This is a genomic window from Streptomyces sp. NPDC002057 (assembly GCF_040296665.1).
Taxonomy (GTDB): domain Bacteria; phylum Actinomycetota; class Actinomycetes; order Streptomycetales; family Streptomycetaceae; genus Streptomyces.
Map to the genome: position 1 here is coordinate 226,274 of NZ_JBEOXR010000003.1, position 57,671 is coordinate 283,944.

Genomic DNA, 57,671 nt, shown 5'->3' on the forward strand with positions numbered 1-57,671 from the left:
CGCTGTCGCCGTGCCGGCTGATGCTGATGTCGGCGGCGGACGCGAGCGGCACCTGGTCGACGAGGGCGGTGAGGCTGGTCCGGCGGGCGCGGAACGGCTCCCCGGTGGCGTAGACGCGCTCGATCCGTTCGAAGAGCTCGCTCTCGCCGGCCGTCGTGGGGTACGCCTCCAGGAGCAGGGCCCCGTCCACGGCGCTCCGTGGCCGGCCCGCGGGGTCCTGGAAGTGCGCGTTGGCGTGGCGTATGCGGAAGTCGCGCAGGTGGCCGTCGATGTCCAGGTGCGGGGTCAGGACCAGAACGGGGTCGTAGAGCCCGTCGGCGAGCTCCACGAGCTCCGAGAGCGCGTCGGACGGGGCGGGGCGGACCGGCACGGGATGCGCGGAGGGTGTCTCCAGCGTGTGGGCGCAGAGTTCGGCCAGGGCCTCGATCTGGCGCTGCACGGCCTGGGGCTGGGGATCCAGCGGCCGGGGCCAGCAGATCTCCAGGACGCCGTGGATCCGGCCCCCGGTCCCGGCGGGTACGACCACCCGGCCGCCGTCGGGGTGGCGTGCGTGGCCGATCGAGGGGATGCCGGTGGAGCCGAGCGAGGGGAGCCAGACCGTTCGACGGCCGGCGAGCGCCTGCCGGGCCGCCGTGGCCACGCCCGGCGGTACGTAGCGCCAGCGGGCCGGCTCGTCCTCACCGAAGCCCGCGTGACCGCGGAGGGTGAGGGAGGAGTCGGTGCCGGTGGTCCAGATGGCGACGGCGCAGGCTCCCAGGGGCGCGAGGGCGTGCGCGAGGAGGGACTCGGCGACGGCCTGGCTGTCCCCCGCGTTGAGCGCGGCGCTCTCGGCCGTGCGCAGGCGCACGGCGACCGACGCGTCGGCGCCCGCCGCCGGCCCGCCCGCCTCGGCCGCGGTCCGTCTGACGAAGTCGTCGGCGACCTCGGAGACCCGGTCGCGGGAGGCCTGGTTGATGATGTCCGCGGCCAGCTCCAGCTGCGAGAGCCCGGCCTGCTCGGCCAGCACGGCGAGTTGCCGCGCCGCCTGCGCGGGGCCGCACCCGAGCCGCTCGACGATGACGCCCTTGGCGAGTTCGATCAGGGCACGCCCCTCGGCCGCGGCGTGCGCGGCGCGCACCTCTCCGCGGAGTCGTTCCACCGTGGCGGCCAGCCGGCCGACGGAGGAGCGGTCCTCCGCGGCGCGACGTTCCGTGTCCGGCGGGGCGGTCGCCGTGACGGCCCCGGCCGGATCGGCCGGCGGCGGAGCGCCGTCCCCCCGGGGACCGACGGCGGGGTCGCCGCCGTGGCGGTGGGGAACACTCAAGACGGGGACTCCTCGTAGTCGGCGGCTCCGGGCCGCGGGACGGTGGGGGACACGGTACGGAGCCGCGCGGACGGGACCCGCCGGGTGGCGCTGTCACGGGATCCGCCGGGTGGCTCCGTACGGGCCGGCGGGACGGGGAGCGGGGTCATCCGTCGTGCAGCCACCGGCGGATGCAGTCGATGAGGTCGTCGGCGTCGACGGGCTTGGTGACGTAGTCGCTGGCGCCCGAGGCCAGGCTCTTCTCGCGGTCGCCCGGCATGGCCTTGGCGGTGACCGCGATGACGGGCAGTCCGGCGTGGGCCGGCATCTGCCTGATCCTGGAGGTGGCGGTGTAGCCGTCCATCTCGGGCATCATGACGTCCATCAGGACCAGGTCGATGTCGGGGTGCGCGGTGAGTGCCTCGATGCCCTTGCGCCCGTTCTCCGCGTGCAGGACGTTGACGCCGTGCAGCTCCAGGATGCCGCTGAGGGCGTAGAGGTTGCGGGCGTCGTCGTCGACCACGAGCACCGTGCGGCCGTGCAGGGTGGAGTCGATGGTCTGGGGCACCGGCGGCCGGTGCTCGCCGCGCACCAGGGGCACGACCTCGCCCGGCTGGTCGGCCGACAGGTGCAGGGCGATCCGCTCACGCAGTTCGTCGAGGCTGGAGATCAGCTCCAGCGGCCGTCGGCCGGCGAGCGCCTGGAGCGCCCGCTCGTGTTCGTCGGTGAGCCTGCGGTTGTTGTGGGCGAGGACGGGGACGGTACGCAGGGCCGCGTCGCCGTCCATGGCGTCCAGGAAGCGCAGCGCCTCGCCGTCGGCCATGTCGACCTCGATCACGACGCAGTGGAACGGCTGGGTGGCGAGGGCGGACGCGGCCTCCTGCGGCCCCACGGCCGCGATCAGCTCCAGGTCCTCGCGGCCCGCGCGGTCGCGGCCGGCGGACAGCTCCGCGACGGCGTTCTCGGCGACGAGCGAGAGCAGCCCGCGCGGGCGCTCCTCGATCACGAGCAGTCGCCGGGTCTGCCGTGCCGGCCGGCCCGGGGTGGGGGCCGTGAGCGCGGGCCGGGCGGGGCGGGCCCCGTCGTCGGAGGCCTCGGACCCCGTGCCGGTGCCGGTGTCGGGGCCGGTCACCTGGACGTGGGCGGGCTGCTCCTTGAAGTCGGCCCGGGCGACGGGCAGATAGAGGGTGAAGGTACTGCCCTGACCCGGCTCGCTGGCGGCGGTGAGGCCGCCGCCGAGTAGGTAGGCGATCTCCCGGCTGATGGACAGGCCGAGGCCGGTACCGCCGTACTTCCGGTTGGTCGTCCCGTCCGCCTGCTGGAAGGCGCCGAAGATGGCCTCCAGGTGCTGGGAGTCGATGCCGATGCCGGTGTCCGTGACGCGGAAGGCGACCACGGCGCCCCCACGGTGGACCGTCGCGGGCAGTTCGTCGTCCGAGGCGGGCTCGATGCGCAGTTCGACGCTGCCGCGCTCGGTGAACTTGACGGCGTTGGAGAGCAGGTTGCGCAGCACCTGCCGCAGCCGGGAGTCGTCGGTGACCAGGTCGACGGGGACGCCGGCGGCGGTGGAGACGGTGAAGGCGAGGCTCTTCTGCGTGATGAGCGGGCGGAACGTCGCCTCGACGTAGTCGAGCAGCCGGCGCAGCTGGACCCGTTCCGGGTTGAGGTCCATCTTGCCGGCCTCTACCTTGGACAGGTCGAGGATGTCGTTGATCAGCTGGAGCAGGTCGGAGCCGGCCGAGTGGATGATGCCGGCGTACTCGACCTGCTTGGCCGTGAGGTTGCGGGTCGGGTTCTGGGCGAGCAGCTGGGCGAGGATCAGGAGGCTGTTGAGCGGGGTGCGCAGTTCGTGGCTCATGTTGGCCAGGAACTCGGACTTGTACTTGGAGGCCAGGGAGAGCTGCTGGGCCCGGTCCTCGAGTTCCTGCCGGGCCTGCTCGATCTCCAGGTTCTTGGCCTCGATGTCGCGGTTCTGTGAGGCGAGCAGGGCCGCCTTCTCCTCCAGTTCCGCGTTGGAGCGCTGCAACTCGTCCTGCTGCACCTGCAACTGCTCGGAACGCGCCCGCAGTTCGTCGGCCAGCCGCTGGGACTCGTCCAGCAGCTCGTCGGTGCGGGCGTTGGCGACGATGGTGCTGACGTTGACGCCCACCGTCTCCATGAGCTGTTCCAGGAAGTCCCGGTGCACGGAGGTGAAGGGGGAGAAGGAGGCCAGCTCGATGACGCCGAGCACCTGGTCCTCGACGACGATCGGCAGCACGATCAGGCTGGCCCGTGCCGTGCTGCCGAGTCCCGAGGAGATGTAGACGTAGTCGCCGGGCACGTTCTCGGCGGCGATGGTGCGGCGGCTGCCGGCGGCCTGCCCGACGAGGGACTCGCCCAGCCGGAACCGGCCTCGGCGGGTGCCGTCCGCGGGGAGGCCGTAGGAACCGACGAGGCCCAGTTCGACGCCGTCGGAACCGTCCTCCGCCAGGTAGAAGGCGCCGTACTGGGCGGAGACGAGCGGGGTCAGTTCGTCCATGACGAGCTCGGCGACGACGGCCAGGTCGCGGTGGCCCTGCATGAGCTCCGAGATCCGGGCGAGGCTGGACTTGAGCCAGTCCTGCTCCTGGTTGGCCCGTGTCGTCTCGCGCAGCGAGCCGACCATCGCGTTGATGTTGTCCTTGAGCTCGGCGACCTCGCCCGAGGCGTCGACGGTGATCGAGCGGGTGAGGTCTCCCTCGGCGACCGCGCTCGCGACCTCGGCGATGGCGCGGACCTGGCGGGTCAGGTTCCCGGCGAGCTCGTTGACGTTCTCCGTCAGCCGCTTCCAGGTGCCGGAGACGCCCTCGACCTCGGCCTGACCGCCGAGCCGGCCCTCGCTGCCGACCTCCCTCGCCACACGGGTCACCTCGGCCGCGAAGGAGGACAGCTGGTCGACCATCGTGTTGATGGTGGTCTTCAGTTCCAGGATCTCGCCGCGGGCGTCGACGTCGATCTTCTTCGAGAGGTCGCCGTTGGCGACGGCGGTGGTGACCTGGGCGATGTTGCGGACCTGGCCGGTGAGGTTGTTGGCCATCGAGTTGACGTTGTCGGTGAGGTCCTTCCAGGTGCCGGCCACGTTCGGCACCCTCGCCTGTCCGCCGAGGCGGCCCTCGGTGCCGACCTCACGGGCGACCCGGGTCACCTCGTCCGCGAACGCCGACAGGGTGTCCACCATCGTGTTGATGGTGTCGGCGAGCGCGGCGACCTCGCCCTTCGCCTCCACGGTGATCCTGCGGGAGAGGTCACCGCGGGCCACGGCGGTCGCGACCTGGGCGATCGACCGCACCTGTCCGGTGAGGTTGGACGCCATCACGTTGACGTTGTCGGTGAGGTCCTTCCAGGTGCCCGAGGCGCCCCGTACGGTGGCCTGGCCGCCGAGGTTGCCCTCGGTGCCGACCTCGCGCGCGACCCGGGTCACCTCGTCGGCGAAGGCCGAGAGCTGGTCGACCATCGTGTTGATGGTGTTCTTCAGCTCCCGGATCTCGCCCCGGGCGTCCACGTCGACCTTCTGCGAGAGGTCGCCCTTGGCCACGGCGGTGGCGACGTGCGCGATGGAGCGCACCTGCGCGGTGAGGTTGCCGGCCATGGAGTTGACGGAGTCGGTGAGGTCGCGCCACGTGCCGGAGACGCCCTTCACGTCCGCCTGGCCGCCGAGGATGCCCTCGGTACCGACGTCACGGGCCATGCGGGTGACCTCGTCGGCGAAGGAGGAGAGCTGGTCCACCATCGTGTTGATGGTGTTCTTGAGCTCCAGGATCTCGCCGCGGGCGTCCACGTCGATCTTCTGCGAGAGGTCGCCCTTGGCGACGGCGGTGGCGACCTGGGCGATGTCACGGACCTGGGTGGTGAGGTTGCCGGCCATCGCGTTGACGGACTCGGTGAGGTCCGCCCAGGTTCCGGAGACTCCGGGGACCTTCGCCTGACCGCCGAGGGTCCCCTCCGTGCCCACTTCCCGGGCGACGCGGGTCACCTCGGAGGTGAAGAGGGAGAGCTGGTCGACCATCCCGTTGAACACACTGGAGATCTCGCCCATCAGCCCGTCGGCCGTGTCGGGCAGCCGGGTCCCGAAGTCCCCGTCCCGTACGGCGGTGAGGCCTGCCAGGAACTGACGCAGCTCCTGTTCACCCACCGCCGGCGGTCCCGACCGCGGCGCGGCCGAGGGATCCTCGATCGTCGTCTCAGACATGCCTCAACCTCGTTCACTCGCCGGACACCCACAGGGACCGCACTGGTCACGGGCGCCGGTCGGACCGCACCCCCTCCCGCACGGCTCCGGCCTCGACCGTTGCCGTACGGCAATTAAGACGACCCTACTCCCCCGTGATCGTCACGAGGAGGGCGGAGGGAAGTCAAGCGGCTGGAACGGACCGATCAAGAGACCGCATACAACCCGGGACCGGGGGTACGCGCCGCTTCGAGCCGGGCGGCAGGCGCCCTGGCGGCGAGGGGAGACGTACGGTGCTGATGGCCCATCCCGCGGTGTTGAGCAATCTGATCGAGCAGTACGAGACGCTGATGACGCTGCACGCGGAGAACGGGAACGCCGAGGTGCGGCGGAGGCTCGACGACATCGCGTACACGCTGTGCGTCTCCACCGGCACACGTGACGTGGACGCGGCGCTGATCGCCGCGCGGCACCGGCTGCCCGGCGCGCGCACCCTGGACGACTCGGTCCTGATGGCCTGATCCGGCACGACCGGACCCTCGGGGCCCGGCTCGACCCCTGGGGGGTCTGAGCCGGGCCCCGCCGCTTCCCGGCGGGCCCGACCTCGCGGCGCCGTCGCGAGGACCTCCGTCACCGCCGGAGAACGGCCCGTGACACGACCGGGCGATCACGCCTACCCCCGACACCAGCACCGCCGACCGACCCCGACATCACGCCGGGGTCGGTTTCGCGTGCCCGCAGGCCGTGCGAACCGCGCGCGCCGCACGGTGCACGAGATCCCGAAGAGGAAGACCGCCGCCATGAAGACGCCGGCCAAGAGGGTGTCCAGTCCTGGCGGCGGGCCCCCGGACGGCAGAAGGGCCGACCTCCCGAGGTCGGCCCTTCTGGCTGTACGGGGGGTGGCGGTCTTCATTCTGGCGACGGCAGTCGTACAACCTTTCAGCAGAGTGACCGGTCATAAGGGCGTGTCCATGAAGTTGGGGAGAGAAAGCACCTTGCGTACTGGTTTGTCACGACGTGTCTCGATGTCGGTGGGGGTCGTTCTGGGGGTGGCCGTCGCAGGTCCGCTCGTCGCACCGCCGGCCACGGCCGCCCCCGCGTCGGCGGCGGCGCCGGCCGCCCCCACGCGGACCGCTGGCACCAAGCCGGCTCCGGTGCCCTTCCTGGCCGACGGGGGTGAGCTCAAGGGGGCGGGAACCACAGGCTTCCTCTCCACGGGCAGTGACGGCAAGACACGCTGGACGCGGTACGCGGACGGCGTGTCGACGGTTGTCGCAACGAACCCGTACAGCACCGTCCTCGGTTCCGCTTCGGACACCGTGGTGGTCGTGAACCCGGATTCGTACAGCACGACGGTCGAATCGATGCTGGTGTACGACATGGCGACCGGCGCTCCGCCGGCCACCATCAAGAGGACCGACGCGGCGGGGATCTACGGCGACATCCAGGGCGCTGCGGGCGGCACGGTCCTCGGGGTTCCGTACGACGATTCCGGACCGAACCTGATCAGCTCGGACGGCGGCCGCACGACCACCCGTCACGTGGCCGGCATACCGTCCAACGGGGGAAGCTGGCTGTCCGGCAAGCTGACCGACGCCGCCCTCGCGAGCTACTACGACCCCGCCATCCAGGGGGAGGAGATCGCCGTCGTCGACCTGGCCACCGCGGCTGTCGTCGACTCCTACAAGCTGGACCACGGTCCGACCGGCCGTTACTTCCCCCAGAACACGTACCTCTCGTCGCGTCAGGTGGCGTGGCTGGAGGCGGACGCCGGCAAGGCCGTGCTCGCCACGGCGCTGCGGGGGCAGAAGTCGGTCCGTCGGGTGCCTCTCGGGCCCGACACGGAGTCGTGGGTCACCGGCGGCCTGGTGGGCGACAGCTGGTTCGCCTTCGCCGCCACCCCCTTCCGTGGCACGGTCTCGACCGCGTTCACCGCTCTCTCCCTGTCCGACGGATCGAGGGTCGAGCTTCTCGACCAGGCGCGGAACGTCACACAGGGCCCCGACGGCACCCTGCTCGCCATCGGCTCCACCGAGGTCCACGGCGAGGGCGTCTACGAGATCCGGTTCGACGCGCACGGGAAACCGGCCGCTCGTCTGGTCGCCTCCATGGAGAAGCCGGACGACGCCACCACCCCCGTCACGTACGTCGGCGGCGGCGCCCCGGCCCTCCTGGACCTCGACGGCCTTTCCCGGACCCGTCTGACCTGGCAGTTCTCCTCGAACCGGGCTGACTTCTCCGTTGAGCTCAGGAGCAGGACGACGGGGAAGGTCTTCCAGCAGACGCTGCAGCCCGTCGCAGGCTCCACCGGCACCGGGGTCTACCCGGACGGCCGGGTCCGCCTGGACTGGGCCGGAGAGGTGGCGGACTCGTGGGGAGCGGCGAGCGCCGCACCCAACGGCGCCTACGAGTGGAAGGTGACCGCGAAGCCGTGGAACGGTCTGCCGGACGCGACCTCCACCGGCACCTTCACCGTGGTCCGTACCCCCCAGGTGCACGACTACAGCGACAACGGCTCGCCCGATCTGCTCGTACGACAGCCGGGCGGCGGCGCGCGATGGGTCGACACGCGCTGGGACGACGTGACGGGACGGCTCGTCGAGGTGCGGGGCATCGGGTACTCCCAGAGCGGCTGGGACGTCTACGACAGCATCGAGTCCGTCGGTGACGTCGCGGGGGCGGCGGCGCCCGACACCGTCACCCGCGACAGGAGCGGCGTGCTCTGGCTGCACCAGGGCAGGGGCAGCAACTACACGACTCCCTACGAGCCCCGCGTTCGAGTCGGCGGCGGTTGGCACGTCTACGACCGGCTCGCCGGCGGCAGCGATCTGACCGGCGACCGCCGGGCCGACCTGGTCGCCACCGACAAGGCCGGTGACCTCTACCTGTACGCGGGTACGGGAAAGGCCTCCGCTCCCTTCGCGCCCCGGAAGAAGATCGGCCACGGCTGGGGGATCTACAACCAGCTCACCGCCACCGGGGACATCGGCGGGAGCCCCGCGGGTGACCTCGTCGCGCGAGACAAGGCGGGGGTGCTGTGGCTGTACCTCGGCAACGGAGACGGCACGTACGGGGCGCGTACGAGGATCGGCGGCGGCTGGGGCGTGTACGCCGACATCGTCGGCATCGGCGACGCCAACGAGGACGGCCGCCTCGACCTGTACACCCGGACGTCGACGAACGCGGCCTACCTCTACGAGGGCACGGGCGACACGAAGATCCCCTTCGAACCCCGGTCCGCCACCGGGGTCGGTGTCGCCACGGGCTCCGCCGAGTACGACCAGGTCTCCTGACACACTCGTCCCGTGAGGCTCTTCGCCGCCGTCCTGCCGCCGCCCGAGCGGCTCGACGGCTTCGGGCACGTCGTCCGAGGTGGCCGGGGCAAGGTGCCGCATCGGCTGACAGCCGTCTCGGGCCGGGCCTAGGCGTTTCCGGTATGACCGACTCGATGCATGATGTTCTCCCCGCCGCGTGACGAGGCCCGGCTGGAACTCTCCTCGCGGACCCGGACCCGGACGCTCGCCGAGCGGGCCGCCGCGCGGACTGTCCACGGACCAGATCACGGAGTTCGCGGGGAGCCGGCACCGGGGCGGGATGGTGCTGGCGTGGGTCCAGGACGGCCGGCGCGACCGGAGCGGAACACCCGGCCCGGGTCGCGGAGCTCCCTGCGGCGCTGGCCGCCGTGGAGCTGATGTCCACGAACCGCCTCTCCCCTCAGCAGCGGGCCGCCCGAGACACCATGTTCAGCGACGTCGCCCATCTGTCGTCCGGTCAGGGTGCGAACGGGGGCTGGGGCTTCGGGATGTCGGTGCGCGCATTTCGCTGCGACTGCGCCCCCGTCGGCCAGTTCCGCTGGTTCGGCGGCACCGGCACCACGGTCTACGCCGATCCGGTCGACCGGCTCACCGGAGTCCTGCTCACCCAGGTCGGCCTGTCCACCGCGGACTCGCCCCGTGCCATGAGCGACTTCTGGACCACGCTGTACCAGGCCATCGGCGCGGAGCGACTTCGACCGCGGCAGCCGGTGGGGGCGGAGGAGGCTCGCTCCCCCGGTCCCGTACCGGAGGGGCTGATCTCCCCCGCCTGAATGTCGGTTGTACGACGCCGGCCACGTCCTCGGCGGGAGATCCGCCGAGGATGCGCGGCTGCCCGGCAGAAACTCAGGAGGTGGGCCGGTCCAGCTCCTGCTCCAGCCGGACCTCGGTCACGCTCATGTGCTTGGGCGCTCCGAACGCCCGGACCATGACGCTGTTGCCGATGTCGGTGACTTCCAGTGCCAGGTGGTCGGATCCCACCCGGAGGTCGAGCCTCACGACAGGCCTGCCGGCGAAGTTCGGCATGCGATGGATGCGGGCTTCGGGGTAGCGCAGGACCGTCAGCCTGTCCCGCAGGCGCGCATACGTGCCCGTCTCCGTCCCGGAGAACGCCTTGCTGATACGCAGCTGGTGCCTCTGGGCGGCGCACTCCTCCGACGGGTGCAACGGCAGGGGGTCCACCAGGACGGGCATGGTGGTGTCGGGCGTCGGTGCCGATGCCACGCGGCCGACGGCACGGAGGACCCTGGGTTCGCAGCTCTGCGCGATGAGATCGGCGTACTCCAGGAACCGTGCCTCGGCCTCGGAGACTCTCGGCAGGACGGTGACGGCGCGGGGTGGGACGTACACCGCGGGGGTGCGAGCGGAGACGACGGGCTTGGCCGCCGGTGCGGGGACCTTGGTGGCGGCGTTGGCACCCTGGGTGCCGACGGCCACCAGGAGGACGCTGCCGACCGCGGCGGTGATCAGGGGCTTCGGGAGGAGAATCGATCGCATGTCCACACTCTGCGGGCCGGCGGACACCGGCCGCCTGAGTCGTCGTACTCATTCGGCGCAGGTATCTCCTCTCATCCGGGCTGAGGCCGCCGAGGGGCGGCCGACCGCGAGGGGGTCGCTGAACTGGTCCAGTTCAGCGGAGCGAACTCCGCGTCGGGCGGTGCACGCTGCACGTCGACCAGCCCGTGCGCGACGGTCTGTCAGCCGAGCCTGGATCACCAGGGAATCAGCCGAAGAGGAACGACGTGACCAGTCAGCCCCTGCGAGTGAACCGATCCGGATTCGCCGAGTACGAAGACATGATCGGTCTCTCCCGCAGCGTGGACATCGCCGAACTGACGGGAGTTCTTGGGGCGATCGTGGATCTGGTCCTGACGGAGGAAGCCGATGTCATTTCTGTACGGTGCGGTACTGCGCCGAGCCCCACATGGCGGAGTTCTCGGACGAACTCGTCCACCTGCTTTCACGGCTGCCCCAGTGAGACGGCGACCGGTGCCGTGCGACCCGCAGGTCGCATGGTCGGCCCAACGGGCCCGGATGGCGACCGGGTCGGTTGTTCAGGGCGCTCAGGTCTGAGGGGCCTTGTCCTCAGGTGGCCAGCTCCAGGGCTTGGGTGTCGGTTCCGGGCCCTCCATGGTGCTGCGGAACTTCTCCTTCAGGCTCTTCGGCGGCGCTTCCTTCTCTTCTCGTTCGTGCACGAGCCGGGCCGTCGACACACGTATGTGACACGCGCGGTGCCGCTGCTGCACCAGCACGATCCACGAACCGTCCTGAGCGAGCAGGGCGTGGCGAGAGGGCTCGTCCCCCCGGCGCGCATGCCTGGCGATCATGCTCGGCACGTGGTGGAGCGCCGCATCCTCGGCAGCCGCGACAGCCTCGGCCTGGTCCGGGCCGATCAGGTGCGTGCCTGTCAGACCCCATCGATGGAGCTTGAGTTCCGAACCGTCGGCACGCGCGGTGGTCCGGGTGTCCTCCTCGATGAGGACGTACCAATCAGCAGTCATGGTCGGACCCTACCGACTGGCGCGGGAGCTGCGGCTTCCTGTCCCGGGCCGGTCAGTCCCCCCTACTCCGATCCCCTCAGCTCGTGTCGACGGTGATCTCGATGGCGCTGAAGGTGACGAGTACCAGGTCGTGGTCATGTCAGAGGCAGGACTGTCGATGTGACGTCAGTCCTGGGGACGGGCAGGAGCCGCAGGCGTGCGGGCGTCACCGGTCCCGCGGTGCCACACTTAAGGCATGACGCAGGCGGATCGGCAGCTCGCCCGGCGGCTGGAGACGGCCACCAGGAACCTGCTTGAGCGGCGCGCCGAGACGGCCTCGATCTGTCCGTCCGACGTGGCACGCGAGGTCTACGACGGAGACGACGACGGTTGGCGGGATCTGATGGAGGGGGCCCGCCAGGCGGCCTGGCGCCTGGTGGCGGCCGGTGAGGTCGAGGTGACCCAGGGCGGACGACCTGTCACGGAGAACGAGGCACGGGGGCCACTTCGCATCCGCCGCGCACGCCACTCGGACTGACGCCGGTGGTGCTGGTTCACACGTCCCGCCGCCCTAGGCGCGCAGGCTCACGGTGTGCCCACGCCGACCGCAGTGCACACCGGTACAGGAGACGAACCGGACCGATGCAGCCGATCGGTTGAGCACGCCTGGGGCCAGGCGGCCCAAGCCCGGTCCCACTCTCGTGGTCCGGAGAAGCCGGGCTTGACGGCTCGTCCTGGGACTGGGATGGATCCCCACCATGAACGCGTTGAACGACACCAGTTGGGTGAGAACAGGGGCGGACCTCGTCGCCTACATCCAGCAGCTCAGCCAAGAGGCCCTGAATCCGGCCGACGGTTGGGAGAATTGCCTGATCGAGCGCCCCTCAGGCGAGGTCCGCCTCGATGGCCAGGCGGACCGCGTCCGGGCGGTCTCGGAGGCCGGCCTTGGCGAAGAGGTTGTTGATGTGGGTCTTGACCGTGGCCTCGCTGATGAACAGCTTCTCGGCGATGCCCCGGTTCGGCAGGCCGAGGCCGATCAGCGCGAGTACCTCGCGTTCCCTCGGGGTGAGGTCGTCCGGCAGGTCCCGCTTCGTCGGGGTGGGGGCGTTGGCCCGTGCCGTGGCGAGCAGGCGGTCCCGGACCTCGCGGTCCAGGACAGACTGACCGGCCGCGGCAGCTCGGATCGCCCGCGTGATGTCGCGGCGTCCGGCGTTCTTCGTCAGGTATCCGCGGGCTCCCGCGCTCAGTGCGCCGAGGATGGAGTCGTCGTCGGCGAAGGTGGTGAGCACGACCACCGCGACCTCCGGGTGCTGCTCGGCCAGCAGCCGTGTGGCCTCGATCCCGTCCATCACGGGCATCCTCAGGTCCATCAGCACCACGTCCACCGGTCCGGCCGCGACCGCCCGGAGGACCTCGCGGCCGTTCCACGCCGCTGCCACGACGTCGATGTCCTCGGCCAGGGCGAGTACCGCCGCGAGCGGCTCGCGGACGGCCGCCTGATCGTCGGCCACGACCACTCTCAACCGCTGCCGATCCGTGTCGTCACTCATGCCGGGACCACTGCCTCCACGTGCCAGCCGTTACGGTGCGGTCCCTCGGTGATCGGGCCCGCGCTGAGCGTTCCGTTCAGGAGCGCGACCCGTTCGCGCATGCCGATCAGGCCCATTCCGCTGCCCGCGCCCGCGCTCACCTCACGGGTCGCCGGCCCGTTGCGGACCCGGAGTGCCGTCACCTCCGGGGTGTACGTCAGCTCGGCCCGCACCTCGCCGCCGGGAGCGTGCCGGGCCGCATTGGTGAGGGCCTCCTGCGCGATCCGCAGGAGGCCCTGCGTCACCCGGGCCGGCACGTCGCGCACCGTACCGTTCACGGTGAGGGCGTCGTGGTGGCCCGAGGACTCCAGCATCGCGGTCAAGGTCTCCCGCAGGGGCAGGGCGTCCTCGCGCAGCGCGTGCACGGTCCACTGCGCCTGCCTCAGGCTGTCCTTGACCAGTCCGTGCGCCTTGTCATGTGCCTCACGGACCTTGTCCAGGTCGCCGGTGTCCATCAGGGCGTCCGCCAGTTCCAACTGCATGTTGATCCCCGCGAGCGAGTGCGCCAGCACGTCGTGCACGTCCCTGGCGATCCGGCTGCGTTCGCTGAGCACGGCCGTCCGGGCCTCGGCCCGGGCCGCGCGCTCGGCAGCCTCCGCCGCCTCGATGGCCGCCCGTACCGCCTGACGTTGTGTGCGGTTGAGGATGCCCATCACGACCGGCAGGCCCGTCAGGAGCCCGAACACCCACGGCAGGGCTTCGTACCCCGGTCCGAGGCGGAAGAACAGGACCGCGCCGCACAGGAGACTGCACAGTCCCGCGAGCACGAGGGCCGGCCGGGTCTCCAGCCGGTAGCCGATGTGTCCGGCGAGGAAGAACGCGAAGAGGTAGCCCGTACCGCTGCCGCTGACCCCGATCAGAGCGGCTGCCGCGACGACGCCGACGGTGAGCCAGACCAGTACCAGGCGCGGGGAGACCCTGTGCTCGGGCAGACGCCTGGCCAGCAGAGCGGCAGCGTTCACCACGAAGAGGACGGCCACGGCCAGGCCCTGGCCGGTGAACCCCATGGGCCGGATCGTCACCGCGCCCACGACGACCACCGCGAGGCTCGCCACCCACTGCACCCGGGGGTCCTGTCCGGGAACGCGACGCGCACCCGCCCCCGGGCCGAGGTCCGACCTGGGAGGCGGGGCGTTGCGGTCTGCGGGCACGAGCCGAACATACTGCACGTTCAGGCCGCTCGATCGAGCACGGCGACGGGGTGGAGCGCCTTGTGCGTCCGGCTGCGCACGTAGATGGTGGCCACGCGGGTCACCACCTCGGTGAGTGCCATCAGGACGAAGGCCGCCACCCATGCCTGCTGCCCGGTGATGTGGTGCGTGAGGCTGAAGCGGGCGACGTCGTCGGCGCCGCCGGCGTGCTCGACCCACACCTGGAAGCCCATCCTGGCCCCCATGCCGACGACCCACAGGATCGCCGACACGGCACCGGCCTTGATCAGGAGCTGTCCGTCGAGGGCCCGGATGCGGGTGTAGACACCGCCTGCGATGCCGAGGACGGCACCGATCGCCATCAGTGCGGCGATGAGGACGAGGTCGTTGCCTCCGGTGGGGATGGTGTCCAGGTAGGAGTACGCCACGAAGGCCACGATGGCCAGCGGGAGCAGGAACGTCCTACGGTCCAGGCGGCCCTCTCGCAGCTGCCGGAAGACGACCAGGATGAGTGCCGCGTCGGTGATCCACTCGGTTGCTGTCATGCCCTCCAGACTGCTGCGCCGCAGCTCGCGGCACCTGCACCCAGGGGTGGAACCCTGGGTGGAACCAGGGTGGAGAGGCACCGACAGGACGCGGGTTCATCACGGAGCGTGCACCCCTTCGCACGTACGGCAGCCATCACCCGTCAGCGGATCGGTGGTGAAGGGATCGCTCCCGCGCAGGTCGGACGTGCGCGGTGATGGCGTGCCCTGCGGCATGGCGGTCCCTTCCGGCTTTCTGGTCGACTGGCCACCCCGCCACCTCGCGGGTCCGGGGTACGGACCTGCCGCGCCCACGCGCGGCCTCGACGCTCCGACCTCGGTGGACCGTGCCGTCGCGGCGGTGATCCACCGCGCCCATGAGCGTGTCGGTGGATGTCTTCGCTGCGGCAGGGAACCGAGCAGGCCCTTGAGCATGTCGATCACGGAGACGGTCGTGCTCCTGTGCACGTGGTGGACGCGTCGCACGTCCCGGCTTGGCGTCAAGTCCAGCTCGGCGACGGCCGAGAGGCCGTGCGCAGCTGAGCACGAGGAAGGGCAGCACCATGATCTTCTTCTTACCGGTGGTACTTCTGGCCGCCCTCGCATCCGTCGTCTTTCTCCTGACCCAGTCCGTCAGGATCGCCTTCACGAAGAGCAGGCGGTGGCCCGGGTGGTGGCGCGCGCTCGCCGGCTGCGCTCTGGCAAGCGGTGCCACAGCCGTGGCGTCGTACGCGATGGGGGCTCTGGTCCTGATGTCGACCGTGGTCGTGGCGCAGGACGGCGGCGCGGACTCGGCTCCGTTCCCCTACAACCACCCGTGTCGCGCCAAGCTGCAGGGGGCGGTGGACTACGAGGTCGACTTCCGCAGCCTGCGCACGGTGTGCGTCATGGGCGACGGCGAGCGTCAGGACGTCGAGGACGTGCCGCAGAGAGTCCGGGTCACGGCCGCCGCGTCGGCTGCCAGTACCGCGTTGCTCGGGGGAATCGCGCTGGCCTCTCGCGAGCGTCTCTACGCGCGGGCCGGACGCGTGCCGGGCACGCCGGGAACCCCGGCTCCCCGGAGTTCACCCGGCGGACGTCGACGCTCCTGACGGGGCCCCGGTCGCCAGGAGGCCGCACACCGCGCCTCCGTAAGGTCACCAGCCGAAACCGCTGGACGCCGGTCCTCCCCAGCGGCACCTGTTGACGGATCACCTCGCCACGAGCGGCGGGCCCGATCCTCAGTCCCGAAGTGCGGCGACGATCGGGCGCCTCGATCACGGCCGGCCGGGTCACGGCAGTTCGAGGCTGCCCACCGTCCGGCCGTCGGCAAGCAGCAGCGACCCGGACCGCCCCCGGCGACAAGGAGCGGGAGCACCATCACGCCGACGCGTCCGCATCGTCCGCACCGACGCGCAGCGGGACGGTCGCGAGCACCGGTCGGAACGTTGTCGGCACCGCACACATCCTCCTTCTCTCCATGGCCGCCCTACCTGAGGGCCGACCACGCGGTTCGCGACAGAGGCGTCCGCTCCAGGTGACCGAGGAGCCGGCCGCCTCACCGCTGGTCACACCGGGGCAGGCGGGCCCGTGTCCTGAGGGCGGCGACGTCAGATGCGGTGCCGACCGGTCGGCACCGCGCCAGGACCCCTTCGTCTGCAGCCCACACCACCGAGAGCGCACCGACTACCTGCGGTTGCACATATGGCGCGTGTGCAATTATTGTCGAAGCACGTAAAGAGATGCCTCAAGCAATTCAGGAAGGGGGCGAGCCATGCCGCTCGCACTACTCGCTCTAGCAGTCGGAGCCTTTGGCATAGGCACGACCGAGTTCGTGATCATGGGACTGCTGCCCGAGATCGCCGCCGACTACGGTGTCTCCATCCCTGCTGCCGGCCTGCTCGTCACTGGTTACGCCCTCGGTGTCGTCGTCGGCGCACCGCTGCTCACCGTCTTCGGGGCCAAGGTCAGTCGCAAGCGCATGCTGATGCTGCTCATGGGCCTGTTCGTGCTCGGCAACCTGCTGTCCGCACTCGCCCCGAACCTAGGAGTGATGCTGACGGGCCGCGTCGTCGCATCACTCGCCCACGGGTCGTTCTTCGGCATCGGGTCGGTCGTGGCCGCTGAGCTGGTCGCGCCGGAGAAGAAGGCCGGCGCCATCGCCACCATGTTCACCGGGCTCACCGTCGCCAACATCGTCGGCGTGCCGCTCGGCACGTTCATCGGGCAGGCCCTGGGCTGGCGCACCACCTTCGCGATCGTCGCCGCGCTCGGTGTCGTCGGGCTGCTCGGTATCGCGAAGCTCGTCCCGGCCATGCCCCGCCCCGAGGGCGCTCGCCTGCGCGGCGAGCTGAAGGCGTTCCGTAACCCGCAGGTGCTCCTCGCGATGGCGATGACCGTGCTCGGCTTCGGCGGTGTCTTCGCCGCGATCACCTACATCGCGCCGATGATGACCCATGTCGCCGGCTACGCGGACGGCTCGGTGACCTGGCTGCTCGTGCTCTTCGGCATCGGCATGTTCCTCGGCAACCTGCTCGGCGGCCGCTTCGCCGACCGTGCGCTGATGCCCATGCTGTACGTGGCCCTCGGCGGCCTGGCGCTGGTGCTCGCGCTGTTCACGGTGACCGCGCACAACAAGATCCTTGCCGCGATCACCATCCTCCTCGTCGGAGCGCTCGGCTTCGCCACCGTCCCGCCGCTGCAGAAGCGCGTCCTCGACCAGGCGCACGGCGCGCCGACCCTCGCCTCCGCCGTCAACATCGGCGCCTTCAACCTCGGCAACGCGCTCGCCGCCTGGCTCGGCGGCCTCGTCATCGCCGGCGGCCTCGGCTACACCGCACCCAACTGGGTCGGCGCCGCCCTCGCCGCCGCCGCCCTCGGCCTCGCCCTCTGGTCCGCCGCGCTGGAGCGCCGGACCCTCACGGCCGATGCCACCGCCACCGCCACCGCCACCGGCGACACCCGCATCCCCGTACACCACTGACCACCCCATCCCCTATCCGCACCCCCCACCACAAGGAACGCACATCATGAGCCTCACCATCAACGACGCCGAGACACTGATCACCGCCGCCCGTCACGCCGCTGACACCACCGGGGTCACCGCCAGCGTCACCGTCCTCGACGCCGGTGGCCACCTCCTCGCCTTCCGCCGCGACGACCGCGCCGTCCTCATCTCCGGCGAGACCAGCACCCGCAAGGCCTACACCGCCCTGCAGCTCAACGCCCCCACCGCCGACCTCGTCGACCTCGTCAAGCCCGATGGACCGTTCCACTCCCTGCCCACCGCCCTCGACCGGCCGCTGCTCTTCATCGCCGGCGGCGTGCCCGTACACCGTGACGGACGTCTCGTCGGCGCCCTCGGCGTGGGCGGCGGCGCCCCGGAACAGGACCACTCCATCGCGATCGCCGCGCTCCAGGAGCTGACTCGACCCCGATGACCCTCCACGGGACGCGCTGCCGACCAGGGCACGTCCGGTCGGCCGACGTCCTCGACGTCATCGGCCTCAACTACCCCACCGGTGCGGTCCCCGTCCGCGATCAGGTCTTGTGTAGAGCCGACGGCAGGGCGGGTCCCCGTGGCCGCCGGCCACCCCTGACGCCGGACACCGCCCGGGCCCCTGCGACGGCCACCGCCCGAGGCCCGCTCCCCCACCACCACCGCACACCCCGCAAGGAGTACGTCATGACCCCCACGTCCCCCCTCCCCACCGTCACGCTCAACAACGGCGTGGAGATCCCGCAGCTCGGCTTCGGTGTCTTCCAGGTGCCCGACGACGAGACCACCGCCGCCGTCGGCCACGCGCTCCGGGCCGGCTACCGCTCGATCGACACGGCCGCCATCTACGGCAACGAGGCCGGCGTCGGACGGGCCCTCGCCGACTCCGGCATCGCCCGCGACGAGCTCTTCGTCACCACCAAGCTCTGGAACGCCGACCAGGGGTACGACTCCACCCTGCGCGCCTTCGACGACAGCCTCGCCAAGCTGGGACTCGACCACGTCGACCTGTACCTGATCCACTGGCCCACCCCGGCGCGCGACCTGTACGTCGACACCTGGCGCGCGCTGGAGAAGCTGGTCGCCGACGGGCGGGTCCGTGCCGCCGGCGTCTCCAACTTCCAGCCCGCGCACCTCCGTCGGCTGCTCGACAGCAGCGACCTCGTGCCGGCCGTCAACCAGATCGAGCTCCACCCCGCGCTCCAGCAGCGCGAGCTCCGCGAACTGCACGCCGCGCACGCCGTCGCCACCGAGGCGTGGAGCCCGCTCGCCCAGGGCGCCGTGCTCGCCGACCCGGCGATCGTCGCCATCGCGACCCGGCACGGGAAGTCCCCCGCCCAGGTGGTGCTGCGCTGGCACCTCCAGCTCGGGAACGTCGTGATCCCGAAGTCCGTCACGCCCGCGCGTATCCGGGAGAACCTGGACGTCTTCGACTTCGCCCTCTCCGACGAGGAGGTGAGCACGCTCGCCAGCCTGGACCGCGGGCTGCGTACCGGACCCGACCCCGACACCCTGAACTGACGCCCGGCCCGGACCCTGCGGGAACGGTGAGACAGGCCCTAAAGGGTGTTGCAGAAGGCTCAGTTCCGGGCATCTTCCCTGTATGGGTGGGGTGTTGCGGGCTGAGCCGGTGTGGGTTGAGACATTCGCGGGCTTGCGGATCGACCGGTTCGCAAAGCTGATGAAAGTGGTGAAGGAGCGAGGCGGGAACGGTCCCGGTGGCGGCAGGCCGTGGCGCCTGCCGCTGGCCGACAGGGTCCTGCTGGTGGCCGTCTACTACCGCACCAACCTCACCATGCGGCAGCTCGCCCCGCTCTTCGGGATCTCCGCGGCCACCGTCTGCCGGGTCATCCAGCGCCTACGTCCGTTGCTGGCCCTGGAACCCGCCCCGCGGCCTGTCGCCGACGTCGACCGGCTGTGGATCGTGGACGGAACCTTGATCCCGGTCCGCGACCGGACCGTCGGAGCTTCCTCCCGCACCTACCGGTTCTCGGCGAACGTGCAGGTCACCATCGACGCGGACAGCCGCCTGGTTGTCGCCTCGGCCCGGCCTGCGCCGGGCAACGAGGCCGACGCCCACGTGTGGCGGGAATCAGGCCTGCCGGCCACGGCGGCCGGGACGACGGTGATCGCGGACGGCGCCTATCTCGGCACTGGGCTGATCGTCCCGCACCGGAAGAGAGCCGGTCGCCCCCTCCTGCGCGGCCAGGAGGAAGACAACGCCGAACACCGACGCGTCCATGCCCGCGTCGAGCACACCTTCGCCCGGATGAAGAACTGGAAGATCCTTCGCGACTGCCGCCAGAGAGGAGACGGCCTCCACCACGCGGTCCAAGCGGTCGCCCACATGCACAACCTCGCCATGGCACGGTGAAACAACAGGTCAAGCGCCACTTCGGCCTGCCGAAGGCGGTCCTTCTGCAACACCCTTTAGAGGCTGTTGCGAAAGTAGATCTTCCCTTGCGATGATCACGGCTTGGCGCGAGGGGATGGCGGACCGGCTATGAGGCACGAGCCGAAGGCGTGGTACAGCGCCAGAACCTTCTATAGATGGCTGACCTGGGAAAACCGTCCCTTCAAGGAACGTGTCGTGCTGTTCCGAGCGCGGTCCCTCGACGAGGCCATCGAACTGGCCGAGCGGGAGTCGGCCGAGTACGCCAGGGAAGGGGACCTCGAAGTCCTCGACATGGTGCAGGCATACCGGATCTCCCATGGTGACGAGGAGATGGGCGCGGGCACGGAGGTGTTCTCCAAACTGCATGAACTCGACCTCCCAGCGAACGCGTTCCTCGACCGCTACGACTCAGGACCGGCCCACACTCAGATCAGTGGGTGATGTCGTTGGCAGCGTTCGGTCCGACAGCAAGGCGTGGCCGCCGGCGCTCAACCATGACCGTGCGCTACGAAGTGACAGCGCTGGTCGAGATCATCCTCTCCCACCCCGGGGCGCAGTACGGGGCCGGAACGGGCGGTCGGGCGGGGGTGGAGGCGGGCAGGACCGGGTGGTCGATGTGGTGGTGCTCGACCTCCACGCCGTACGCCCCGCCCCACGCGACCCAGACGCGGGCCGCGACCGCTTCCGCCACCGCGACACTCCTTTTCCGGACCAAGGCCGATGGAAGGCTGGCACGCGACGGCCCGACTAGGTTGAGCGCATGACAAGCCTTGATCACCCCCAACTCTCCGGGTTGGGGCGGAACCCGTTGGCTCCTCAGGATGTCCTGGTGCGTCTGGCTACACACAAGGCCGGCCGACACGGGATATCGCAGCGTCGCGGGCGGCTGGAGGACGCCGTCGTCGATGCTCTGCTGACGCACGGCGACTGCAACACCGCTGTGGGCCTTCACGGGGACCGGATCTCCCCGGAGATGCGCCGAAGGATCGCCGAGCATCCCGATCCGGCGGTCCGCAACGCGTTCACAGACTTTGTCCGCGACATGGTCAACCGCGAGGTGCAGATCGGCATCGACGACCTGGAGGAAGCCTATGGCCAGCCTCGGATGATGCTCGCCAGCTCACCGAGTCCGAGCCTGCGTGCCGCGGTCGCACGAGCCTGGTACGACCGGCCTCTCGCCGTGCAACTGGATCTACTCGCTCACCCGGATCCTCAGGTCCGTGCAGCCGCCACCGAGCACAGGAATCCGGGTGTCCCGCCTGAGTGGAGGGAGCGTTGCCTTGCCGACCCTGCAGTGCGCATCAGCGTGGCACGCTATGTCCCACTCACATCGGAACAGTTTGCGCAGCTCATGCGGCACGAGGAAGAGGAGCTCCATCAGGCTGTCGCCGGTAACCCTCATCTGTCGGCAGAGATGGTTGCCCAGCTTTTGGGCATCGACGACCCGCTCGTGCGGGTCGCGGTTGCGCAAAGTCGGCATGTGGACGCCGAAACCCGGGAGCGACTGTATGCGCTCGTAGAAGCCGAACGCGCGGACGGAAGCATCGAGGCGGAAGTGGCTCTGGGCTGGAACTTCGCCGAACCGGACTGGCTGCGCGAGGCGCCTCTCGATGAGCAGATGTCCTACCTGGACTGCCAGTACACACCATTCCGGCGCGTACTGGCCTCCTGTCACGACCTGCCTGAAGAGGCATGGCGTCGGCTGGACAGCGACCCGGAACTCGCAGTCCGCCGTGCTGCCGCCCGTCGGCCGAACACACCACCGGAGGTTCTGGAGGGACTGGTCCGCGCTCACGGCGACGTATTGCACATCCGACCGCTGCTCGTCGACCACCCCCACTTCCCTCGTGACGTGCTGCGCACGTTCGTCGACGAGCCAAGCCCGAACGTGCGCTACCTCGCCCTGGAGGATCCGGAGCTGCCCCTGCCGTACCTTCAGCAGCTCGCCGCCGCTGCCGAGCCCTTCCTGCGCCGCGGGGTCGCCCGTCACCCCAACGTCACGGACGTGTTGCTGGAGCGGCTGCTCGGTGACCCGGACCCCCAGGTAGCCGACGACGCCGCTGCCAATTCTGTGCTGCGGCCGACCCAGATGTATCGGATCCTCACCGCTGCTGGCTTGTGACCCCACTAGGGCCTGTTGTGAAAGTAGTGGTCACGTGGGGTCTGGCGTCCACCGGGTAGTGGCGTCAGCATTTCGCGGAGCTGGGGAAGTGCCGTGCCGATCACAAACCCGCAGGTAGCGGGGCACGCATTCCTGCGGGAGATGTACGACGACTCGTACTTCCCTGACCACGTGGTCGACGAGGGGAGGGCGATCCTGCTGCAGCTGTGCGAGCGCATTGAGGCCGGGCAGCCGTCGGATCTGGAAACGCTGTATGGGCTCACCCAAGCCGCAACGGAGGAGTTCAACCTGCTGGACAGGGAGTTTGTGGCGGCGGGGAGCGGGATCGAGACGGTCGCCCGTGAGTGGATCTGCGACGAGTTCTGCTTCGTCGCGTCGTCATACGGGTTCGCGGATGCGGATGCGGATGCGGATGCGGATGCGGAGGAGTTGACCGCCGGCCGGGACTGTTGAACAGGGTCGAGAAGGTCGCCTCCGGTTAAAGCCGTTCGTTGAGAGCTGCGATCAAGACTGTCGCCTCGTAGCGGACCGCGAGCTTGTCGTACCGCGTGGCGACAGCACGGGTTCGAACTGCGGCAAGTCTCCGCGCTGTCCTGCCGTGATCACGATTGCCATGGGCTTCTGACACTGCTCGACGGCCAAGTGGAGCTTGGTGGTGAACCCGCCTCGCGACCGGCCCAGCCCATGATCACGGGGCTCGATGAAGACGCCGCCTGGTGCGGGGCGGCCGCCCCGCCCTGGCACCCTTCGGCAACAACGGTTCCAGCACCGCCCACTGCTCATCTGTGAGATCTCCCCGACCCATGAACCGTGATCATTCACAGTCAAAGATCCACTTTCGACACAGGCCCTACGTGCGGACGGCCCGCAGGGCGCCCTCCTCGCGGAGGTCGGCGAGGGTGGGGTAGCCGTCGACGGCCATGATCAGGTCGGCCTCGGCGAGCAGGGAGCGCAGCACGTGGACGACGCCGTCCGTGCCGCCGAGGGCCAGCCCGTACGCGTACGGGCGGCCGACGCCCACCGCCGTCGCGCCCAGGGCGAGCGCCTTGACGACATCGGCGCCGGAGCGGACCCCCGAGTCGAAGAGGACCGGGAGACCATCGGCGGCGGCGACCACGCCGGGCAGCGCGTCGAGGGCGGGCAGTCCGCCGTTGGCCTGACGGCCGCCGTGGTTGGAGCAGTAGACGCCGTCGACGCCGCCGTCCCTGGCCCGGCGGACGTCCTCGGGGTGGCAGATGCCCTTGAGGACGATCGGCAGGTCCGTGAGCGAGCGGAGCCAGGCCAGGTCGTCCCAGACGAGCGGCTTGCCGAAGACACCGGCCCACTCCAGGACGGCCGCGCGCGGGTCCTCCTCGGGGGCCTTCGCGAGGCGGGCGCGGAAGACGGGGTCGGAGGTGTAGTTCGCGAGCGCGTGACCGCGCAGCTGGGGGAAGTTGCTGGTGGCGAGGTCGCGCGGTCGCCAGCCGGTGATCCAGGTGTCGAGCGTGACGACGATGCCCCGGAACCCGGCCGCCTCGGCCCGGTGCACGAGGCTCTCCGCGAGGTCGCGGTCGGTGGGGGTGTAGAGCTGGAAGAAGCCCGGCGTGTCCCCGAACTCCGCGGCGACCTGCTCCATCGGGTCGACGGTGAGCGTGGAGGCGATCATGGGCACGCCGGTGCGGGCGGCGGCGCGGGCGGTCGCCAGGTCGCCGTGCCCGTCCTGGGCGCAGAGTCCGATGACCCCGACCGGCGCCATGAACAGCGGGGACGGCAGCTTCAGTCCGAACAGGTCGACGGACAGGTCACGCCGGTCGGCGCCGACCATCATGCGCGGTACGAGCCCCCAGGAGCGGAAGGCCGTGGCGTTGGCCTCCTGGGTGTGCTCGTCACCCGCACCGCCCGCCACGTACGACCACAGCGAGGGCGGGAGCGCCGCCCGCGCCTTCGTCTCCAGTTCGGCGAAGGTCATCGGCAGTGTCGGGAGCACCCCGAAGAGTCCGTCGAAGTAGATCTCGTGCTGGTAGTCGCCGTACTGCTGGGGCATGGGAGGACTCGTCCCTTCCGGTTCCTGTCGGCCACCTGCCGGAGCGCTCGGAGCGCCCCAAGTGGTGGCCCCCATCGTGCCCGTCACACGCGCGCGTGACCATGGAACGGCGGCCGGGAATCGGTACGGAGCGGGGTGGAGCGGCGGCCGGGACGGGGAGCGGTCACGAACGCGTCGCCGTCCCGCACCTGCCGTCCGTGCCTCCCGAACCCTCGGAGATCGGCGTACTGCGGTCGTACGGGTCGACGGTCTCCCCGCCGGTCGAGCCGTCGGCGCCGCGCTCCGCACCGAACTCCGGGCGGAAGTAGCCGCTGTGGTTGTCGCAGCCGCCGTTGGTCATGTCGACCTTGTACGAGACGAGCGAGAAGGTTCCGGGCTCGGTGATGATCTTCGAGGGGTCGTCCCAGCTCATCACCACCTCGCGCCGCACGACGGTGCGCACGACCTCGTCGCTGCCCGCCTCCGCCCGGACCACCGGATACACGGAGGTGACGTCGGCGGTCACCTCCAGGGCGCCCCGCTCGCCTTCCCGGTAGGTGAGGCGGCCCCGGGTCTTCACGACGTCGCCGACCACGCGCGCGTGGGAGGCCTCGAACCGGCTGAAGAGGAGCAGCGGATCGTTCTCCGCGCTCGGCGTGCGGAACGCGGCCGACAGATACGTCTTCATGTCCGGCTGGTGCGGGTTGATCAGGGCGATGGCCCGGGTGGGGCGCTCACCGCGCAGCACGGCCGGGTCGAGACCGGCCGCGGCGAGGAAGTCGCGGCTCTGCCGCAGGGATCGTTCCACCTGCGCCTCGTCCATCCAGCCGGTCGCCCGGGCAGCCGGGACCGTGATCCCGGCCGTGCCGTCGGCCCAACGCGCCGCGGGCGAGCCCTTGAACGGGTCGTCGAGCGTGGGGCGTCCGGCCGGCTCCACGGGCGGCGCCTGGGTCGGCCGCCCCGACTCCTGGGCCAGTGGCGGCCCCTCCGCGCCGGAGGAGCCGATCATGTCCCACGGGTCGAACGCCGCCACCAGCAGGGCCACCGCGGCGATCAGCCCGACCACGTACCGGCCTTTCCGCCGCCGGGGCTGGGGCGGTGTGTACGTACGCCAGCCCTGTTCCCCGGCCGGTTGGTCACCCAGCCGTCCCGCCACCGTCCGGGCGCGCGCCGACGGTTCCTTCGGCGCGTCCGGCACCCCGTCCACGGAGTCCCGCAGGAACTGCTCCCAGACGTCGTCCGGCACGGACGACCCGTCCTTCTCCCCAGGTGTGTGCACGGCTCGCCGCCCCCGTCGTCGAATCGGCCCCTCCCCAGGGCCTTCTCATGATCGTATAGCGGCTCCACGGCCGTGCCGGCCGATCGGATGTGACATTGCATCGGTGAACGGCTGTCGTCCGTCCGCCGAAAGGAACCCGGCCCCTCCGTCGTCCGGCGCTACCGGTCCCGCTTGCCCTCGGCCCACAGGGAGCGGACGTGGCCCAGGTGCCGCGTCATGCACTGCTCGGCGCCCTCGGCGTCGCCGGCGATCATCAGGTCGAGCAGCTCCAGGTGCTCCTCCGCCGACGGGACGAGGTCGCCGCTCCGGTCCAGGGCGGTGAGGCCGTACAGGCGCGACCGCTTGCGCAGGTCGCCGACGGTCTCGACGAGCCGCTCGTTGCCGGCGAGGCCGAGCAGCGTGAGGTGGAACAGCCGGTCGGCCTCCAGGTAGCCGATGAGGTCGTGCTCGCGGGCCGCGCGCACGATCTCCTCGGCGACCGGGCGGAGCGCCTCCAGGTCCTCGCGGGACGCGATCCCGGTGACCCTGCCGACCGTCGGGATCTCGATGAGGGCACGGATCTCGGTGTACTGGTCGAGGTCGCGCTCGTCGACCTCGGTGACCCGGAACCCCTTGTTGCGCACGGGCTCGACGAGGCCCTCACGGGCCAGGTCGAGCATCGCCTCGCGGACGGGGGTGGCGGAGATGCCGAAGTCCTCGGCGAGGGTCGGCGCCGAGTACACCACCCCGGGGCGCAGCTCTCCGGAGATCAGGGCGGCACGCAGGGCATGGGCGACCTGGTCGCGGAGCCGTTCCCGGGAGGCGTTGAGGTCGCGGTGGGTCAGGTGCCCCATGACGGTGGTGATCCCTTCGGTCCGGTTGACATCACCACCGTACGATGTCACGTCGCCGCACCCGCCGGTGCCAGGGTGTACGTCCGGCCGGACGTGTAGAACTCCAGGGCCGCGCCGCCCTGCTCGCGGGGCCCGTGGCCGGAGTGTTTGGCGCCGCCGAACGGCAGGTGGAAGTCGACGCCGGTGGACGGGGCGTTGATCCGGATCATCCCGGTGTCGAGCAGGTCGAGGCCGTTCAGGGCCGCGTTCAGGTCGGCCGTGTGGACCGAGGTGACGAGGCCGTACGGTACGGAGTTGGTGATCCGGATCGCGTGCGCGAGGTCGTCGGCGGGCAGCAGGGACGCGACGGGCCCGAAGACCTCCTCGCGCAGCAGCGGGTGCCCCGGGGCGACCTTCTCGACCAGGGTCGGGGCAGCGTACCAGCCGGACCGCTCGGGCACCGTGCCGCCCGCGAGGACGGAGAGGCCCCGGCAGGCGTCGGCCACCCTGTCGCGAGCGCTCTCGTGGATGAGCGGCCCGCACACGGTGGCCGGATCCGCGGGGTCGCCGACGGGGAGGGCCCGCAGGGCTTCGGAGAGCGCCTCGCGCAACGGGTCGAGCGAGGTGCCGACCGCGACGACGCGGCTGGTGGCGGTGCACTTCTGGCCCGCGTACCCCGCGACGGAGGCGGCGATGTGGGCGGCCGCCTGCTCGATGTCCGCGTCCGGCAGGACGAGCGCGGCGTTGAGCCCGCCCATCTCGGCCTGCACGGGGATGCCCCGGGCGGTGGCGGCACGGACCACCGCCCGGCCGACGGGGGTGGAGCCGGTGAAGGAGACGACGTCGGCGGCGGAGACGAGCGCGTTGCCCTCGGTCGCCCCGCCGGGCAGCACGGTGAACACCGCCTCCGGCAGCTCGCGTCGCACGATCTCCGCCAGCCGCAGGGCGCACGCCGTGGCCTCGGGGGCGGGCTTGAGGACGACCGTGTTCCCCGCCGCGAGGGCCGGGGCCGCCTTCCAGGTCGGGATGGCGAAGGGGAAGTTCCAGGGGGTGATCAGTCCGGCCACGCCGTGCGGTCGCCGCCGGGTGAGGAGCAGTCCGGGGCCCGTCGCGGTCTCGTGGACGGCGCCGGTGGCTCCGAACGGGGCCTGGGCGTAGTAGCGCCAGATCGCCGCGGCGCGGGCCACCTCGGCCCGGGCCTCGGCGAGCGGCTTGCCCACCTCGCGCACGGCGAGCGCGGCCAGTTCCCCGGCCGCGGCCTCGATGCCGGAGGCGATCGCACCGAGGGCCGCGGAGCGGGCGGCGGCTCCGCCGAGGAGCCAGCCGGGCTGGGCGGCCCGGGCCCGTTCGACGGTGTCGACGGCCGCGAAGGCGCCGGGCGCGGGGGTCCGCAGGATGACGTCGGCCGGGTCGGCCGGGTTGCGGGAGATGACGGTGGGAAGGACGTCGGTCACGGGAGGAAGCCTCCGGGGGAAGGGGTCGTACGGGTCGGGTGGGACGGCGCGGAGGCCGGCCCCGGAGCGGTGGAGGGGGCCGACTCCGAGGCCGGCCCCGGCCTCACCTCCGCGCGCGGCCTCGCGCGCGGCCGGCTCGGCGCGGGCTTCCGCGTACGGCCGGGTCGGTGCGCGTTCGCGTGCGCGGCCGGCTCGGTGTGCAGGCTCGCGTGCGGCCGGCTCGGTGTGCAGGCTCGGTGCGCGTTCGCGCGGGTGTCGTCAGCGGTGGCCGTCGGCGACGGCCTTCTCGGTGGCGGTGCGCACGCCGCTCTCGATCGCTCCGGTGAGCGGGTGCCGGGGCGGACGGGTCGGGCCTCCGCGGCGGCCCGCGATGTCCATGGAGAGCTTGATGGACTGGACGAACTCCGTCTTGGAGTCCCAGCGGAGCAGGGAGTGCAGGGACTTGTACAGCGGCACGGCGGTGGCGAGGTCTCCCGCGACCGCGGCGTGGTAGAGCTCGGAGCAGCTCACGGGGAGGGCGTTGGGGTAGCCGGCGATCCAGCCGACCGCGCCGGCGACGGCGAGTTCCAGGAGGACGTCGTCGGCGCCGATCAGCAGGTCGAGTTCCGGGGCGAGTTCGGCGATCTCGTAGGCGCGGCGGACGTCTCCGCTGAACTCCTTGACGGCGACGATGCTGCCGTCGGCGTGCAGGCGGGCCAGCAGGCCGGGGGTGAGGTCGACCTTGGTGTCGATGGGGTTGTTGTACGCGACGACCGGGATGCCGACTCCCGCCACCTCGGTGTAGTGGGCGCGGACGGCCTCCTCGTCGGCGCGGTAGGTGTTGGGCGGCAGGAGGAGGACGGAGCCGCAGCCGGCCTCGGCGGCCTGCTCGGCCCAGCGGCGGGCCTCGGCGCTGCCGTAGGCGGCGACGCCGGGCATGACGCGTGTGCCGTCACCGGCGGCTTCGACGGCGGTACGGACGACCTGGGCGCGCTCGTCGTCGGTGAGGGTCTGGTACTCGCCGAGGGAGCCGTTCGGCACGACGCCGTCGCAGCCGTTGGCGAGGAGCCAGGCGACGTGCTCGGCGTAGGCGTCGTGGTCGACGCTCAGGTCCTCCCGGAAGGGGAGGGTGGTGGCGACCATGATGCCGCGCCAGGGGCGCGTGGTGTTCCAGGTGGTGTCGGTCATGGCGACGGACCTCTCTATAGCATGTGACATTTTATAGATGGGTGGAAGGAGCTGCCCTGGCGGGCTTCTCCCGCCGGGCCCCGCTCTAGGGGGCGTCGGGGTGCCGGTCGCCGGTCGGGTCGACCGGATCGCCCAGCGCGGCGAGTGTCCCCAGGGGGACGGGGACGGCGAACGGGCGCCGTTCGGCGGGCGGTTCGGCGGGGCCGCCGCGCGCCGCGAGGCACGCCACCGCCGTCCCGCACATCCGCCCCTGGCACCAGCCCATGCCGGCCCGCGTGAGGAGTTTGACCGTCCGCGCGTCGTGGGCGCCGAGGTCGGCGGCCGCCTCGCGCACCCGCCCCGCGGTCACCTCCTCGCAGCGGCACACGTCCGTGTCGTCGTCCAGCCACGCGGGCCACCCGGGGCCGGGCGCGTGGGCCGCCGCCATCACCTCGGCGAAGGCGCGCATCCGGTCCCGGCGACGGCGCAGTCCGCCGGTCCCGCCGGTGGACTCCGCCCGGCGGCCCCGCAGCCGGGCGGCGACCGCGCGCCCCGCCAGCTCTCCTTCGGTCCGGGCGAGTCCGGCGCCTCCCACGCCACCGGTCTCGCCCGCCGCCCACAGTCCGGGCACCGAGGTCTCCTGATCTCCGTCCACGGCGAGCCCCAGGGTCCCGTCCGGCAGTGGACGGGTGGCACAGCCGAGGGCGGTGGCCAGCTCGATCTGGGGGACGAGGCCGTGCCCGACGGCCAGGGCGTCGCAGGCGATCCGCCGCCCCGTCCCCGGCACGGGCCGCCAGTCGCGGTCGAGCCGGGTGACGGTGACGGCCGCGACCCGGTCGGTGCCGTGCACCTCGGTGACCGCGCTGCCCGGCAGCACCCGCACGCGGTGCCGGAGCAGGGCGGCCCCGTGCGTCAGGGCCTCGGCCGCCTTCGCGGGGTTGGTGACGAGCGCGCGGGGGCTGCGGGCGTACCGCAGATAGCCGGCGGCCTCGACCACGGCGGGCACCTTCGCCCCCGCCGCCGCGAGCGAGGAGGCGACGGCGAGCAGGAGGGGGCCGCTGCCGGCCACGACGACGCGGCGGCCGGGGAGCACGAGCCCGGACTTGAGCATGGCCTGCGCTCCCCCGGCGCCGACGACGCCGGGCAGGGTCCAGCCGGGGAAGGGAAGTTGGCGCTCGTACGCACCGGTGGCGAGCAGCAGGGTCCGGGCCCGCACCAGGGCGGGCCGTTCGGCGGTGCCGTCGGCGCCGGTGACCGCGTGCACCGCCCAGGTCCCGTCCGCTTCCCGTACCACCGACCACACGTGGTGTCCGGAGAGACGGGTGACGTCGCTCGCCGCCAGGCGCCGGCGCAGATCGGAGAAGGCGGACCAGTCGTGGTGGAGGGCCTCGGGCCGTACGGCCCCGAGCGCGGGCGCCGGATGCCGGTAGAACTGCCCGCCGGAGTGGGCGGAGGAGTCCAGCAGGGCCACGGAGAGGCCGAGTTCGGAGGCGGCGACGGCGCCGGCGAGCCCGGCGGAGCCGGCGCCCACGACGGCGAGGTCGTACGGTCCGCCCGCCGCGCGCGCTCCGCGCGGCTCAGACGGCGAGGCGGTCATGGCCGTGTCCTTCCTGGGTGGTGATCGCGTCGCCGGGGCGGGCGGGGACCAGACAGGCACGGCGGTTGGGTTCGCCGTTGACCGTGGCCAGGCAGTCGTAGCACTGGCCGATGCCGCAGAAGGCGCCGCGCGGCCGGCCTCCGTCCCGGGTGGTGCGCCAGGCGAGGATGCCGGCGCCCCACAGGGCGGCGGCGACGGTCTGTCCGGGCAGGGCGCTGACGCTCCGGCCGTCGAAGGTGATCTCGAACGGCGGATCGGGCTGTGCGCCGACCAGGTCGGCGGGGGTGCGGGCCACGGGCCCTCCTCTCGTGACGGGGACGGTGACGGTACGGGCGCGCCTCAGCGCTCGGACGCGGCGGGGCTTCCGGGGGCGGCGGGGCTCTCGGGTGCGGCGAACCGGTCCGGACGGAACGGATCGATGTCGAGGGGCGGCCGGTCGCCGGTCAGGCAGGCCGCGATGATCCGCCCGGTCACCGGCGCGAGGCCGATGCCCGCGCCTTCGTGTCCGCAGGCGTGCAGCAGTCCGGGGACGCGCGGGTCGGGGCCGATCGCGGGCAGGTGGTCCGGCAGGTAGGGGCGGAAGCCGAGGTAGGTCCGCATGGCGCGCACGGTGGCGAGGACCGGGAACAGGGCGGTGGCTCCGGCGGCGAGACGGCGCAGCACCTCGGTGGAGAGGCTCCGGTCGAAGCCGACCCGTTCGCGGCTGGCGCCGATCAGGACGGGCCCGGCCGGGGTGCCCTCGACGACCGCCGAGGTCTGCAGGGCCGCGGAGCCGCTGGCCACGTCGGCCACGTAGTCGGCGGCGTACACCTTGTGGCGGACCACGCGGGGCAGCGGTTCGGTGACGAGGACGAAGCCCCTGCGGGGCATGACGGGCAGGTGCACGCCGGCGAGTCCGGCGAGGGTGCCGCCCCAGGTTCCGGCGGCGTTGACGACGTACGGGGCGTGGAGCTCCCCCGCGGTGGTCCGTACGCCGCGGATCTCACCGGACGCGCCGGTGAGCAGGCCGACGACCTCCTCCCCCAGGCGCAGCCTGACGCGGTCGCCGCCGGTGCGCAGCAGGTGGGCGGCGGCGTGGGCGGGCATCACCTGGGCGTCCTGAGGGTAGCGGTAGCCGCCCGCGAGGCCGTGGGCGAGGTGGGGCTCCAGGTCGTGGAGCCGGTCCCCCGGTATCTCCTGGGCGGTGACGCCCGCCTTCTCCTGACGGGCCGCGAACTCCCGCAGGGCACCCATCCCGGCCTCGCCCGCCGCGACGACGAGGCCGCCCTTGGCCTCGTACTCGACCCGCTCGGGGAGCTCTTCGGCGAGCTCCCGCCACAACGAGGTGGCGAGCAGGGCGAGTTCGAGCTCGGGTCCCGGTTCCTTGTCGGAGACCAGGAGGTTGCCCTCCCCGGCGCCCGTGGTTCCGCCGGAGACGGAACCGCGGTCGACGACGGTGACGGTGAGGCCGGCGCGGGCGGCGTAGTGGGCACAGGCCGCGCCGACGACGCCGGCGCCGACGACGATGAGGTCCGAGGGTTTTCTCGTGGGCACAGCAGTAATATTTCACATGGCACTAACCTTGCCAAGACCCCGAAGCGGAGCATTCCAGTCGGCCGGAGCCACGCCGGACGCCACCCGGACACGGATGCGTAACGGACGCCCCGACACCTTGTCAGTGCAATTTCACATTACTATGTTACAGGTCACATTCCAGCCCCTGGCTGTCCGACCGCTCTCTCGGAGTGACCCTCATGAACAAGCGCACGTGCACCCTGGCCACCGCCCTGGTGACGACCCTGGCCCTCGGCGCGACCGGCTGCGCCGGCGGCACGACGTCCGACAGCTCCACCCGGGGCCGCGAGAACCCCGCGCTCTCCAACAACGGCGCGGTCGTGGGCGGCACCCCGCAGAAGGGCGGCACCCTCACCATCCTGTCCAACCAGGACTTCACCCACCTCGACCCGGCCCGCAACTGGGTGATGGGCGACATGGACTTCGGCACGCGGCTCCTCTACCGCACCCTCCTCACGTACCGGGCCGAACCGGGTGCGAAGGGCGGGGAGCTCACCACCGACCTGGCCGAGGACCTCGGCGTCTCCTCCGACGGCGCCAGGACCTGGACCTTCAGACTCAAGCCGGGGCTGAAGTACGAGGACGGCACCCCGATCACCGCCCAGGACGTCAAGTACAACGTGGAGCGGTCCTTCTCCCCGGACCTGCCCGGCGGCCCCGACTACGCCGCCCGCTACCTCATCGGCGCCGAGGGCTACCAGGGCCCTGCGCGGGGAAGGCACCTCGACTCCGTGAAGACCCCGGACGAGCGCACGATCGTCTTCGAACTCCGCAAGCCCTTCGCCGAGTTCCCCTACGCGACCACGCTGCCCACCTTCAGCCCCGTCCCCAAGTCCCGGGACAGGGGACCGCAGTACGACAACCGGCCCTTCTCCTCCGGCCCGTACAAGATCGAGACGTACGCCCGGGACAAGCAGATCGTCCTCGTGCGCAACACCCACTGGAGCGCCTCGACGGACACCGTCCGCAAGGCGTACCCGGACCGGATCGTCGTCACCATGGGCCTCAAGGCCAACCAGGTCGACGACCGCCTCATCGCCTCCACCGGCGCCGACGCCTCCGCGGTCGCCTGGGCCTCGCTCCGCCCCGAGTCCACCCCCAAGGTGCTCACCGAGCCCGGCGTCCGGGCACGCCTCCTCGCCGAGTCGACCAACTGCACCGAGATGGTGCAGATGCACACCGGCCGCGCGCCCTTCGACGACGTCAGGGTCCGCCGGGCCGTGCAGTACGCCCTGGACCGCGAGGCCCTCCTCACGGCCTCCGGCGGTCCCGCGCTCAACGACCCCGCCAGCGCGCTCATGCCCGGCTCCCTCTTCGGCGGCAAGCAGCCCGACACACTGCGGATCCCGCTCACCGGCGACGTCGAGAAGGCCAAGCAGCTCCTGAAGGAGGCGGGCAGGGCCGACGGCATCACCACCAGCGTCACCGTCTCCACCGGCGACAAGGCCATCGGCGAGGCGATCCAGCAGTCCCTGGGCCGGGCCGGGATCAAGGTCACCATCGAGACCGTCGACCCGTCCGCCTTCTACGACACGATCGGCGACACCAAGAACCGCACGGACCTCACGTACACCGGCTGGTGTCCGGACTTCCCCTCCGGCTCGACCTTCCTCCCCTTCGTCTTCGACGGCCGCTACATCAAGGAGAAGGGCAACTCCGGCAACCACTCGCTCTTCCGCGACGACGCCACGATGAAGCGCATGGACGAGATCGCCGCGATGACCGACGCCCAGCGGGCGAACCAGGCGTGGCGGGAGCTCGACGCCCAGATCCTCGCCAAGGCCCCGACCGCGCCCGGCGTCGTCGAGCGCAAGCCCCTGCTGATCGGCACCAACATCGCCGGCGCCTACGGCCACACCTCCTTCGGCGGACAGATCGACTACGCGACGGTCGGCCTCAAGGACCCCGCGAAGAGCGCGAGCTGAAGGAAGCCGCCCCGATGACCACCACGTCCACCACCACGCCCCCGGCGCCGCCCGCACGAGCGGGCGGCGGTCCCTGGCAGCTCGTCCGCGCGGAGCTGCGCCGCCGCACCTCCGTGCGGCTCTCGCTCGCCGTCGTCGCGTTCCTCGCGCTCCTGGCCGCGGCCGCCCCACTGATCGGCTCGCTGGGCGGCTGGGGCCCCGAGGAGTTCGACAAGAGCGCCGTCGACCCGTACCTGGGCGGCCTGCCCATCGGGCCGCTCGGCGGCGTCTCGGCCGAGCACTGGCTCGGCGTCGAACCCGTCACCGGCCGCGACCTGTTCGCCCGGGTCGTCCACGGCGCCCAGGTCTCCCTGCTCATCGCCTTCTCGGCGACGGCGATCGTCGTCGTCGCCGGGACGGCGGCCGGCGTCGCCGCCGGCTACTTCGGCGGCCGCACCGACACGGTGCTGTCCCGGCTGATGGACCTCACCATGTCCTTCCCCTCCCTCATCTTCATGATCGCGATGATGTCGGTGGCCCGGGACGTCAACCGGATCGTCCTGATGACGGCCGTCATCGGTCTCTTCGGCTGGCCCGGCATCGCCCGGGTCGTCCGCGGCCAGACCCTCTCCCTCAAGCACCGCGAGTACGTCGACGCCGCCCGCGTCGGCGGCTCGGGCCCCTGGCGGATCCTCGCCCGCGACATCCTGCCGGGCGTCGCCGGGCCGGTCATCGCGTACACGACGCTGATCGTCCCCGGGATGATCGCCACCGAGGCCGCCCTCAGCTACCTCGGCGTGGGCGTCCGGCCCCCCACCCCGTCCTGGGGCCAGATGATCGCCGAGAGCGTGGCCTACTACGACACGGACCCCATGTACTTCCTCGTCCCGAGCCTCTGTCTCTTCCTCACCGTGCTCGCGTTCACCCTGCTCGGCGACGCACTGCGCGACGTCCTCGACCCGAGAGGCAGCGGCACGTGATCCTCTACCTCGGCCGTCGGCTCGTGGGCGTGCTCGGCGTCCTCGTCGCCATCGCCGCCGTCACCTTCACGATCTTCTACGTCCTCCCCTCCGACCCGGCGGCCGCCGCCTGCGGCAAGGCGTGCAGCACCGAACGGCTGGAGGCGATCCGCGCCCACATGGGCCTCGACGCCCCGCTGTGGCGGCAGTTCACCGACTTCGTCACCGGCATCTTCACCGGGCGCACCATGGGCAGCGGCCAGTACGCCCTGCACTGCGGCTTCCCGTGCCTCGGCTACTCGTACGAGAACAGCCAGAACGTCTGGGACCTGCTCGTGGACCGGCTGCCCGTCTCCGCCTCGCTCGCCCTCGGGGCCGCCGTCCTCTGGCTGCTCCTCGGGCTCTCGGCGGGGGTCACCGCCGCCCTCCACAAGGACACCCTCACCGACCGCGCCCTGATGGTCGGCGCGGTCGCCGCCGCCTCACTGCCCGTCTACTTCACGTCGGTTCTGCTGATCCTCGGGCTGATCCGGGTCACCGGACTGCTGCCGTACCCGCAGTACGTGGCCTTCGGCGACGACCCGCTCGCCTGGGCCACCAACCTGCTGCTCCCCTGGCTGGCGCTCGCCGTCCTGTACGCCGCGATGTACGCCCGGCAGAGCCGGGGCGCGATGATCGAGAGCATGGCGGAGCCCTACATCCGCACCGCCCGCGCCAAGGGCCTGCCGCGCCGCACTGTGGTGGTGAAGCACGGCCTTCGCGCGGGCATGACCCCGATCCTGACCATCTTCGGGATGGACCTCGGCGGACTGCTGGCCGGCGCCGTGATCACCGAGTCCATCTTCGGACTGCCCGGCATCGGACGCCTCTTCTACGGGGCCCTGTCCACCGGGGACCAGCCGGTCATCCTCGGGGTCACCCTGCTCGCCGCCACCTTCATCGTCGTCGCCAACCTGGTCGTCGACCTGCTGTACGCCGTCGTCGACCCGCGAGTGAGGTACTGATGGCCGACCCCGCCCCCCTCCTCTCGGTACGGGACCTGACGGTCACGTTCCCCACCCGGCACGGACCCGTGCGGGCCGTCGACTCGCTCGCCTTCGACGTACCGCCCGGGCGCACCCTGGGCCTCGTCGGCGAGTCCGGCTCGGGCAAGTCCGTGACCTCGCTCGCCGTCATGGGTCTGCACACCGGCGCCGAGGTCACCGGCTCCGTCACCCTCGGCGGACGCGAGCTGATCGGTCTCTCCGAACGCGAGCTCAACGGGCTGCGCGGCCGGCGGATGGCCATGATCTTCCAGGACCCGCTGTCCAGCCTCCATCCGTACTACACCGTCGGGGAACAGATCGCCGAGCACCACCGGGTCCACTTCGGCTCCCGCCGCGCGGCCGCCCGCGAACGGGCCGTGGAGGCGCTCGGCGAGGTCGGCATCCCCGAACCGCGCCGCCGGGCCCGCGAGTACCCCCACCAGTTCTCCGGCGGCATGCGTCAGCGCGTGATGATCGCGATGGCCCTGGCCTGCGAACCCGACCTCCTCATCGCCGACGAACCCACCACCGCGCTGGACGTCACCGTCCAGGCCCAGATCCTGGAGCTGATCGCCCGGATCCAGCAGGAGAGGGGGCTCGCGGTCGTCATGATCACGCACGATCTGGGCGTGGTCGCCCGCGTCGCCCACGAGGTCCTGGTGATGTACGGCGGACGGGCCGCCGAACACGCCCCGGTGGACGCCCTCTTCGCCTCCCCCACCCATCCCTACACCCGTGGCCTGCTCGACTCGCTGCCCCGGCTCGACGACCGGGACGACGGGCCGCTGCGGGCGATACCGGGCAGCCCGCCGTCCCTGCTCGAACCTGCGCCGGGCTGCGCGTTCGCTCCGCGCTGCCCACGCGCGGCCGCCGGCACCGCCGAGGAGCGGGCCCGCTGCGCGGGTGAACGCCCGCTCCTCGGCGGCCCGGACGGGCATCCGGCCGCCTGCCACTTCCCCGCGTACGAAGGGGTCGCCCCGTGACCACGACCACCACCACGACGTCGCGCCCGAGCGCCGGCGGCGCCTCCGTGCCCCTGCTCTCCGTCCGGGACCTGACGATGACCTTCCCCGGGCGGCGCGCCCGCTCGGCACCGGTCCGGGCCGTGGACGGCGTCGGCTTCGACGTGGCCGCCGGCGAGACGCTGGGCCTGGTCGGCGAGTCCGGCTGCGGCAAGTCCACGACCGGCCGCATGATCGTGCGGCTCCTGGAACCGACCTCCGGTTCCGTCACGTACGACGGGCGGGACATCAGCCATCTGTCGCAGCGGGAGCTGAAACCGCTCCGCCGCGACCTGCAGATGGTCTTCCAGGACCCGCACTCCTCCCTCAACCCGCGCCAGACCGTGGCCCGGATCATCGCCGATCCGCTGCTGGTCCAGGGGAGTTCGGCGTCCGGGGCTCGCAAGCGGGCCGTGGAGCTGATGGAGCTGCTCGGACTCATCCCGGAGCACGTCGACCGGTATCCGCACGAGTTCTCCGGCGGCCAGGCGCAGCGCATCGGGATCGCGCGCGCGCTGGCCACCGGCCCCCGGCTCGTCGTCGCCGACGAGCCCGTCTCCGCGCTCGACGTCTCCGTCCAGGCGCAGATCGTCAATCTGATGGAGCGGCTCCAGCGCGAACTCGGCCTCGCCTACCTCTTCATCGCCCACGACCTCTCGGTCGTCAAACGGGTCTGTGACCGGGTCGCCGTGATGTACCTCGGGCGGATCGTGGAGATCGGGGTGAAGGAACGGGTGTACGCGGCGCCCGCGCACCCGTACACCCGGGCGCTGCTGTCCGCCGTACCCCTGCCCGACCCGGCGGCCGAACGGGCCCGGGAGCGGATCACCCTGCTCGGCGATCCGCCGAGCCCGGCCGCTCCCCCGCCGGGCTGCACCTTCCACCCGCGCTGTCCCAAGGCGCGGGAGATCTGCCGGACGGAGGCGCCGCCGCTGAGGGTCGCCGCACCGGGCGAGGCCCGTCAGGTCGCCTGCCACTTCCCCGAGACCGGCTGACGGCACGGCGAACGCCCCGGTCCCGCGCGTGCGGGGCCGGGGCGTTCGGCGTCGTTCAGCCGGCGAGCGCCGCCCGGTACAGGGCCACGGCGACGGCCAGGTCCTCCCAGGCCATGCCCACGCTCTTGAAGAACCGGGGGCGTTCGGCCGACGGGGCGCGGGCACCGGTCACGAGCTCGGCGAGGTTGCCCGCGATGTGGTCCTCCGCGATCGCCCCTTCGGCGGTCGGGACGAGCAGGTCGCCGGCCTCGCGCAGGGCCGCGGTGCGCGCCTCGACGTAGACCTCGGAGCGGACCACGAGCGCGGTGTCCGTCTCGCGGGCGGTCGGCTCGTGCGAGCCGACCGCGACGACGGTGGCACCGGGGGCCACCAGGTCGCCGTCGAAGAGCGGGGTACGGGCCGTGGTGCAGCAGACGACGAGGTCGGCCCCGCCCACGTCGTCGGGGGTGCCTGGGCGGGCGGGGACACCGAGCGTCCGCGCGTACCCGGCGAGGGCGCGGACCCCGGCCGGGTCGCGCCCGACGACGCTCACCTCGGCGAGGTCGCGGACGGCGAGGACTGCCTCCAGGTGTCCGTACGCCTGGGGTCCGGTGCCGAAGAGGACGAGGCGCGACGGCCGGTCGCCGGGGGTGAGATGGCGGACGGCGAGCGCGGAGACGGCCGGGGTGCGCAGTTCGGTGAGGGCCGCGCCGTCGAGGAGGGCAAGCGGGCGCAGGTCCGTGCCGTCGAGCAGCAGGTAGGAGCCGGTGACGCGGGGCAGGCCGCGGGCCGGGTTGGCGGGAGCCACCCCGGCGATCTTCACGCCGACGTGGGCGGCGGTGGCCGCGGGCATGAGGAGGAGTTCGCCGGCGGGAACGGGGACGGCGGTGCGGGGCGGTACGGCCTCGGGGTCGAGCCCCGCCCGCAGGACCCCGGCGAGGACGTCGATCGCCGCCGCCGGGCCCAGCAGGCGCGCCGTGGCCGTGGCGTCGATCCGGAGCGGCCCGGTCACAGGAGGAACCCCGTCCCCAGGTCGTCGTGGGGGTCGAGGAGGAAGGTGTGGGTGCCGGTGCGGTGCGCCGGGCCCGTGACCTCGGTGACCCCGCCGCCGAGCAGTCGGCCGGTGAAGACGGTGCCGGCCACGGACTCGTGCGTCAGGGTGTCCCCCGGGCCGAGGCGCCCGTCCTCGCCGAGCAGGGCGAGGCGTGCGGAGGTGCCGGAGCCGCAGGGCGAGCGGTCGATCTGTCCGTCGGCGAAGACGGTGACGTTGCGCTGGCGGGGGCCGGTGGGGGTGTCGGGCAGCTCTTCGTGCAGGACGACGCCGTACACGCCGGAGAGACGTGGGTCCTCGGCGTGCCGGGTGGCCGGGTGGCCGGCGAGCGCGGCACGGATGTCCTGTCCGGCGCGGAGGAGCGCGGGGAGGGCGGCCGTGGACGTGTCGAGGCCGAGGGCGCCGGCGGCGACGGAGGCGTAGCAGGCGCCGGAGTGGGCGAGATCGACCTCGACGGCGCCGAAGGAGGTGGTGACCGGGACCTTGCGCGCGGTGACGCGGGTCGGGACGTTGCGGAAGGTGACGCCGGTGGTGCGTCCGGCGGCGCGGTGGACGGTGGCGGTGACGCGTCCCGAGGGCACGTCGACACGGACGACGGCGGACCCGTCGGCCGGGGCCGGGACGCGTCCGGTGTCGACGGCCCAGGCCCCGAGCGCCATCGTGCCGTGCCCGCAGGCGGTGGAGTACCCGTCCTTGTGCCAGAACAGCACGCCGAGGTGGGCGCCGTCGTCGTCGGGCGGCACGACGAAGCCCCCGTACATGCCCGCGTGCCCGCGGGGTTCCTGCACGAGGAGTCGGCGCAGTTCGTCGAGGGGTCCCGGACGCGGATCCGTGCCGCCGGGGCCGAGGGCGGTGGCGCGGCGCTCGGCGACGGTGTCGCCGGGGATCGGGGGGAGGTCCTCGTCGACGATCCTGAAGGGTTCGCCCGCGGCGTGGTAGTCGCTGGTGCGGACGGAGTGCGGGGTGGTGCTCACGAAGTACGGCCTCCGGTGGGCGGGTTCGGGGGAACGCGCGGGAAGGCTCCCGGGGACGCGGTCCCCGGGAGCGGCGGAAGCCGGGCCGGCCCCTCCCCCGTGGGCGGGGCCGGCCCGGACGGCAGGGGTCAGCTGCGGAGGGGGCCCTCGCAGCTGAAGCTCGACGTGCCCGCGACCTTGTTGGTCCAGATCTCGACGGGTCCGAAGGAGCAGTTCATGTCGGCCAGGTTGTTCGAGGCGGCGCCCGCGCGGTCGAGGATGAAGTAGTCGACCGTCTCGGACATGTCCTTGAAGTTCTGGTCGGCGCTGGCCCAGTCGGACAGGTTCGCGGTGATGCGGCCGGTGCAGGTGAACCGGCGCTTGCCCGGGTCGCCGTTCTCGACGCAGTCGGGGGTGTTGTAGGTGGCGGTGGCGAAGGCGGACTTCACGTTCGCGAGCGCGGAGTCGCGCAGCTGGGCGTTGGGCGTGTAGGTGGTGTTCGGGACGTGGAGTTCGTCGACCTTGGCGATCTGGGTGTCGAGGAAGCGGTCGTACTCGCGCTGGAGGTTGGCGTCGGAGCCGAGCCGGTTGCGCCAGGCGTCGTACGCCTGGACGTCGTTGGCCCGCAGGTGCGCGTACATCTCGCGGAGCAGCGAGGGCTTCTGGGTCCAGAGGAACTCGAAGAAGGTGCCGGCGTAGCTGTAGAAGCGGAAGCCGTCGCCGGCGTAGGTGGCGTTGAGGATCTGGTTGAGGTTCATCCGGGGGCCGCCGCCCGCGGTGTCGCCGATGATGCTGCGGACGAGGGACTTGCGGACGGCTATGCCGTTGTCGCGGGTGGCTCCGTCGAAGAACTCGGCCGTGCCCTCGTCCATGAAGGTGGTGCGGTCGTTCTGGTACCAGGGGCCCTCGCCGAAGAAGCCGTGGACGGCGTACCGGCCGTTGAGGTAGTGGGTGTACTCGTGGCGGAAGAGCTCTTCCAGCGTGAGGGAGGAGTCCTGCGGGACGCGTCGCTGGTAGGTGTAGAAGGTGGCGCCGCGCTCGATGTAGATGCCGCCGTTGTTGGTGTCCATGCCGGTCAGGACGGGGTGGTAGTTCTCGTAGTCCGCGCGGGAGGCGTACAGCACGATGTTCAGTGAGGTGTTGGGGTCGCCCGCGAGCGGCTGCTCGGTGCCGAGCACCCGGTGGAAGTGGGCCTTGACCTGCTTGCTCGCGTAGTAGAGCTGGTCGACGGTGGCGCGGTCGAGGCCGGTGCGGACCTTGATGGCCCCGTTGTCGTAGGTGTACGTGTACGGGAAGATCTGGCGCTCGATGTCGTCCTTGCACACGCCGTACGGCCGGCAGGCCTCGTAGAAGTTGAGCCACTCGACGACCTTCGCCCACTGCTGGCTGCCGCTGCCGAAGGTGCTCACGACCGTACCGAGGAGGCCGCCGAGCCCGGCGACGATCTCCGTCCTCGCGCTCGCGACCTGGCCGAAGCGGCCGTACTCGCCGAGGGCGTCACGGGCGACCCAGGCGTTGGCGGTGCCCTTGAGGTGTCCGTAGGTCGCGAAGGCCTTGAAGGCGGCGCGGTACGCCGGGTCGGCGGCGACGGCCGCGTGGAAGGCGGTGTCCTGGTTGCCGGGGTAGACGCCGAGGTAGTTCACCGAGAGCCCGGCGAGCGCGGCCCCGGCCCAGCCGGCGTCGAGGTGGGTGGCGGGGCGGGACGGGTCCATGGTGGCGAGGACCCGCTTGACCAGGCCCAGCTGGTGGTGGCGCAGGCCGGGGCCGCTCGCGGCGTAGAGGGCCTCGCGGAGGGTGTTCGCGTTGCTCCTGGTGACGTCGAAGGTGCGGGCGGCGTTGCCGAAGGCGGTGATGGCCTGGGTGATCGCGTTCACGGTGGGCGCGTCGGTGGTGTCGATCTCGCCGCGCGAGAAGTCGTGGTACACGACGGCGTGGAGGTACGTGAACATCTCCTCCAGATGGGAGGAGTTCCGGCCGTCGTGGGCGGCGGCCAGGCTCGATATCCGGCGGGCGACGGCCTGGACGTGGGCGTCGGACATCACGGGGGCGAGCCGGGCGTCCCAGGTCCAGATGAGGCCGCTCAGACAGCCCTCGGCGGTGACCGCGGGGTCGGCGAGGAAGTCGGCGAACCGCTCGGGGGCGAGACCGGTGATGCCGTCGAGCGTGCAGGGCACGCCGGCCGCGGTGGTGCCGGGGGTGGCGGCGAGGGTCCGCGCGGCGGCCGGGGCGGCGGCCTTGTCCTTCGCCCTGCCGGGAACGCGGCCGGTGGCGAGACCGCCCGGGGCCGGGGCCGGTCCGAAGGTCTTGGCGGGGGCCGCGGCGAGGTGCTCGACCTCGTCGAACGGGTTGGCCTCGGGTCCGGCCTGCGGGCCGGCGGCGCCGGCCGCGGGGGCCGCCGGTGCGGCCCGGTCCTCGGCGTCGGCCGCGGAGACGGCGGTCTGGCCGGCGGAGGCCAGGAGGGTCACGGCGATGGCGGAGGCGAGCAGGGACGAGCGCACACGTCTGTGGAGAGACAACAGAACTCCTGCTGTTGAGGGGGGTGGGGGCGGGGATCGGAACAGCAACTGCGGTGGTTCGTACGGCGTATGACCGCGGTTCATCTCACCGTGTGCGCTGTAACATAGTAATGTGAAATTGCACTGACAACCCCTCTGGCACCCCCAGTTCCTCCGAGGACACCCCGCCCCTCCCTCAAGGAGGGGCAATCCACCCCAAGTGGACCGGACTTCGGCGGCCCAGCCCTCGACGGCGGTGCCGGCCGGCCGACGAGGGCACGTGAGGGCGGACGGGCCTCGACACCCGCCCGCCCGGGGCCGGTCAGGCGTACGGGTCGAAGGGAATCCCGGACGGCTTGGCCTTGGCCAGGTGGGAAGCGAAGTTGCCGTCCTTCAGACCGAACACCGCGCTGCCGAAGTCGGCCCGGCTGAGCTTGTCGCGGAGTCCGGCCGGGTAGCCGTTCCAGCCGACCAGGCTGGGGAACTGCCAGGTGTGCTGGTGGTTCTCCGGCGGTTCGTCGTTGGTGTTGGCGGGCCGGAAGCAGTGCGTGCCGATGCCGTCCTTGTGGTAGACGACCTTGGGGTGGGTGCCGTCCCAGCGGATCGAGTCCCGGCCGTAGGTGTTGAACTTGCCGTGGGCGGACGTGGAGACGTACCGCGCCTGGTTGTTCTGCACCCAGACCACGACGTGCTCCCAGTCGTGGCGGTGCCCCCCGAGGCCACTGCCGGCCACGGCCTGGTCCTTCTCGAAGTAGAGCCCGTAGATGATCGCGCACCAGCCGTTGTTGCACTTCGCGCGGGCGTAGCCGTTGGTCTGGGTGAGGTCCCAGGAGTCACGGCACTGGCCGTTGACGGCGCCGGACGGGTTGAGGCCGCCGTTGATCGTGCCGTCGGGTCCGATCGCGGCCGTGGGGTAACAGCCGTCGGTGTCGTAGTCGAAGGCGGGCTGGAAGGTCTGCTCCAGGCCGTCGGCGTTGGCCGGCAGGGCGGGGGGCGGCGCCGCGAAGGCGCTGGCGGGCAGGGCGATGATCAACGTGAGGGCGCCGGCGAGGGCGAGCGCGCCCCGGGTGGCGTACGCCTGTGGTTTCACTGAGTCCCCTGGGTCGGGCGGCATGGGCGAGCGACAGGCGTCATCTTGGCATGAACAGTTCACGACGGAGAGGGCTCGACGGTGAACTCGGCACAACGCCGGGCGGGGCCCGGAATTCACATAGACGAGACGTCTCGTCTCATCTAGAGTGGTCGCCATGACCACCACCGCGTCCCCCGCGCACATCGCCATGTTCTCCATCGCCGCCCACGGCCACGTGAACCCCAGCCTGGAGGTCATCCGGGAGCTCGTCGCCCGTGGCCACCGCGTCAGCTACGCCGTGCCCGCGTCCTTCGCCGAGAAGGTCGCGGAGACCGGGGCCACGCCCGTCGTCTACACCTCGACGCTGCCGACCGACGACGACCCGGACGCCTGGGGCACGGAACTGATCGACAACATCGAGCCGTTCCTCGCCGACGCCGTACAGGCGCTGCCGCAGCTCGCCGAGGCCTTCGACAAGGACCGGCCCGACCTCGTGCTCCACGACATCACCGCCTATCCGGCCCCCGTCCTCGCCCACACCTGGGGCGTCCCCGCCCTCTCTCTCTGGCCGAACCTCGTGCCGTGGGAGGGGTACGAGGAGGAGGTGGCCGAGCCGATGTTCGCCGAGCTCAAGGCCTCGCCGCGCGGCAAGGCGTACTACGCGCGGTTCGAGGCGTGGCTCGCCGAGCACGGGGTGGACACCCACCCCGACCGGCTCATCGCCCGCCCGCGCCGCGCGGTCGTCCTCATCCCGAGGGCGCTCCAGCCGCACGCCGACCGGGTCGACGAGTCCGTCTACAGCTTCGTCGGCGCCTGCCAGGGCGAGCGCGCCGAGCAGGGCGAGTGGCGGCGGCCGGCCGGCGCGGAGAAGGTGGTCCTGGTCTCGCTGGGCTCCTCCTTCACCAAGCAGCCGGACTTCTACCGGGCCTGTGTGGAGGCGTTCCGCCCCCTCCCGGAGTGGCACGTCGTCCTGCAGATAGGGAAGTTCGTCGACCCGGCCACGCTCGGCGAGCTGCCGGACAACGTCGAAGTGCACTCCTGGGTGCCCCAGTTGGCGATCCTCCGGCAGGCCGACGCCTTCATCACCCACGCGGGCGCGGGAGGCAGTCAGGAGGGCCTGGCCACCGCGACACCGATGGTGGCCGTCCCGCAGGCCGTCGACCAGTTCGGGAACGCGGACATGCTGCGGTCGCTGGGCGTGGCACGCCACCTGCCGAAGGAGGAGGTCACCGCGGAGCGGCTGCGCGAGGACGTGCTCGCGCTGGTCGGCGACCCCGAGGTGGCGCGCCGGGCCCGGGAGATCCGGGCGTCCATGGCCGCCGAGGGCGGCACCGCGCGCGCCGTCGACCTGATCGAGGCCGAGCTGGCCTGACCTCGGCCCCTCCCCTGCCCCGACCTCCCGGTGCCCGGGGTCCGACGGAAACCCCGTCGGACCCCGGGCACCGCCGTGTTCGGCCCCGCCGGCGTTCACCGCCGGGAGAGACCGCCCCCGGCGGTGAACGGCCTGAGCGTGGGCGCGCCCCGGCGGGACCACGCCGATTGTGAACGCCTCGATAAGCCAGGGCCGGACTCGTTGACCGCCTCCGCGCCGCGTCGATATGAATCGAGCCACATAAGTGACTCTGCACATAGGGCTGCAGAGAGGTGACCAGGAGGCGTGACCGTGGAGTACGGGCTGCTCGCCCTGCTGTCGTTCCGGCCCCTCTCCGGGTACGACATCCTCAAGTGGGTCGAATCCGAGGGCCAGTTCATCCGCTCGCGGATCCATCACAGCCAGATCTACCGGCTCCTCGGCCGCATGGTCGCGGACGGCCTCGTCGACTACCGGGTCGATCCGCGCGAGGGCCGGCCGGACGCCAAGGTGTACCGGCTGACGGAGGTCGGCCGGGAGGCGCTGCTCACCTGGGTGCGCTCCCCGTACGACCCGCCGAGCCGGTTCCAGGACCCGGACTTCCTCACCCGGTTCGCGTTCGCGGTGCCTCTGGACCGGGAGGCGGCCGTCCGGCTGATCGAGACCGAACTCGCCCACCGGCGCCAGCAGATCGCCCGCAACCGGAACCGGGACCGGACCCTGCTCTTCGTGGATCCGCTGCCCGAGGTCGACCAGGACCTCACCCGCGAGGTCTTCGAGGAGATGCACCGGTTCGGGGCCGCCTCGGTCGACCGGTGGGTGGAGTGGCTGGAGCGGATGCACACGTTCCTTACCGAAGGGAAGTCCGTCCGATGAGGGCGATCATGGTGATGTTCGACAGTCTCAACCGGCGCATGCTGCCGCCCTACGGAGGTGACTGGACCCACGCCCCGAACTTCGCGCGGCTCGCCCGCCGTACGGTGACCTTCGACCGGGCCTACGCGGGGTCGATGCCCTGCATGCCGGCCCGCCGCGAGCTGCACACCGGGCGGTACAACTTCCTGCACCGCGGCTGGGGGCCGCTCGAACCGTTCGACGACTCGATGCCCGAACTCCTCAAGCAGAGCGGCGTGTACACGCATCTGGCCAGCGACCATCCCCACTACTGGGAGGACGGCGGCGCCACCTACCACGGCCGCTACAACTCCTGGGAGTTCTTCCGCGGGCAGGAGGGCGATCCCTGGAAGGGGCAGGTGGCCGAGCCGGAGGTCCCCGAGGACCTGAAGCGGATGCGTTCCGCGGTGTACCGGCAGGACTGGGTGAACCGCCCGCACATGGCGACCGAGGACCGTCACCCGCAGACCCTCACCTTCGACGCCGGCCTGGAGTTCATCCGTACCAACCGGGCCGACGACCGCTGGTTCGTGCAGATCGAGACCTTCGACCCGCACGAGCCGTTCTTCAGCCACCAGCGGTACAAGGACCTCTACCCGCACGCGTACGAGGGACCGCACTTCGACTGGCCCGACTACAAGCGGGTCGTCGAGACGGACGAGCAGGTCGCGCACGCCGGGTACGAGTACGCGGCCCTGCTCTCCATGTGCGACCACTCGCTCGGCCGGGTCCTCGACGCCATGGACGAGCACGGGCTCTGGGACGACACCCTCCTGATCGTCAACACCGACCACGGTCTGCTGCTCGGGGAGAAGGGCTGGTGGGGCAAGTCGGTCCAGCCCTGGTACAACGAGCTGGTCCATCTGCCGCTGTTCGTCTGGGACCCGCGCTCCGGCGGCGCGGGCGAGCGCCGCGACACCCTCGTGCAGACCGTCGACCTGGCCCCCACGCTCCTGGAGTTCTTCGGCGTCGAGCCCCCGGCCGACATGCAGGGGGCTCCGCTGCCCGTCGCCGCCGACGCACCCGCCGTCCGCGAGGCGGGGCTGTTCGGCATCCACGGCGGGCACGTGAACATCACCGACGGCCGGTACGTGTACATGCGTGCCCCCGTGACCGCCTCCAACACGCCGTTGGAGGAGCACACCCTGATGCCGACGCACATGCGGGGCCGGTTCACGCCCGCCGAGCTGACGGACCTGGAGCTCGCCGAGCCCTTCGGCTTCACCAAGGGCGTCCGCACCCTGCGGATGCCGGGGCGGACCTTCGTCAACCCGTTCCAGCACGGCACGCTGCTCTTCGACCTGGAGACGGACCCCGAGCAACTGGACCCGCTCGTCGACGACGTCCTCGAGCTGCGGCTCGCGACGCTGCTGGTGGAGCTGATGCGGCGCACCGAGGCGCCGCCCAGCCAGTACGAGCGGCTCGGTCTGCCCGCCGGGGGTCCGGTGACCGAGGCCCATCTGCTGGTGCGGGCGCAGCGCGAGCAGGCTCGGCGGGCCTCGCTGCCGCTGCCGCGCGCCGAGGAGTTCCCGGAGGGGCGCCTCTCCCTGCGGACGCCGGTCGCGGCGTTGATCGGCGATCCGGTGGCGGTGGAGATCCTCACGCGGCACCTGCCGGGGATCGCGGACTCGGAGCTCCTGCAGTTCCTCGGGCCCACGCCGCTGATCGACATCGCCGCGATGGCGGGCGGTCTGCTGCCCGTCGAGAAGCTGCGGCTGGTCGCGGAGGAACTCGCGAAGCTCTGACGCGGAGAGTCCCACCCAGCGCAACGGACCCGTGAGCCGCGCGAACCCCATGGACCGAGCAGCTCACGGACACCGGGACCGCGCAGCGCACGAATCCGGAGCCACTGAGCCCACGAGCCCACGAGCCCGTGAGGCTTCGCGGCCGAGGGCCGGCGAGAACGCCGGTGACGGGGCGGCCACCCCGTCACCGGCTCACGCCCCTCCGCACCCTCCCCTATCACCCCTGCGAAAGAACGACACGAAGGAAAGAGGTGAGGCATGTCCGAGCTTATCGAGGACCGCCCGCACACCGGGAAGCCGCCGTCCGGCGTCGCGGTGCCGGGGCGGCGGCGCCAGCTGACGCTGGTCGGCGGCGCCCTGCTCGTCGACAACACCGAGGCGAGTCTGATCGCCGGGCTGTTCCCGGTGATCAGACAGTCGCTCGGCGTCTCGCTCGGGGCGCTGGGCGTCCTGACGGCCGCCGGGAAGATCGTCGGCGTGCTCGCCGGTCCGCTGTGGGTGTGGGTGGCCCAACGGTGGTCGCGCAAGGGCGTCCTGGTGGTGGCCACCGGCTTCTGGGGGGTCTTCGGCATCGCGGCGGGGTTCGCTCAGGACTTCACGCAGCTGCTCGTGCTGTGCACCCTGCTCGCGGCGGGGTACGCGGCCGCCGGACCGATCGCCACCGAGTACATCGGCGACCTCTTCGACAGCCGGTCCCGGGGCCGCGCGATCGGTGTGATGTACGGCGTCCTCGCCCTGGCCGCCTCGCTGTTCGCGGCCCTGAAGGGGCAGCTCGCCGGGTTCGACGACGGCTGGCGCTGGGGGCTGTGGGGCATCGGGGCGGTGAACGTCCTCTTCGGCGTCGCCCTGTGGATCTGGCTGCGGGACCCGGGGCGCGGCGCCTCGGAGCGACAGCTCGCCGACCTCGATCCGGCCGCGCGCGGGACGGGCGGCCGGATCACCCGTGGTCAGGTCGTGGCGCTGTTCCGCATCCCGAGCTTCGTGATCCTGCTGGTCTCGCGGCTGCTCTCGGGGCACCTCCTCATCGGTACGTTCGGGGTGGTGTTCCTGGTCGACGTGTACGGCTTCTCCACCCAGGTCGCCTCGGTCGTGCTGCTCCCGATGGGGATCGGCTACTTCGCGGGCACGCTCCTGGGCGGCTTCCTCGCCGACTGGGCCGCCCGGCGCAGTCCGCGCCACGGTCTGGTCGCCGTCCTCCAGGGGGCCCAGTTCGCCTTCGCCGGGGCCGCGTTCCTCGGCACCCAGATCGACTACGCCGGCATCGGTCTCTTCGCCCTCTTCTTCGGTCTCATGGGACTCACCCAGGGCGTCAACCCCGGTGTGAACCGGCCGATGGTCATGGCCGTCACCCCGCCCGAGCTGCGGGGCGCCGCCTTCGCGGTCTACATCACCGTCTTCGAGGCGATCGCCTGGGCGGTGTTCAGCCTCGGCGCGGGGGTCCTCGGCGACACCGTCGGCCTGCGGACGGTGTTCCTCTGGGTGCTGGTGGTGCTGATGCTGGTCAACGGGGCCTTCCTCACCCTCCTCCACCGGCCGTACGCAGACGATGTGGCCCGGGTGCAGCGCGCACTGGACCTGCGCCGGGAACGGGCCCTGGGAGCCTCGGCGGCCTGATCCCCCGCGCCGGACGGCGGCCCGTCCCCCGGGAGGGGGGGCGGACCGCCGTGGCGTGGTCAGACGACGGCGCCGGTGCCCGCCCGCCGCCGTGGCGCGGCGGCGGGAGCGGCTGCCGGGCGGCGGTTCTCCAGGGCGACGGCCAGCGGCATCGCCGTGAAGACGGTGGACGCCATCCCGAGCACGACGCCCGCGAGCAGCGCGACGGAGAAGTCGGTGAGGGAGTCGCCGCCCAGGACGGCGAGCGCCACCAGGACGAAGAGGGCGCCCATCCCCGTGTTGACGGTACGCGGGAGGGTCTGGGCGACGGCCCGGTCGGCGAGGTCCGCGAGCGGGACGCCCCCGCCGCGGCGGCGCAACTCGCGCAGCCGGTCGAGGACGACGACGGAGTCGTTGACCGAGTAGCCGACGACGGTGAGGAGCGCGGCGAGGAAGACGCTGTCCACCGGCTTGCCGAGCCAGGCGAAGAGGCCGATCACCAGCAGTACGTCCTGGGTCATGGCCGCCACCGCCGCCGTCGCGTACGTCCACCGGAACCGCACCGTCAGGTAGAGGAGCTGGGCCGCCACCGCGAGGCCGAGCGCGAGGAGGGCGTGGGTGCGCAGCTCCCCTCCGAGGCTCGGGCCGATCAGGTCGTCGCGCTCCACCTCCACCGGGCCCGCGACCTTCGTGAGCGCCTGCCGGATCTCGTCCTGTTCGGCGTCGCCCGTCTCCCGGACGCGTACCGACACGTCTCCGCCGTCGGCGGCGTCGGCGGCGCCGGTGGTCTGCACGACCGCGTCCGGGAAGCCCGCCGCCGCGATCGCCGACCGGGCCGCGTCGGCGTCGACGGGGCGTTCCGCCGTGTACTGGACGACCCGGCCGCCGGTGAACTCGACCCCGAATTCGAGCCCGCGTACGCCGATTCCGGCGAGGGCCACCATCAGGAGGGCGGCGCAGGAGAGCAGCCAGCGGCGCCGGTGGGCCATCAGGCGTGGGACGCGCCGGGTCAGCCGGGTCCGCAGCCGGCCGAGCCCCGCCATGCCGGTGACCGCCGGCCGTCGGCGCACCGCGGGCAGGCGCAGTGCCACGTCGGCGAGGAGCCGGGTGACCACCATCGCGGTGAGGAGCGAGGTGACGACACCGATCGCCAGGGTCACGCCGAAGCCCTTGACCGGGCCGGTGGCGAAGACGAAGAGGAGGCCGGCCGCGAGCAGGGTGGTGATGTGGGAGTCGGCCACCGCGCTCCACACCTTGCCGAACGCGATCGTCAGCGGTCGCCGCAGATCGCGTCCGCCGGTCCGACCCAGGGCCGCGTACTCCTCCCTCGCTCGTTCGAAGACCAGGACGTTCGCGTCGACGGCGATGCCGATGGCCAGGACGAAACCGGCCAGGCCGGGGAGGGTGAGCGTGGCACCGAGGGCGACCACCGCCGCGTACGAGATGAGCCCGTACAGGAGGAGGGCGGCGGTCGCGAGGACGCCGAGGAGCCGGTAGACCACCATGACGAAGAGTCCGGTGCAGGCGAGGCCGATCACGGCGGCCAGGGCGCTCGCCCGGATCGCCTCGGCGCCGAGGGTCGGGCCCACGGTGCTCTGCTCGATCGTCGTCACCGGGACGGGCAGCGCGCCGCCCTGCACGAGGGCCGCGAGATCGCGCGCCTCGTGGGCGGAGAACCCTCCGGTGATCTGAGCGGAGCCGCCCCCGATGCCCGTGCCGCAGGGGACTCCGGACTGCATCGCGGGCGCGGAGACGATGCGGTCGTCGAGCACGATGGCGACCCTGCGCGCCGGGTCTCCGGGGGCCGCGCAGGCGGCGTCCCCGGTCAGCCGTGCCCAGGTGTCGGCGGCGCGGTCGCGGAAGGAGAGATCGACCGTCCAGCCGCGACCGCTCGTGGTGTCGAGCACGGCTTCGGCGCTCTTGACGCCGTCACCGGTGAGAGCGGGTGCCGCCAGGGTGAGGTGGCCGCCGGGGGCGTCGGGGTCGGCGAGGACGCGCGTCCCGTCCTGGGCGGCGGGACCGGCGGACGCCGGGGCGGCGCCGGTGACGGCGTGGAAGGTGAGCTGCGCGGTGCGGCCGATGACCTCGGCGGCCTGGCGCGGGTCGTTCACTCCGGGGAGTTCGACGACGATGCGCCGATCGCCGGAGCGGGCGAGCGAGGGTTCGGCGACGCCGAGGCCGTCGACCCGCTTGCGGAGCACCTCCACGGCCCGGTCGGTGGCGGCGGCGTCGGCGCGGGCGGTGGGCCCGTCCTCGGTCTGGAGGACGATGCGGGTCCCGCCGCGGAGGTCGAGTCCGAGGCGGGGCGGGGTGGTCAGGGTGATCCAGAGGGAGAGCGCGACGACGGCGAGCGCGAGGAGCGCGCGCCAGAGCGCGGAACGAGAGGACATCGGTACGGACAACTCCACAGGCAGCGCACGGAGACGGCGGGCGCCCCTCGCGGGGGCGGGCGCCGTCCGTGCCGGACGTACGGTCGGACACGCGTCGGTGACCGGTCCGGGGCATGCCGATGGCCCGGACGGCGACGCGGGAGAACGTCAGCTGTGCCGGGTGGCGGGAGGACCGCGGGGATCGCGGGGGCCGCGCGGGCCGCCGGGCGGCGCGCGCTCGCGGCGGGGGTCGCCGGCGAGGACGCCGCGCGCGGGCGGGGAGAGGTCGGCGGGAACGACGCCCGTGGTCGCGGGTGTCACCGGGTTCCGCACCGGGTTCTCGACGGCGGCGGGGAGGCGTACGAAGGCGGTGGGCGCGAAGTGCGGTTCGGGCGACGTGGCGCGCTGGTGGGCGCCGGGGGTGGTGGGAGCGGCCGGGGTCGAGGATCCCGGTGCCGAGGATCCCGGGGTCCAGAAGTCCGGGGTCCAGGAGCCCGGGGTCGAACCCCGCGTCGGCGCAGCCGGGTTCGGGGACGGGACCGGTGTCGGCGCCGTGGTCCCGACGGGAGCCGGGACCGGGCGGTCCGCCGCCCCCGCCGCCTGCGCCGGGAGCACCAGGAGGGACCAGATCGCGCAGAGCATCGCGGGCAGGAGGGTCGCGAGTCGTCGCGCCGAAGTTCCCACCGTCCCGCCCCTCCCCCTCGGTTCCGCCGGCCCGGTCCCGGCCACCGGCGGACACGCTGCCCCGTCGGTGCCCAGCCTAGACCGGCCCGGGACGCCGTCCGCCACCGAGTACCCGCCCCGCACGGCTGGGTACGGGAGCTGAGTACGCGTGCTCATGTGAGGTGCCGCGCGATCTCGCACGATGAACGGGTCAGCTCGTCGTCCTCGGCTCCAGGGGGCCCTCCCGTGCTCAGCCGCATCGCCGCTCACGTCGTCCCGTTCTTCGGGCGGCTGACCGTCACCACCGATCCCGGGGCCCGCCTCGAACCCGGCAGCATCCTGGTCGTGAACCACACCTCGACGGCCGACCCCGCGCTCGTCCTCGCCGCGCTCCGCCGGCGGTTGGCCGTCGAGCCCGTCCTGCTCGCGACGGCCGGGCTCTGGCGGATCCCCCTGCTCGGGCGGGCCCTGACCCGCGAGGGATACGTGCCCGTCCACCGGAACTCGGCCCGCGCGGCGGCCGCCCTCGACCACGCGGCGGTCGCGCTCGCCTCGGGGCGGCACGTGATGCTGTACGCCGAGGGCCGCATCCCGTCGCGTCCGGACGCCGCCGAGAACCCGCCGGAGGCGTTCCGCACCGGGCTCGCGCGACTGGCCGGGGCGACCGGTGCGCCGGTCGTGCCGATCGGCCAGGCCGGTGCCCGCCGGATCACGTCGGGCGGGCGCGTGAAGCAGATCGCCGGGGTGCTCACGGCGCCCCTCCGCCGCCCCTGCCTGCACGTCCACATCGGGACCCCGATCCGGCTGCCGGACGACGTGACCGCCGCGACGGCGCTGGCGCACGGGGCGGTGACCGAGGCGTGGCGGACGGCTGCCGGCGCGCTCGGCGAGCCGGCGGCGCACCGGACGTCCTGAACGGCGCAGCGGCGCCCCTGGTGGGCGAGGTGGGTCCGGAGAGGACCGGCGTTCACCTCGGGGACCCCCCGGAGTCACGCCCAGGACTCCCGCAGTTGCCGAACGGCGATCTACCATGCGGTGGTTGTACGTGAACGCGTGCGACGGGCGTCAGGGGGAGGCGCGATGGCGGAACAAGCCGTGCGACCGCAGGACCGGATACCGGAGGACATGCCGGACGGGGTCCCGCGCGACCTGCCGGGCGGAGTGGAGCTGTACCACCTGAGGCCCGACGGCGGCATCCTGCTCGCCGACCGGGAGGGGCTCAGGGAGCTGGGACCGGAGCGGGAGTTCCTGCGGTTCATCGACGACGGGCAGTTCGCCCACTACCTGGTGGGGGACGCGGCGACCTCGCCCGAGCGGCCGTCCAACGCCACCGTCAAACTCGGGGTCGTGGGCCCGCGCAGCGCCTTCACGCCGCACGCGCACGGCGGCGAGCACTTCGTCCTGAGCCTGGGGCACGCCGCCTGCGGGCTCTACGACGAGGCACGCGGACGCGTCACGGACGTGCCGCTCACGCCGGGCACGCTGATCCGGATCCCGGAGATGATGCCGCACTCCTTCGCCAACCGGGGCGACGCGCCGCTGACCATCCTCGCCGCGAACACCGGGTACGGGATCGACCACGAGGACTACGCGATCACCGCGGCCGAGGCCGAGCGGCGCGCGCGGGCGTCCTTCGGCGCTCCCAACGGCACGGGAGGACCTGCGGGCTCGGGCGCCATGGCCGCCGGAGCGCTCACCGACTCCCTCACCGACTACCGGGCCCTGGCCGCCGCGCTCCGCGACATCGAGCACGCCCAGCGGACCCACGGCATCGCCGCCACCACGGTCCGGGAACGGCTGGCGGCCCGACTGCGCCGGGTGGCCGCCGCCCTGGAGGTGCCCCGGTGATCTGCCCGCACTGCGAACGCGACCTGCTCCGCAGGGAACGCACCGGCAACCGCTGCTCCCACTGCAAGCGCGCCTACGCGCTGGACCCCAAGACCAACCCGCTCGGTCTCAACGACCTCCGGATACGCCGGATCACCACCGCCCTCACCGAGGAGGGCCGGATCCACATCGTCCCGGACCAGCTCTGGTACGCCCTGTCCCGCAAGCGCCTCCGCGGCGGGGTGTACGCGCAGGGCTGTCTGGGCGCGGTGGCCGTGGTGGGCGTCATGGCCAGCGTCGCGGCCCTCGTCGCCGAGACCCCGTACCCGCTGCTCGTCACCGCCGCCATGGTCCTCACCGGCCTGGGGATCGGCCTCGCCCGGGCGTCGGGCGCGGGCAAGGGCCTCCCGCCCGTCACCCGCGAGGCCTTCCCGACGCAGGTGCTCGCCGCATGGCGGACGGTGTACGGGACCCTGCCGGCCGGAGTGATCGACACCGGGAGTTCCGCCGGCGGCACCGAGGCCGTGACCGGTGCGGCCGGTCCGACGGGGGTGCTGGTCTGCCCCGACCGCGCCGTCGTCGCCTTCCTGGTCGCCGACGGACTGCCCGCCCGTCACGGCCTCGCCCTGGCCCGTACCCCGGAGGAGGCCCGCGCGGTCCCGTCCGGCGGTCCGGTGCTGGTCCTCCACGACATCGACGCGGACGGCGAACTGCTCGTACGGCGGCTCAGGGACGCCCTGCCCGGGCGTAGGGTCGTCGACGCCGGGCCGTCCCTGCGTACGGTCCGGTCCCTGCCGCAGGCCGTTCCCTACCGGGACCCGCGGCGGAGGCCCGGCCCGGAGGCCATGCGCCTCCTCGCCGGGCTCGGCACGTTCACGCCCGAGGAGCTGAAGTGGCTCGGGCGGGGCTGGCGGTTCCCGCTCGTCGGTCTGCCGCCGGGCCGGCTGCTCACCGTCGTCGAGCGGGTCGCCGCACAGCTCACCCGCGGGCTCGACCCCGACCGGCGGCGCGCCGCCGAGCTCGGCTTCCTGACCTGGCCGGACGCGACGGACCCCGACCCGGTGGGTGACCGATGATCTGCCCGCACTGCGCCGCCCGGCTGGCGGCCAAGGAGCGCACCGGGCAGGTGTGCGCGCACTGTGCCGGCCGCTTCGCGCTGGACCCGAAGAGCGACGGCCGGGGCATGAACGACCTGCGGATCCGGCGGATCGCCGCGGCCGCGACCGACGACGGCCGGCTGAAGGTGACCGTCACCCAGCTCTGGTACCTCAGCCGCACGTTCAGCCACGCCTACGGTCCGCTGCGCGCGTACGGCGTCCCGGCCGTCGTCCGGTGGCTCGTCGCCCTGCCCGTCACCGCCCTCCTGGTCCTCTGCGTCGTCCTCGTCGACGGTCGGTGGGCGGCCTTGAGCGGTACCGCCGCCGTCGCCGTCCTCGGAGCGGCCACGTTCATGAGGCGCACGCCCGCCCGGCCGGGCGGCTCGTCCATCTCCCCGCCCGAGCACGTGTTCCGGGGGCTGATGGTCGGCAGTTGGCGGATCGCGTACGGACAGCTGCCGCCGGGGGTGGTGGACGACGGCCCGCACGCCCCGCCGCCCCGCGAGCCCGTCGTGGGCGACCCCACGGCGGTCGTCCTCTGCACCGACCACGCGGTCGCCGTGTTCCTCCGGGCCAACGGCGTTCCCGCGCGGCTCAGGACGCTCCTGGTCGAGGCCGAACCGGCGACGGCGCACGACGCGTTGGCGGACGTTCCCGACCGGCTCCCCGTGGTGGTCCTGCACGACGCGAGCGCCCTGGGGGTGCTGCTGGCCCCGCTGTTGCGGCTCGCCCACCCGGGCAGGGTCGTGGTGGACGCCGGACTGCCGGTCGCCGCGGTCCGTCGCAGGGACGGTGCCGTGCGCCGGTTCTCGGCCGCGCCCGTCGTCGACGCCGAACAGCTCCGTTCCGTCGCGGGCCTGCCCGAGGAGGACGCGGCCTGGCTGGCCGAGGGGTTCTGGAGCCCGCTCGCCGCCGTCCCGCCGCTCCGCCTCGAATCCGTCGTCACGGCGGCGGTGGAGCGGGCGCTGACCGCGCGGCCCGCCGGTCCGCGGGCCACCGACGGCTTCCTGACCTGGCCGGCCGAGGCGCCGGCACCGGTCGGCGACGCGTCCCGAACGAAAGGCACCCCGGCCGGATGAGCCAGCGACCCCTCCCGCCCCGGCGCACCGGCCGGACCGCCCGCCCCGGCACCCACGCGCTGACCGGGCTCACCGGACTGAGCGACCGGGCCATGACCGCGCTGGCCGACCGGGCGATCACCGTGGCCGCGGCGCGCGCCGCCGCACCCGGCGGGCTCCGCTTCACCGAGCGCCAGCTCTACTACGAGACCTGCCGGGTGCTGTCCCCCGGCCCGGCCCTCCTCGGCCGGATCCCCGGCACCCCGGCCCCGGTGCTCCGGCTGCCCGTGTTCACCCGCGCCCTGGAGGCGCGCGGCCGGGAGACCGTACCGGGACTGCTCCCACCGCCGCCCGCCCCCCGGCAGCGGACCGACGGCTCCCGGGCCGTGCTCTCGGAGCCCGACCTCTACGACTACGGGCTGCCCCGCCTGCTCCTCTGCCAGGACCGCTCGATCGCGGGGATGCTGCTCGCCAACCACGTGCACCTGGAGGCGGCCTGCCCGGTCCTCGCCGCCTCCGACGCCCTGCCCCTGGACCCGCGGCTGCTCGCCGCACTGGAGCGGGCCGGCGGGGCCACCGTGCACGTCCTGCACGACGCGAGCCCGTCCGGGGTCGCCCTCCCCGCCCGCGTCCGGGCCGGTCTGGGGGCGGTGCCCGGGGTCCGGGTGGTCTCCCTGGGCCTGGTGCCCCGGCACGCGGCCGCCCTGCGCCTGGCCTCCGGGCGCGGCCCGGCACCCGGTCACGCCGCACTCGCCGCCCGGCCCGCCGCGCTGCGGACCCGGGAGGCGCAGTGGCTGGCGAGCGGACGGTTCGCGCAGGTCGCGGCCGTGCCCCCGGCCCGCCTCGTGCGGACGGTCCTGCGCCTGACCAAGGGGCCCCGACCGCCCCGCGACACCCTCTGGAGCGGCCTGCGCGGACTGCGCGGGACCGGCTTCATGACCTGGCCCGCCGCGTGACCCGTCCCGGCGCCCCCTTCCACACACCCGAGGTACGCACACCATGATCCGTCCCGAAGAGATCGGCTACACGGACGAACTGCTCGCCGACGGCACCGTCCACCGCACCTACGAGGACGGCCTGGAGGAGTGGCGGCGCCGCACCCCCGGCCGGCCGCAGCTCGTGGGCTGGCACGACAACCGCGGCGGCTCGGGCACCGACGAGCTGATCGGCGACCGCATCATCAAACGGAGCCTCGCCGACGGCACCGCCACCTACGCCCGGGACATCGGCTACGGCCGCACCCTGTGGGCGCGCGGCGAACGGGTCCTGGTCAACCGCAGTTCCTTCGGCGGCCGGATGGGCGCGCTGCTCACCGGCCTGGGTGTGGCGACGCTCGCCATCACCGCCGCCCAGCTGCCGCCGCTGAGCATGTCCCCCGAGCAGGAGGAGGCCCTGCGGCAGCAGCAGGCACAGGCCCAGTCCTCCTCCGGGGGCGACGGCGGCGGTGGCACGGCCACCGGTGACGACGGCTCGGACGACGGGGACGACTGGGACGCGAACTGGGACGGCGACGAGGACGCCTGGAGCGACGACGACTTCGGCTGAGCCGGACGCCCGGCGACACCGCACCCCGACACACCCGGAGAACCCAAGGAGAGGGAGCCGTACGTGGCACGACTCTGCGCCTGTCTGGCCGCCACCACCGGGCAGGCCCGTGCCCATCTCGACGCGATGGGAGCCCTCGGGCCCGATCACGTCCCGGCCGGGGTCGCCGGTGCCGATCTCTCGCTGCTCGCCGGTGAACACGGCAGCGCCCGGGGCCCGTTCACCGCGTAC

51 protein-coding genes and 1 pseudogene (2 of these 52 running past the window's edge) are annotated in these 57,671 nt (G+C 72.5%); 28 read left to right on the plus strand and 24 right to left on the minus strand.

Annotated features, from left to right (window positions below):
* Positions 1–1,303 carry the 5' portion of a SpoIIE family protein phosphatase gene (locus tag ABT129_RS04290; RefSeq protein WP_351896333.1) on the minus strand. Its footprint begins 1,169 nt before the window's first position, so only the first 1,303 of its 2,472 coding nucleotides appear in the window; the start codon lies at positions 1,301–1,303; the stop codon falls past the left edge of the window.
* Between the two features lie 145 nt (positions 1,304–1,448).
* Positions 1,449–5,489, minus strand: coding sequence for a HAMP domain-containing hybrid sensor histidine kinase/response regulator (locus ABT129_RS04295; protein WP_351896335.1), 4,041 nt, complete (start codon positions 5,487–5,489; stop codon positions 1,449–1,451).
* Between the two features lie 272 nt (positions 5,490–5,761).
* Between ABT129_RS04295 and ABT129_RS04300 the strand changes: the two genes are divergently transcribed.
* On the plus strand, positions 5,762–5,989 hold the full coding sequence (locus tag ABT129_RS04300) for a DUF5133 domain-containing protein (RefSeq protein ID WP_351896337.1): 228 nt from the start codon (positions 5,762–5,764) through the stop codon (positions 5,987–5,989).
* A 434-nt stretch (positions 5,990–6,423) separates the two neighbouring features.
* On the opposite strand, the gene ABT129_RS04305 is transcribed toward ABT129_RS04300, so the two are convergent.
* Positions 6,424–6,849, minus strand: a complete 426-nt coding sequence (locus tag ABT129_RS04305) for a hypothetical protein (protein WP_351896340.1) — start codon at positions 6,847–6,849, stop codon at positions 6,424–6,426.
* On the opposite strand from ABT129_RS04305, the gene ABT129_RS04310 reads away from it, so the two are divergent.
* Positions 6,833–8,761 carry an FG-GAP repeat domain-containing protein gene (locus ABT129_RS04310; RefSeq protein WP_351896342.1) on the plus strand — a complete coding sequence of 643 codons (1,929 nt, stop codon included), beginning with the start codon at positions 6,833–6,835 and terminating at the stop codon, positions 8,759–8,761. The genes ABT129_RS04305 and ABT129_RS04310 overlap by 17 nt on opposite strands.
* A gap of 398 nt (positions 8,762–9,159) precedes the next feature.
* Positions 9,160–9,555 (plus strand): hypothetical protein, encoded by a 396-nt coding sequence (locus tag ABT129_RS04315; RefSeq protein ID WP_351896344.1) that lies wholly within the window; start codon positions 9,160–9,162, stop codon positions 9,553–9,555.
* 73 nt (positions 9,556–9,628) lie between these two features.
* Here the strand turns inward: ABT129_RS04315 and ABT129_RS04320 are convergent, their stop codons facing one another.
* Both ABT129_RS04320 and ABT129_RS04325 read right to left on the minus strand, forming a co-directional pair.
* Positions 9,629–10,279, minus strand: coding sequence for a hypothetical protein (locus tag ABT129_RS04320; RefSeq protein WP_351896347.1), 651 nt, complete (start codon positions 10,277–10,279; stop codon positions 9,629–9,631).
* Positions 10,280–10,845: 566 nt separating this feature from the next.
* On the minus strand, positions 10,846–11,283 hold the full coding sequence (locus tag ABT129_RS04325) for a hypothetical protein (RefSeq protein ID WP_351896349.1): 438 nt from the start codon (positions 11,281–11,283) through the stop codon (positions 10,846–10,848).
* Between the two features lie 235 nt (positions 11,284–11,518).
* Between ABT129_RS04325 and ABT129_RS04330 the strand changes: the two genes are divergently transcribed.
* A complete protein-coding gene (locus ABT129_RS04330) occupies positions 11,519–11,800 on the plus strand; it encodes a DUF3253 domain-containing protein (protein ID WP_351896351.1) in 282 nt (93 codons plus the stop codon).
* 346 nt (positions 11,801–12,146) lie between these two features.
* On the opposite strand, the gene ABT129_RS04335 is transcribed toward ABT129_RS04330, so the two are convergent.
* The 3 genes from ABT129_RS04335 to ABT129_RS04345 are packed head-to-tail and all read right to left on the minus strand — an operon-like array spanning position 12,147 to position 14,547.
* Positions 12,147–12,812, minus strand: coding sequence for a response regulator transcription factor (locus tag ABT129_RS04335; protein ID WP_351896353.1), 666 nt, complete (start codon positions 12,810–12,812; stop codon positions 12,147–12,149).
* Positions 12,809–14,020 carry a histidine kinase gene (locus tag ABT129_RS04340; RefSeq protein ID WP_351896355.1) on the minus strand — a complete coding sequence of 404 codons (1,212 nt, stop codon included), beginning with the start codon at positions 14,018–14,020 and terminating at the stop codon, positions 12,809–12,811. Before ABT129_RS04340 ends, ABT129_RS04335 begins: the two co-directional genes overlap by 4 nt.
* Before the next feature lie 2 nt (positions 14,021–14,022).
* Positions 14,023–14,547, minus strand: a complete 525-nt coding sequence (locus ABT129_RS04345; RefSeq protein WP_351896358.1) for a hypothetical protein — start codon at positions 14,545–14,547, stop codon at positions 14,023–14,025.
* Between the two features lie 542 nt (positions 14,548–15,089).
* Here ABT129_RS04345 and ABT129_RS04350 point away from each other — a divergent pair.
* From ABT129_RS04350 to ABT129_RS04375, 6 genes are all read left to right on the plus strand, one after another.
* Complete coding sequence (locus ABT129_RS04350; RefSeq protein WP_351896360.1) at positions 15,090–15,617, plus strand: hypothetical protein; 528 nt, start codon at positions 15,090–15,092, stop codon at positions 15,615–15,617.
* Between the two features lie 662 nt (positions 15,618–16,279).
* Complete coding sequence (locus tag ABT129_RS04355; protein WP_351896362.1) at positions 16,280–17,488, plus strand: MFS transporter; 1,209 nt, start codon at positions 16,280–16,282, stop codon at positions 17,486–17,488.
* 46 nt (positions 17,489–17,534) lie between these two features.
* The gene (locus ABT129_RS04360) at positions 17,535–17,945 is read left to right on the plus strand and encodes a GlcG/HbpS family heme-binding protein (RefSeq protein WP_351896365.1); all 411 of its coding nucleotides are present in this window, start codon (positions 17,535–17,537) and stop codon (positions 17,943–17,945) included.
* A gap of 245 nt (positions 17,946–18,190) precedes the next feature.
* On the plus strand, positions 18,191–19,024 hold the full coding sequence (locus ABT129_RS04365) for an aldo/keto reductase (protein WP_351896367.1): 834 nt from the start codon (positions 18,191–18,193) through the stop codon (positions 19,022–19,024).
* A gap of 82 nt (positions 19,025–19,106) precedes the next feature.
* On the plus strand, positions 19,107–19,877 hold the full coding sequence (locus ABT129_RS04370; protein ID WP_351896369.1) for a transposase: 771 nt from the start codon (positions 19,107–19,109) through the stop codon (positions 19,875–19,877).
* Between the two features lie 216 nt (positions 19,878–20,093).
* Entirely contained in the window at positions 20,094–20,339 is a 246-nt protein-coding gene (locus tag ABT129_RS04375) for a hypothetical protein (protein ID WP_351896371.1), read from the plus strand.
* A 64-nt stretch (positions 20,340–20,403) separates the two neighbouring features.
* On the opposite strand, the gene ABT129_RS04380 is transcribed toward ABT129_RS04375, so the two are convergent.
* Positions 20,404–20,589, minus strand: a complete 186-nt coding sequence (locus tag ABT129_RS04380) for a hypothetical protein (protein WP_351896373.1) — start codon at positions 20,587–20,589, stop codon at positions 20,404–20,406.
* A 69-nt stretch (positions 20,590–20,658) separates the two neighbouring features.
* Here ABT129_RS04380 and ABT129_RS04385 point away from each other — a divergent pair, with 69 nt between their 5' ends.
* Entirely contained in the window at positions 20,659–22,020 is a 1,362-nt protein-coding gene (locus ABT129_RS04385) for a hypothetical protein (RefSeq protein ID WP_351896375.1), read from the plus strand.
* Between the two features lie 93 nt (positions 22,021–22,113).
* On the plus strand, positions 22,114–22,473 hold the full coding sequence (locus ABT129_RS04390) for a DUF5713 family protein (RefSeq protein WP_351896377.1): 360 nt from the start codon (positions 22,114–22,116) through the stop codon (positions 22,471–22,473).
* 132 nt (positions 22,474–22,605) lie between these two features.
* Here ABT129_RS04390 and ABT129_RS04395 read toward each other — a convergent pair.
* From ABT129_RS04395 to ABT129_RS04435, 9 genes and pseudogenes are all read right to left on the minus strand, one after another.
* Positions 22,606–22,704, minus strand: a pseudogene (locus ABT129_RS04395) (IS5 family transposase); the annotation flags it as partial.
* Positions 22,705–22,870: 166 nt separating this feature from the next.
* Positions 22,871–24,043, minus strand: coding sequence for an alpha-hydroxy-acid oxidizing protein (locus ABT129_RS04400; RefSeq protein ID WP_351896379.1), 1,173 nt, complete (start codon positions 24,041–24,043; stop codon positions 22,871–22,873).
* Positions 24,044–24,206: 163 nt separating this feature from the next.
* Complete coding sequence (locus tag ABT129_RS04405) at positions 24,207–25,268, minus strand: hypothetical protein (RefSeq protein WP_351896381.1); 1,062 nt, start codon at positions 25,266–25,268, stop codon at positions 24,207–24,209.
* A gap of 191 nt (positions 25,269–25,459) precedes the next feature.
* Positions 25,460–26,134, minus strand: a complete 675-nt coding sequence (locus ABT129_RS04410; protein ID WP_351896383.1) for a GntR family transcriptional regulator — start codon at positions 26,132–26,134, stop codon at positions 25,460–25,462.
* A 47-nt stretch (positions 26,135–26,181) separates the two neighbouring features.
* The gene (locus ABT129_RS04415; protein WP_351896385.1) at positions 26,182–27,567 is read right to left on the minus strand and encodes an aldehyde dehydrogenase family protein; all 1,386 of its coding nucleotides are present in this window, start codon (positions 27,565–27,567) and stop codon (positions 26,182–26,184) included.
* A 258-nt stretch (positions 27,568–27,825) separates the two neighbouring features.
* Positions 27,826–28,734, minus strand: coding sequence for a dihydrodipicolinate synthase family protein (locus ABT129_RS04420; RefSeq protein WP_351896387.1), 909 nt, complete (start codon positions 28,732–28,734; stop codon positions 27,826–27,828).
* A gap of 85 nt (positions 28,735–28,819) precedes the next feature.
* Positions 28,820–30,310 (minus strand): FAD/NAD(P)-dependent oxidoreductase, encoded by a 1,491-nt coding sequence (locus tag ABT129_RS04425; RefSeq protein ID WP_351896389.1) that lies wholly within the window; start codon positions 30,308–30,310, stop codon positions 28,820–28,822.
* A complete protein-coding gene (locus tag ABT129_RS04430; protein ID WP_351896393.1) occupies positions 30,291–30,605 on the minus strand; it encodes a (2Fe-2S)-binding protein in 315 nt (104 codons plus the stop codon). The genes ABT129_RS04425 and ABT129_RS04430 overlap by 20 nt, the downstream gene beginning before the upstream one ends.
* A gap of 44 nt (positions 30,606–30,649) precedes the next feature.
* Positions 30,650–31,843 (minus strand): NAD(P)/FAD-dependent oxidoreductase, encoded by a 1,194-nt coding sequence (locus ABT129_RS04435; RefSeq protein WP_351896395.1) that lies wholly within the window; start codon positions 31,841–31,843, stop codon positions 30,650–30,652.
* Positions 31,844–32,043: 200 nt separating this feature from the next.
* Here ABT129_RS04435 and ABT129_RS04440 point away from each other — a divergent pair, with 200 nt between their 5' ends.
* The 5 genes from ABT129_RS04440 (at position 32,044) to ABT129_RS04460 (ending at position 37,748) form a co-directional block, all read left to right on the plus strand.
* Complete coding sequence (locus ABT129_RS04440; protein ID WP_351896397.1) at positions 32,044–33,789, plus strand: ABC transporter substrate-binding protein; 1,746 nt, start codon at positions 32,044–32,046, stop codon at positions 33,787–33,789.
* 14 nt (positions 33,790–33,803) lie between these two features.
* Positions 33,804–34,748, plus strand: coding sequence for an ABC transporter permease (locus ABT129_RS04445; RefSeq protein ID WP_351896400.1), 945 nt, complete (start codon positions 33,804–33,806; stop codon positions 34,746–34,748).
* A complete protein-coding gene (locus tag ABT129_RS04450; protein ID WP_351896402.1) occupies positions 34,745–35,731 on the plus strand; it encodes an ABC transporter permease in 987 nt (328 codons plus the stop codon). The genes ABT129_RS04445 and ABT129_RS04450 overlap by 4 nt, the downstream gene beginning before the upstream one ends.
* Positions 35,731–36,735: an ABC transporter ATP-binding protein gene (locus ABT129_RS04455; RefSeq protein ID WP_351896405.1), complete on the plus strand. Its 1,005-nt coding sequence runs from the start codon at positions 35,731–35,733 to the stop codon at positions 36,733–36,735. Before ABT129_RS04450 ends, ABT129_RS04455 begins: the two co-directional genes overlap by 1 nt.
* 77 nt (positions 36,736–36,812) lie before the next feature.
* Positions 36,813–37,748 (plus strand): ABC transporter ATP-binding protein, encoded by a 936-nt coding sequence (locus ABT129_RS04460; RefSeq protein WP_351896526.1) that lies wholly within the window; start codon positions 36,813–36,815, stop codon positions 37,746–37,748.
* 55 nt (positions 37,749–37,803) lie between these two features.
* On the opposite strand, the gene ABT129_RS04465 is transcribed toward ABT129_RS04460, so the two are convergent.
* The 4 genes from ABT129_RS04465 to ABT129_RS04480 all read right to left on the minus strand — a co-directional run bounded on the left by ABT129_RS04465 (position 37,804) and on the right by ABT129_RS04480 (position 43,340).
* Positions 37,804–38,739 (minus strand): ornithine cyclodeaminase family protein, encoded by a 936-nt coding sequence (locus ABT129_RS04465; RefSeq protein ID WP_351896407.1) that lies wholly within the window; start codon positions 38,737–38,739, stop codon positions 37,804–37,806.
* Positions 38,736–39,752, minus strand: a complete 1,017-nt coding sequence (locus tag ABT129_RS04470; RefSeq protein ID WP_351896409.1) for a proline racemase family protein — start codon at positions 39,750–39,752, stop codon at positions 38,736–38,738. The genes ABT129_RS04465 and ABT129_RS04470 overlap by 4 nt, the downstream gene beginning before the upstream one ends.
* Before the next feature lie 128 nt (positions 39,753–39,880).
* Entirely contained in the window at positions 39,881–42,247 is a 2,367-nt protein-coding gene (locus ABT129_RS04475) for a collagenase (protein WP_351896412.1), read from the minus strand.
* Between the two features lie 301 nt (positions 42,248–42,548).
* Complete coding sequence (locus ABT129_RS04480) at positions 42,549–43,340, minus strand: NPP1 family protein (RefSeq protein WP_351896414.1); 792 nt, start codon at positions 43,338–43,340, stop codon at positions 42,549–42,551.
* A gap of 133 nt (positions 43,341–43,473) precedes the next feature.
* Here ABT129_RS04480 and mgt point away from each other — a divergent pair, with 133 nt between their 5' ends.
* The 4 genes from mgt (at position 43,474) to ABT129_RS04500 (ending at position 48,902) form a co-directional block, all read left to right on the plus strand.
* Positions 43,474–44,670 carry a macrolide-inactivating glycosyltransferase gene (gene mgt / locus ABT129_RS04485; protein ID WP_351896416.1) on the plus strand — a complete coding sequence of 399 codons (1,197 nt, stop codon included), beginning with the start codon at positions 43,474–43,476 and terminating at the stop codon, positions 44,668–44,670.
* 285 nt (positions 44,671–44,955) lie between these two features.
* Positions 44,956–45,525: a PadR family transcriptional regulator gene (locus ABT129_RS04490; protein ID WP_351896418.1), complete on the plus strand. Its 570-nt coding sequence runs from the start codon at positions 44,956–44,958 to the stop codon at positions 45,523–45,525.
* Positions 45,522–47,288: a sulfatase gene (locus ABT129_RS04495; RefSeq protein ID WP_351896420.1), complete on the plus strand. Its 1,767-nt coding sequence runs from the start codon at positions 45,522–45,524 to the stop codon at positions 47,286–47,288. The genes ABT129_RS04490 and ABT129_RS04495 overlap by 4 nt, the downstream gene beginning before the upstream one ends.
* Before the next feature lie 258 nt (positions 47,289–47,546).
* Positions 47,547–48,902, plus strand: a complete 1,356-nt coding sequence (locus tag ABT129_RS04500) for an MFS transporter (protein WP_351896422.1) — start codon at positions 47,547–47,549, stop codon at positions 48,900–48,902.
* A gap of 59 nt (positions 48,903–48,961) precedes the next feature.
* Here ABT129_RS04500 and secD read toward each other — a convergent pair whose 3' ends face one another.
* Positions 48,962–51,271 (minus strand): protein translocase subunit SecD, encoded by a 2,310-nt coding sequence (secD, locus tag ABT129_RS04505; RefSeq protein WP_351896424.1) that lies wholly within the window; start codon positions 51,269–51,271, stop codon positions 48,962–48,964.
* 147 nt (positions 51,272–51,418) lie between these two features.
* Complete coding sequence (locus ABT129_RS04510) at positions 51,419–51,934, minus strand: hypothetical protein (RefSeq protein ID WP_351896426.1); 516 nt, start codon at positions 51,932–51,934, stop codon at positions 51,419–51,421.
* Positions 51,935–52,159: 225 nt separating this feature from the next.
* On the opposite strand from ABT129_RS04510, the gene ABT129_RS04515 reads away from it, so the two are divergent.
* The 7 genes from ABT129_RS04515 to ABT129_RS04545 all read left to right on the plus strand — a co-directional run.
* Entirely contained in the window at positions 52,160–52,828 is a 669-nt protein-coding gene (locus ABT129_RS04515; protein ID WP_351896428.1) for a lysophospholipid acyltransferase family protein, read from the plus strand.
* Positions 52,829–52,993: 165 nt separating this feature from the next.
* Positions 52,994–53,761, plus strand: coding sequence for a cupin domain-containing protein (locus tag ABT129_RS04520; protein WP_351896430.1), 768 nt, complete (start codon positions 52,994–52,996; stop codon positions 53,759–53,761).
* The gene (locus ABT129_RS04525) at positions 53,758–54,816 is read left to right on the plus strand and encodes a hypothetical protein (RefSeq protein ID WP_351896432.1); all 1,059 of its coding nucleotides are present in this window, start codon (positions 53,758–53,760) and stop codon (positions 54,814–54,816) included. The genes ABT129_RS04520 and ABT129_RS04525 overlap by 4 nt, the downstream gene beginning before the upstream one ends.
* Positions 54,813–55,916, plus strand: coding sequence for a hypothetical protein (locus ABT129_RS04530; RefSeq protein ID WP_351896434.1), 1,104 nt, complete (start codon positions 54,813–54,815; stop codon positions 55,914–55,916). The genes ABT129_RS04525 and ABT129_RS04530 overlap by 4 nt, the downstream gene beginning before the upstream one ends.
* Positions 55,913–56,851 carry a hypothetical protein gene (locus tag ABT129_RS04535; RefSeq protein WP_351896436.1) on the plus strand — a complete coding sequence of 313 codons (939 nt, stop codon included), beginning with the start codon at positions 55,913–55,915 and terminating at the stop codon, positions 56,849–56,851. The genes ABT129_RS04530 and ABT129_RS04535 overlap by 4 nt, the downstream gene beginning before the upstream one ends.
* A 43-nt stretch (positions 56,852–56,894) precedes the next feature.
* Positions 56,895–57,440: a hypothetical protein gene (locus ABT129_RS04540; protein ID WP_351896438.1), complete on the plus strand. Its 546-nt coding sequence runs from the start codon at positions 56,895–56,897 to the stop codon at positions 57,438–57,440.
* 63 nt (positions 57,441–57,503) lie between these two features.
* A protein-coding gene (locus ABT129_RS04545) for an asparagine synthetase B family protein (protein ID WP_351896440.1) crosses the window boundary here: on the plus strand, positions 57,504–57,671 show its 5' end (the start). It continues 1,608 nt past the right edge of the window; 168 of the gene's 1,776 nt are visible here — the first part of the coding sequence; it begins with the start codon at positions 57,504–57,506; its stop codon lies off the right edge, out of view.

Coding starts and splice junctions, on each gene's coding strand:
- ABT129_RS04295 (WP_351896335.1), bottom strand. CDS start 5,489: ATGTCTGAGACGACGATCGAGGATCCCTCGGCCGCGCCGCGGTCGGGA.
- ABT129_RS04310 (WP_351896342.1), top strand. CDS start 6,833: ATGCTGGTGTACGACATGGCGACCGGCGCTCCGCCGGCCACCATCAAG.
- ABT129_RS04305 (WP_351896340.1), bottom strand. CDS start 6,849: ATGTCGTACACCAGCATCGATTCGACCGTCGTGCTGTACGAATCCGGG.
- ABT129_RS04315 (WP_351896344.1), top strand. CDS start 9,160: ATGTCCACGAACCGCCTCTCCCCTCAGCAGCGGGCCGCCCGAGACACC.
- ABT129_RS04320 (WP_351896347.1), bottom strand. CDS start 10,279: ATGCGATCGATTCTCCTCCCGAAGCCCCTGATCACCGCCGCGGTCGGC.
- ABT129_RS04325 (WP_351896349.1), bottom strand. CDS start 11,283: ATGACTGCTGATTGGTACGTCCTCATCGAGGAGGACACCCGGACCACC.
- ABT129_RS04330 (WP_351896351.1), top strand. CDS start 11,519: ATGACGCAGGCGGATCGGCAGCTCGCCCGGCGGCTGGAGACGGCCACC.
- ABT129_RS04335 (WP_351896353.1), bottom strand. CDS start 12,812: ATGAGTGACGACACGGATCGGCAGCGGTTGAGAGTGGTCGTGGCCGAC.
- ABT129_RS04345 (WP_351896358.1), bottom strand. CDS start 14,547: ATGACAGCAACCGAGTGGATCACCGACGCGGCACTCATCCTGGTCGTC.
- ABT129_RS04350 (WP_351896360.1), top strand. CDS start 15,090: ATGATCTTCTTCTTACCGGTGGTACTTCTGGCCGCCCTCGCATCCGTC.
- ABT129_RS04355 (WP_351896362.1), top strand. CDS start 16,280: ATGCCGCTCGCACTACTCGCTCTAGCAGTCGGAGCCTTTGGCATAGGC.
- ABT129_RS04360 (WP_351896365.1), top strand. CDS start 17,535: ATGAGCCTCACCATCAACGACGCCGAGACACTGATCACCGCCGCCCGT.
- ABT129_RS04365 (WP_351896367.1), top strand. CDS start 18,191: ATGACCCCCACGTCCCCCCTCCCCACCGTCACGCTCAACAACGGCGTG.
- ABT129_RS04370 (WP_351896369.1), top strand. CDS start 19,107: ATGGGTGGGGTGTTGCGGGCTGAGCCGGTGTGGGTTGAGACATTCGCG.
- ABT129_RS04385 (WP_351896375.1), top strand. CDS start 20,659: ATGACAAGCCTTGATCACCCCCAACTCTCCGGGTTGGGGCGGAACCCG.
- ABT129_RS04400 (WP_351896379.1), bottom strand. CDS start 24,043: ATGCCCCAGCAGTACGGCGACTACCAGCACGAGATCTACTTCGACGGA.
- ABT129_RS04410 (WP_351896383.1), bottom strand. CDS start 26,134: ATGGGGCACCTGACCCACCGCGACCTCAACGCCTCCCGGGAACGGCTC.
- ABT129_RS04420 (WP_351896387.1), bottom strand. CDS start 28,734: ATGACCGACACCACCTGGAACACCACGCGCCCCTGGCGCGGCATCATG.
- ABT129_RS04425 (WP_351896389.1), bottom strand. CDS start 30,310: ATGACCGCCTCGCCGTCTGAGCCGCGCGGAGCGCGCGCGGCGGGCGGA.
- ABT129_RS04440 (WP_351896397.1), top strand. CDS start 32,044: ATGAACAAGCGCACGTGCACCCTGGCCACCGCCCTGGTGACGACCCTG.
- ABT129_RS04445 (WP_351896400.1), top strand. CDS start 33,804: ATGACCACCACGTCCACCACCACGCCCCCGGCGCCGCCCGCACGAGCG.
- ABT129_RS04455 (WP_351896405.1), top strand. CDS start 35,731: ATGGCCGACCCCGCCCCCCTCCTCTCGGTACGGGACCTGACGGTCACG.
- ABT129_RS04460 (WP_351896526.1), top strand. CDS start 36,813: ATGACCTTCCCCGGGCGGCGCGCCCGCTCGGCACCGGTCCGGGCCGTG.
- ABT129_RS04480 (WP_351896414.1), bottom strand. CDS start 43,340: ATGCCGCCCGACCCAGGGGACTCAGTGAAACCACAGGCGTACGCCACC.
- mgt (WP_351896416.1), top strand. CDS start 43,474: ATGACCACCACCGCGTCCCCCGCGCACATCGCCATGTTCTCCATCGCC.
- ABT129_RS04495 (WP_351896420.1), top strand. CDS start 45,522: ATGAGGGCGATCATGGTGATGTTCGACAGTCTCAACCGGCGCATGCTG.
- ABT129_RS04500 (WP_351896422.1), top strand. CDS start 47,547: ATGTCCGAGCTTATCGAGGACCGCCCGCACACCGGGAAGCCGCCGTCC.
- secD (WP_351896424.1), bottom strand. CDS start 51,271: ATGTCCTCTCGTTCCGCGCTCTGGCGCGCGCTCCTCGCGCTCGCCGTC.
- ABT129_RS04520 (WP_351896430.1), top strand. CDS start 52,994: ATGGCGGAACAAGCCGTGCGACCGCAGGACCGGATACCGGAGGACATG.
- ABT129_RS04530 (WP_351896434.1), top strand. CDS start 54,813: ATGATCTGCCCGCACTGCGCCGCCCGGCTGGCGGCCAAGGAGCGCACC.
- ABT129_RS04535 (WP_351896436.1), top strand. CDS start 55,913: ATGAGCCAGCGACCCCTCCCGCCCCGGCGCACCGGCCGGACCGCCCGC.
- ABT129_RS04540 (WP_351896438.1), top strand. CDS start 56,895: ATGATCCGTCCCGAAGAGATCGGCTACACGGACGAACTGCTCGCCGAC.